General features: G+C 67.6%; 52 protein-coding genes and 2 tRNA genes (1 of these 54 cut by a window edge). 24 read left to right on the top strand and 30 right to left on the bottom strand.

What is annotated here, in order from left to right:
- A protein-coding gene (locus tag AC1DP9_RS02475) for a YeiH family protein (RefSeq protein ID WP_092289976.1) crosses the window boundary here: on the top strand, positions 1–522 show its 3' end. It extends 564 nt beyond the left edge of the window; only the last 522 of its 1086 coding nucleotides appear in the window; the start codon falls outside the window, past its left edge; it ends in the stop codon at positions 520–522.
- Between the two features lie 48 nt (positions 523–570).
- Here the strand turns inward: AC1DP9_RS02475 and AC1DP9_RS02480 are convergent.
- A tRNA-Leu gene (locus AC1DP9_RS02480) sits at positions 571–657 on the bottom strand.
- Positions 658–835: 178 nt separating this feature from the next.
- On the opposite strand from AC1DP9_RS02480, the gene AC1DP9_RS02485 reads away from it, so the two are divergent.
- The 3 genes from AC1DP9_RS02485 to AC1DP9_RS02495 all read left to right on the top strand — a co-directional run bounded on the left by AC1DP9_RS02485 (position 836) and on the right by AC1DP9_RS02495 (position 2316).
- Complete coding sequence (locus AC1DP9_RS02485; RefSeq protein WP_477106511.1) at positions 836–1165, top strand: hypothetical protein; 330 nt, start codon at positions 836–838, stop codon at positions 1163–1165.
- Between the two features lie 327 nt (positions 1166–1492).
- Positions 1493–1723, top strand: coding sequence for a hypothetical protein (locus AC1DP9_RS02490; RefSeq protein WP_092289967.1), 231 nt, complete (start codon positions 1493–1495; stop codon positions 1721–1723).
- Between the two features lie 185 nt (positions 1724–1908).
- The gene (locus tag AC1DP9_RS02495) at positions 1909–2316 is read left to right on the top strand and encodes a heme-binding protein (protein WP_092289966.1); all 408 of its coding nucleotides are present in this window, start codon (positions 1909–1911) and stop codon (positions 2314–2316) included.
- Positions 2317–2516: 200 nt separating this feature from the next.
- Here AC1DP9_RS02495 and AC1DP9_RS02500 read toward each other — a convergent pair whose 3' ends face one another.
- From AC1DP9_RS02500 to AC1DP9_RS02515, 4 genes are all read right to left on the bottom strand, one after another.
- The gene (locus AC1DP9_RS02500) at positions 2517–2843 is read right to left on the bottom strand and encodes a hemin uptake protein HemP (RefSeq protein ID WP_092289965.1); all 327 of its coding nucleotides are present in this window, start codon (positions 2841–2843) and stop codon (positions 2517–2519) included.
- A 225-nt stretch (positions 2844–3068) separates the two neighbouring features.
- The gene (locus tag AC1DP9_RS02505; RefSeq protein WP_092289964.1) at positions 3069–3482 is read right to left on the bottom strand and encodes an ExbD/TolR family protein; all 414 of its coding nucleotides are present in this window, start codon (positions 3480–3482) and stop codon (positions 3069–3071) included.
- A gap of 30 nt (positions 3483–3512) precedes the next feature.
- On the bottom strand, positions 3513–4244 hold the full coding sequence (locus AC1DP9_RS02510; protein WP_092289963.1) for a MotA/TolQ/ExbB proton channel family protein: 732 nt from the start codon (positions 4242–4244) through the stop codon (positions 3513–3515).
- A 49-nt stretch (positions 4245–4293) separates the two neighbouring features.
- Entirely contained in the window at positions 4294–4950 is a 657-nt protein-coding gene (locus tag AC1DP9_RS02515) for an energy transducer TonB (protein WP_092289961.1), read from the bottom strand.
- A 458-nt stretch (positions 4951–5408) separates the two neighbouring features.
- On the opposite strand from AC1DP9_RS02515, the gene AC1DP9_RS02520 reads away from it, so the two are divergent.
- Positions 5409–7709 (top strand): AAA family ATPase, encoded by a 2301-nt coding sequence (locus AC1DP9_RS02520; RefSeq protein WP_477106512.1) that lies wholly within the window; start codon positions 5409–5411, stop codon positions 7707–7709.
- Between the two features lie 20 nt (positions 7710–7729).
- On the opposite strand, the gene murI is transcribed toward AC1DP9_RS02520, so the two are convergent.
- From murI to AC1DP9_RS02535, 3 genes are all read right to left on the bottom strand, one after another.
- Positions 7730–8539, bottom strand: coding sequence for a glutamate racemase (gene murI / locus AC1DP9_RS02525; RefSeq protein WP_477106513.1), 810 nt, complete (start codon positions 8537–8539; stop codon positions 7730–7732).
- Positions 8540–8613: 74 nt separating this feature from the next.
- Positions 8614–10137, bottom strand: coding sequence for a fumarate hydratase (locus tag AC1DP9_RS02530; protein ID WP_477106514.1), 1524 nt, complete (start codon positions 10135–10137; stop codon positions 8614–8616).
- A gap of 141 nt (positions 10138–10278) precedes the next feature.
- Positions 10279–10803, bottom strand: coding sequence for a TIGR00645 family protein (locus AC1DP9_RS02535; protein WP_092289953.1), 525 nt, complete (start codon positions 10801–10803; stop codon positions 10279–10281).
- Positions 10804–11097: 294 nt separating this feature from the next.
- On the opposite strand from AC1DP9_RS02535, the gene acs reads away from it, so the two are divergent.
- The 4 genes from acs (at position 11098) to AC1DP9_RS02555 (ending at position 15674) form a co-directional block, all read left to right on the top strand.
- A complete protein-coding gene (gene acs / locus AC1DP9_RS02540; protein ID WP_477106515.1) occupies positions 11098–13080 on the top strand; it encodes an acetate--CoA ligase in 1983 nt (660 codons plus the stop codon).
- A 70-nt stretch (positions 13081–13150) separates the two neighbouring features.
- A complete protein-coding gene (locus AC1DP9_RS02545; protein ID WP_477106516.1) occupies positions 13151–15202 on the top strand; it encodes a VC_2705 family sodium/solute symporter in 2052 nt (683 codons plus the stop codon).
- Between the two features lie 70 nt (positions 15203–15272).
- Positions 15273–15363: transfer RNA gene (locus AC1DP9_RS02550), tRNA-Ser, on the top strand.
- Positions 15364–15545: 182 nt separating this feature from the next.
- Positions 15546–15674, top strand: coding sequence for a hypothetical protein (locus tag AC1DP9_RS02555; protein ID WP_255370660.1), 129 nt, complete (start codon positions 15546–15548; stop codon positions 15672–15674).
- An 11-nt stretch (positions 15675–15685) separates the two neighbouring features.
- Here the strand turns inward: AC1DP9_RS02555 and AC1DP9_RS02560 are convergent, their stop codons facing one another.
- The 14 genes from AC1DP9_RS02560 to bcsB form a co-directional block, all read right to left on the bottom strand.
- The gene (locus tag AC1DP9_RS02560; RefSeq protein WP_092289943.1) at positions 15686–15919 is read right to left on the bottom strand and encodes a hypothetical protein; all 234 of its coding nucleotides are present in this window, start codon (positions 15917–15919) and stop codon (positions 15686–15688) included.
- Between the two features lie 167 nt (positions 15920–16086).
- Positions 16087–16800 (bottom strand): GGDEF domain-containing protein, encoded by a 714-nt coding sequence (locus tag AC1DP9_RS02565; RefSeq protein WP_477106517.1) that lies wholly within the window; start codon positions 16798–16800, stop codon positions 16087–16089.
- Between the two features lie 17 nt (positions 16801–16817).
- A complete protein-coding gene (locus AC1DP9_RS02570; RefSeq protein WP_092289941.1) occupies positions 16818–17207 on the bottom strand; it encodes a DUF1987 domain-containing protein in 390 nt (129 codons plus the stop codon).
- A gap of 22 nt (positions 17208–17229) precedes the next feature.
- Entirely contained in the window at positions 17230–17814 is a 585-nt protein-coding gene (locus AC1DP9_RS02575; RefSeq protein WP_092289939.1) for a SiaB family protein kinase, read from the bottom strand.
- 43 nt (positions 17815–17857) lie between these two features.
- The gene (locus tag AC1DP9_RS02580) at positions 17858–19123 is read right to left on the bottom strand and encodes a SpoIIE family protein phosphatase (RefSeq protein ID WP_441590522.1); all 1266 of its coding nucleotides are present in this window, start codon (positions 19121–19123) and stop codon (positions 17858–17860) included.
- A gap of 118 nt (positions 19124–19241) precedes the next feature.
- Positions 19242–19511: a BcsR/BcsP family cellulose biosynthesis protein gene (gene bcsR / locus AC1DP9_RS02585; RefSeq protein WP_477106518.1), complete on the bottom strand. Its 270-nt coding sequence runs from the start codon at positions 19509–19511 to the stop codon at positions 19242–19244.
- Positions 19508–21070, bottom strand: a complete 1563-nt coding sequence (gene bcsG / locus AC1DP9_RS02590) for a cellulose biosynthesis protein BcsG (protein ID WP_441590521.1) — start codon at positions 21068–21070, stop codon at positions 19508–19510. The genes bcsR and bcsG overlap by 4 nt, the downstream gene beginning before the upstream one ends.
- A gap of 47 nt (positions 21071–21117) precedes the next feature.
- A complete protein-coding gene (gene bcsA / locus AC1DP9_RS02595) occupies positions 21118–23691 on the bottom strand; it encodes a UDP-forming cellulose synthase catalytic subunit (protein WP_477106519.1) in 2574 nt (857 codons plus the stop codon).
- Positions 23688–24461 carry a cellulose biosynthesis protein BcsQ gene (gene bcsQ, locus AC1DP9_RS02600; protein WP_477106520.1) on the bottom strand — a complete coding sequence of 258 codons (774 nt, stop codon included), beginning with the start codon at positions 24459–24461 and terminating at the stop codon, positions 23688–23690. The genes bcsA and bcsQ overlap by 4 nt, the downstream gene beginning before the upstream one ends.
- A complete protein-coding gene (locus AC1DP9_RS02605; RefSeq protein WP_092289928.1) occupies positions 24458–24658 on the bottom strand; it encodes a hypothetical protein in 201 nt (66 codons plus the stop codon). The genes bcsQ and AC1DP9_RS02605 overlap by 4 nt, the downstream gene beginning before the upstream one ends.
- Before the next feature lie 6 nt (positions 24659–24664).
- A complete protein-coding gene (gene bcsE, locus AC1DP9_RS02610; protein WP_477106521.1) occupies positions 24665–26443 on the bottom strand; it encodes a cellulose biosynthesis protein BcsE in 1779 nt (592 codons plus the stop codon).
- A gap of 10 nt (positions 26444–26453) precedes the next feature.
- Positions 26454–30269: a cellulose synthase subunit BcsC-related outer membrane protein gene (locus AC1DP9_RS02615; RefSeq protein WP_477106522.1), complete on the bottom strand. Its 3816-nt coding sequence runs from the start codon at positions 30267–30269 to the stop codon at positions 26454–26456.
- Complete coding sequence (gene bcsZ, locus AC1DP9_RS02620; RefSeq protein WP_477106523.1) at positions 30251–31426, bottom strand: cellulose synthase complex periplasmic endoglucanase BcsZ; 1176 nt, start codon at positions 31424–31426, stop codon at positions 30251–30253. Before bcsZ ends, AC1DP9_RS02615 begins: the two co-directional genes overlap by 19 nt.
- Position 31427: 1 nt before the next feature.
- A complete protein-coding gene (gene bcsB / locus AC1DP9_RS02625) occupies positions 31428–33713 on the bottom strand; it encodes a cellulose biosynthesis cyclic di-GMP-binding regulatory protein BcsB (protein WP_477106524.1) in 2286 nt (761 codons plus the stop codon).
- Positions 33714–34051: 338 nt separating this feature from the next.
- Between bcsB and AC1DP9_RS02630 the strand changes: the two genes are divergently transcribed.
- Together AC1DP9_RS02630 and AC1DP9_RS02635 are read left to right on the top strand one after the other, a co-directional pair.
- A complete protein-coding gene (locus AC1DP9_RS02630) occupies positions 34052–34903 on the top strand; it encodes a D-amino acid aminotransferase (protein ID WP_092289907.1) in 852 nt (283 codons plus the stop codon).
- Positions 34904–34960: 57 nt separating this feature from the next.
- Positions 34961–35236 (top strand): hypothetical protein, encoded by a 276-nt coding sequence (locus tag AC1DP9_RS02635; RefSeq protein ID WP_477106525.1) that lies wholly within the window; start codon positions 34961–34963, stop codon positions 35234–35236.
- Between the two features lie 26 nt (positions 35237–35262).
- Here AC1DP9_RS02635 and dgcN read toward each other — a convergent pair whose 3' ends face one another.
- Together dgcN and yfiR are read right to left on the bottom strand one after the other, a co-directional pair.
- On the bottom strand, positions 35263–36501 hold the full coding sequence (gene dgcN / locus AC1DP9_RS02640) for a diguanylate cyclase DgcN/YfiN (RefSeq protein WP_477106526.1): 1239 nt from the start codon (positions 36499–36501) through the stop codon (positions 35263–35265).
- Positions 36498–37103 carry a regulatory sequestration protein YfiR gene (gene yfiR / locus AC1DP9_RS02645; protein ID WP_477106527.1) on the bottom strand — a complete coding sequence of 202 codons (606 nt, stop codon included), beginning with the start codon at positions 37101–37103 and terminating at the stop codon, positions 36498–36500. The genes dgcN and yfiR overlap by 4 nt, the downstream gene beginning before the upstream one ends.
- Positions 37104–37195: 92 nt before the next feature.
- Between yfiR and AC1DP9_RS02650 the strand changes: the two genes are divergently transcribed.
- The 4 genes from AC1DP9_RS02650 (at position 37196) to AC1DP9_RS02665 (ending at position 38628) form a co-directional block, all read left to right on the top strand.
- Positions 37196–37411: a hypothetical protein gene (locus tag AC1DP9_RS02650; RefSeq protein WP_092289892.1), complete on the top strand. Its 216-nt coding sequence runs from the start codon at positions 37196–37198 to the stop codon at positions 37409–37411.
- A gap of 139 nt (positions 37412–37550) precedes the next feature.
- Entirely contained in the window at positions 37551–37973 is a 423-nt protein-coding gene (locus AC1DP9_RS02655) for a YXWGXW repeat-containing protein (RefSeq protein ID WP_477106528.1), read from the top strand.
- Positions 37974–38060: 87 nt separating this feature from the next.
- On the top strand, positions 38061–38285 hold the full coding sequence (locus tag AC1DP9_RS02660; RefSeq protein ID WP_092289888.1) for a hypothetical protein: 225 nt from the start codon (positions 38061–38063) through the stop codon (positions 38283–38285).
- 64 nt (positions 38286–38349) lie between these two features.
- Positions 38350–38628: a hypothetical protein gene (locus AC1DP9_RS02665; RefSeq protein ID WP_092289887.1), complete on the top strand. Its 279-nt coding sequence runs from the start codon at positions 38350–38352 to the stop codon at positions 38626–38628.
- Between the two features lie 45 nt (positions 38629–38673).
- On the opposite strand, the gene AC1DP9_RS02670 is transcribed toward AC1DP9_RS02665, so the two are convergent.
- The 3 genes from AC1DP9_RS02670 to glpK form a co-directional block, all read right to left on the bottom strand.
- Positions 38674–39057 (bottom strand): hypothetical protein, encoded by a 384-nt coding sequence (locus AC1DP9_RS02670; protein ID WP_092289886.1) that lies wholly within the window; start codon positions 39055–39057, stop codon positions 38674–38676.
- A gap of 60 nt (positions 39058–39117) precedes the next feature.
- Positions 39118–40746: a glycerol-3-phosphate dehydrogenase/oxidase gene (locus AC1DP9_RS02675; protein WP_477106529.1), complete on the bottom strand. Its 1629-nt coding sequence runs from the start codon at positions 40744–40746 to the stop codon at positions 39118–39120.
- Between the two features lie 66 nt (positions 40747–40812).
- On the bottom strand, positions 40813–42345 hold the full coding sequence (glpK, locus tag AC1DP9_RS02680; protein ID WP_369823366.1) for a glycerol kinase GlpK: 1533 nt from the start codon (positions 42343–42345) through the stop codon (positions 40813–40815).
- 54 nt (positions 42346–42399) lie between these two features.
- Between glpK and AC1DP9_RS02685 the strand changes: the two genes are divergently transcribed.
- Entirely contained in the window at positions 42400–43254 is an 855-nt protein-coding gene (locus AC1DP9_RS02685) for an NUDIX hydrolase (RefSeq protein ID WP_092289880.1), read from the top strand.
- A gap of 68 nt (positions 43255–43322) precedes the next feature.
- A complete protein-coding gene (purU, locus tag AC1DP9_RS02690) occupies positions 43323–44189 on the top strand; it encodes a formyltetrahydrofolate deformylase (RefSeq protein WP_092289875.1) in 867 nt (288 codons plus the stop codon).
- A gap of 172 nt (positions 44190–44361) precedes the next feature.
- Here purU and AC1DP9_RS02695 read toward each other — a convergent pair whose 3' ends face one another.
- Entirely contained in the window at positions 44362–45132 is a 771-nt protein-coding gene (locus AC1DP9_RS02695) for a DeoR/GlpR family DNA-binding transcription regulator (protein ID WP_177219831.1), read from the bottom strand.
- A gap of 181 nt (positions 45133–45313) precedes the next feature.
- Here AC1DP9_RS02695 and AC1DP9_RS02700 point away from each other — a divergent pair, with 181 nt between their 5' ends.
- From AC1DP9_RS02700 to AC1DP9_RS02725, 6 genes are all read left to right on the top strand, one after another.
- Complete coding sequence (locus AC1DP9_RS02700; protein WP_477106530.1) at positions 45314–46429, top strand: ABC transporter ATP-binding protein; 1116 nt, start codon at positions 45314–45316, stop codon at positions 46427–46429.
- Between the two features lies 1 nt (position 46430).
- Positions 46431–47540 carry an ABC transporter ATP-binding protein gene (locus AC1DP9_RS02705; protein ID WP_092289870.1) on the top strand — a complete coding sequence of 370 codons (1110 nt, stop codon included), beginning with the start codon at positions 46431–46433 and terminating at the stop codon, positions 47538–47540.
- Positions 47537–48421, top strand: a complete 885-nt coding sequence (locus AC1DP9_RS02710; RefSeq protein WP_092289868.1) for a carbohydrate ABC transporter permease — start codon at positions 47537–47539, stop codon at positions 48419–48421. The genes AC1DP9_RS02705 and AC1DP9_RS02710 overlap by 4 nt, the downstream gene beginning before the upstream one ends.
- Complete coding sequence (locus tag AC1DP9_RS02715; RefSeq protein WP_092289866.1) at positions 48414–49241, top strand: carbohydrate ABC transporter permease; 828 nt, start codon at positions 48414–48416, stop codon at positions 49239–49241. Before AC1DP9_RS02710 ends, AC1DP9_RS02715 begins: the two co-directional genes overlap by 8 nt.
- A gap of 31 nt (positions 49242–49272) precedes the next feature.
- The gene (locus AC1DP9_RS02720) at positions 49273–49581 is read left to right on the top strand and encodes a DUF2160 domain-containing protein (protein ID WP_092289864.1); all 309 of its coding nucleotides are present in this window, start codon (positions 49273–49275) and stop codon (positions 49579–49581) included.
- 74 nt (positions 49582–49655) lie between these two features.
- Positions 49656–51383: an ABC transporter substrate-binding protein gene (locus tag AC1DP9_RS02725; protein ID WP_092290841.1), complete on the top strand. Its 1728-nt coding sequence runs from the start codon at positions 49656–49658 to the stop codon at positions 51381–51383.
- Positions 51384–51448: 65 nt separating this feature from the next.
- On the opposite strand, the gene AC1DP9_RS02730 is transcribed toward AC1DP9_RS02725, so the two are convergent.
- Together AC1DP9_RS02730 and AC1DP9_RS02735 are read right to left on the bottom strand one after the other, a co-directional pair.
- Positions 51449–53455 carry a diguanylate cyclase domain-containing protein gene (locus tag AC1DP9_RS02730; RefSeq protein ID WP_477106531.1) on the bottom strand — a complete coding sequence of 669 codons (2007 nt, stop codon included), beginning with the start codon at positions 53453–53455 and terminating at the stop codon, positions 51449–51451.
- 227 nt (positions 53456–53682) lie between these two features.
- Positions 53683–54531, bottom strand: a complete 849-nt coding sequence (locus tag AC1DP9_RS02735; RefSeq protein ID WP_092289860.1) for a LysR family transcriptional regulator — start codon at positions 54529–54531, stop codon at positions 53683–53685.
- Positions 54532–54613: 82 nt separating this feature from the next.
- Here AC1DP9_RS02735 and AC1DP9_RS02740 point away from each other — a divergent pair, with 82 nt between their 5' ends.
- Positions 54614–55213: a cysteine hydrolase family protein gene (locus AC1DP9_RS02740; RefSeq protein ID WP_477106532.1), complete on the top strand. Its 600-nt coding sequence runs from the start codon at positions 54614–54616 to the stop codon at positions 55211–55213.
- The last annotated feature ends 132 nt before the right edge of the window (positions 55214–55345 follow it).

Consider the following 55345-nt stretch of genomic DNA (forward strand, 5'->3'; position numbering starts at 1 on the left):
TGGCTCTACGAGCTGGCGACGCAACACTGGCATCTCCCCGTGACGGAACGCGCGTTTGGCATTTTTACGGGTGCCACGCTGCATGAAGTGGCGCAGGTGATCGCCTCTGGCAAGATGGTGAGCGATGCCACCGCTGACGCCGCCGTGGTGGCCAAGATGGTCCGCGTGCTGGCGCTGGGTCCGTTGCTGTTGATCATGGCGCTGTGGCCGCGTGCAAGCGGTGGCGACGCGGGCGGCAACGGCCGTCGCAACTGGCGCGCGCTGCTGAAGTCCGTGCCGTGGTTCGCGCTCGGTTTCGTCGCGGTGATGGCGGTGAACTCTGCCGGCATGGTGCCGGGCGAGTGGAAGCCTGGCCTGGTCGCCCTGGACAACTGGCTGCTGGCCTGCGCGATGCTGGCCATCGGACTCCATACCCGAATCGGTGATCTGCTACGTGCAGGACGCAAGCCGCTGGCGCTCGCCGCGGTGCTGTTTGTCTTCCTGATGGTGGTCGGCGCGCTGCTGTGCGCGTGGCTCGTCTGAGCGCTGCGCTGCGCGGTGTAGCGCGATGGGAAGCGATATGGAGCGCGCTGGTGCGGCCGACGGGACTCGAACCCGTAAGCCCGTAAGAGCGGCAGATTTTAAGTCTGCTGAGTCTACCAATTTCTCCACGGCCGCACGGCAAGCCCGGTATTGTGGTGGCTTCGTCCGCAGGACGCAAGCCAACACGCGCCACTTCGCCATGTGACGTTGCTGTTACCGCCGGTAACAATGTAGAACCCGCCGTTTCACCTCGAAAATCGCGAACCCCTACAATACGAGTTATCAGCTTGACCTAACTCAAAGAGGCACGATCATGAAACGTTGGTTGTTCGCAGCATTCGGTGTAGCCGCCGCGCTGGCGTCTGGCGCTGCAATGGCACGCGTGAACGTGGACGTGGCAATTGGCGTTCCGGGTGTGGTGGTGGGTGGCCCCGCCTACTATGTGCCGCCGCCGCCGGTGTACTACGCGCCGCCGGCTCCGGTTTATTATGGCCCGCCGCCTGTCGTGGTGCGTCCGGCGCCAGTCTACTACGGTCCCCGCTATTACCCGGGTCCGCGCTACTACTACGGCCCGCCGGGATATCGCGGCGACCATTACCATGGTCACGGCCACGGTCGGGGCCATGGCCGCTGGCGCGACTAAGACGCGAATCGCGACCGGACGCAGCGGTGTAATCGTTCAGTAAGGTCGTTGAAAGGCCATCGTCGGAAAAAGCCCCTTCGTGGGGCTTTTTCTATTTCTGCGTGACGCTCTCTTGGCGGCTCGCCGGCGTTTTCTGACATTCGATGGTGGAAGATTGCGCCGGGGAGTTCCCGAAGATTTTTATTGCTCAAAGAATTTGATGCGTCCGCTCAATGCGGCTGGACTTCGGCCTCAGGGTTTCCCCCTAAACTCCTTGGGTGACGCCGCTCCCACAAGCATCCGCCTGATGGCGCGACGCCCGCGACTAACATCAATAAGGGGATTCTCATGAAGATCAAGCAACGCATCGCTGCCGTCGCCGCCCTCGGCGCGCTTTCCGTGCTGTCGGTATCGGCCTTTGCCGCACCGGCCAAGTTCGACGTCTACAGCGGTGGCCAGCGCGTGACCGATCAACGCGATGCCTACACCGATGGTGCCCGCGCCAACGACAAGCGCGATGTCTACACCGACGGCGCACGCGTGACCGATCCCCGTAGTTCCTTCAGCGACGGCGCCTGACCGGCTCGTCTCAACCGGATCCAGAAAAGCCCGCCGCCTGCGGGCTTTTTCTTTTGGCGGCCGCTCGACAAGGGCTGCGGGATAACCGTCAAGTCAAAAGTCCTTGTACTGGTCATGTCACCATTGTTGCCCCGGACGGCGCGATATACTGCGGCCTCACACTGATGAACAGACTGGAGAGAGGTATGCAGCAAAAAACCGTACTGACGGCCGATGACGTGAAGAAGTTGCTGGCGGCTGCCGAGGTCGAAGCCAAGGCCAACAACTGGGCTGTCACGATTGTGGTCGTCGACGACGGTGGCCATCCGCTCGGCTCGCTGCGCCTGGATGGTGTGGCCCCGATCTCGGCCTACATCGCCACGGAAAAGGCCCGCACGGCTGCGATGGGCCGTCGTGAGTCGAAGATCTACGAAGACATGATCAACAACGGCCGCTACTCATTCATGACCGCTCCGCACCTGCAGGGCATGCTCGAAGGTGGCGTGCCCATCGTCGTGAACAGCCAGGTCGTGGGCGCCGTAGGCGTGTCCGGCGTGAAGTCTACCGAAGACGCGCAGATCGCACGCGCTGGTATCGCTGCGCTCGGCGTCTGATTGCACGGCGGGATCGCATTGCGAGCCCGCCAATGCAAAGCCCCGCAGGCGCAACGCCTGCGGGGCGGTATAAAAAGGCGGCATGGCTGGCATCGGCCTGACAGGCAAGGGGTTTGGAAATCTTCCCTGTCAGCGTGTTCCGATCGTCTGGCTACTGCCCAACACCCCGCGAAGGGGTGGTCCCCACAAAAGACTGTCGATTATTTGGTCAGGATCAGCTTGCCGTAGCGCGTCACGCGCAGCGTGTACACGTCGCCGTTATGCAGGATCGGCAGCGTCGTGGCGCCGCGCATGATGGCGTCCAGCGGCACGGCTTGCGCGGTGTTGCCTTCGGCCGGTGCATCGGCGCGCATCAGCGCTTCCAGGCGGGCGGGCAGGCCGGCTACCGCCGACTTCACGGTCTCGATAGCCGACGATGCCGTCGACGGTTCGCGGCGCGCCTGCGAGGCAACCTCGACGCGGCGCAGGGACAGGCGGCGGCGCGTGACTTCACGCGGTTGCGACATCGGCAGGCTGATTGTGCTCATGGTCTTCTCCGTGGAAGCGCTTCACGTAGGGGAAGCGATGCGTGTTGGTTACGATGAAGAAGATCATAAATGAGAATTGTTATCATTACAAGTGATCTTCACTAACCGTTACACCTGTGCCCAGGCCGTCACGGATCGACAGGAAATCGCAGCCTGGCCCGCTGCCGGGCGCAAACAAAAAGGGCACCCGGTGAGGGGTGCCCTTCGTGTTCGAGGCGGGGGAGATCAGTGCTTCGGTTCCGTGATGAAGCCGATCTTGCCGAGCCCGCCGTGCTGCGCGGCGGCCATGACTTCAGCCACGCGCTCATAGCGGACCTCGCGGTCCGCGCGCAGGTGCAGCTCGGGTTGCGGCTCCTGTTGCGCGGCTTCCGCGATGCGTTGTTCCAGCGCAGCCTCGTCAACTTCCTGCTGGTTCCAGAACACCTTGCCCTGCGCGTCGACCGAGACGTTGATGTTCTGCGGCTTGGTGTCGTTCGGTTGGTTCGTCGCGCGCGGCAGATCAATCTTCACCGCGTGGTTGATGACGGGAATCGTGATGATGAAGATGATCAGCAGCACCAGCATGACGTCGACCAGCGGCGTCATGTTGATCTCGCTCATCACCTCGTCATCGTCACCGTCGAGCGTGCCGAATGCCATGATGCGTTCCTTCTGGCGCGAGTGTCGCGCTTAGTTCTTGACAGCCAGCCGCACCGAGCCGTCGTCGGCCGTGCGGGCGGAGGAGCCCGGGCGCACGCGGGCGCCGGTCACGAAGTAGGCGTGCAGGTCGTGCGCAAAGCGGTTCAGCTTGTTGATGACGCCCTTGTTGCCACGGCTCAGTGCGTTGTAGCCGAGCACCGCCGGGATCGCCACGGCGAGGCCGAAGGCGGTCATGATCAGGGCTTCGCCCACGGGGCCGGCCACCTTGTCGATGGTCGGCACGCCCGAGGCGCCAATGCCGATCAGCGCGTGGTAGATGCCCCACACCGTGCCGAACAGGCCGACGAACGGCGCGGTGGAGCCCACCGAGGCCAGCACCGCCAGGCCCGACTGCATGCGCGACACCGCCTCGTCGATCGAGCTCTTCAGCGAGCGGGTCAGCCAGTCGGAAATGTCGAGCTGGTCGTGCAGTTGCGGCTGGCTGGCGCGGTGGTGCTGCGCCGCTTCCTTGCCGGTCATGGCCAGCGTGCGGAACGGATTGGCATCGCTCGCGCCGAGTGTTTCCAGCGCGTGGTCGAAGTCATCCGAGTGCCAGAAGCGCTTTTCCGCGCCATTTGCCATCTTCTTGAGGCGAACCAGATCCCACGCCTTGGTGAGAATCACGATCCACGACAACAGCGACATGATGAGCAGAATGATGGCGGTCGCTCGCATGACGAAGTCGCCTTGCGACCAGAGGTGGGAGAGTCCGAGGTCCTGCATGGTGGTTCCTGGTGTCAGTGTTTGGGAAAGATCGGAAAATTCCGGGAAATCAGTTCAGCTCGAAGTTGATCGGCTGCTGGGCGGTCACGGCCACGGCGCGGCCATTGTCCAAATAGGGCTTGCAACGCATGCGCTGCACGGCATCCACTGCGGCCTGGTCCAGTCGGCTCGAGCCGCTCGACGTGACCACCGCGGTCTTGACCACGCGGCCAGACTCATCGGTCGTCAGACGAACAACAGCCTTGCCGGTTTCACCCATTCGGCGCGATTGCGACGGATAGGCCACTTGCGGCGGCGAACAGGCGATCTCGCCGATGCCGACAGCGCGCGGCGCGGCATTGGCCGATACGGGCGGCGAAGGCGGTTCGGCAGGCGCCGGCGGGGCAGGGGGGGCCGGCGGGGCTTCGATGGCCGTCGGCGAGGGCGGCAGCGAGGCCACGGGTTCCGGGGTCGGCTGCGGCTTCGGCGGCGTCGGGCGCGGTGTTACCACCTTCACCTGCTTCGGGGGCGTCTGCGGTTGCGGCTTGGGCGGCTCCGGCGCCGGAGGCTGCTTGGGCGGCTCCATCGGGATGATACGGGCGATGATCTCGGGCGCGATGACCGCTTCGGTCAGTTTGCGCGCCAGGCCGCTCTGGATCAGGTAAAGCAGCCCGACGTGGAACAACAGGACAGCAACAGTGATCTTGAGGAAACGTTGATCGAACATGAGAGATACGACAGGTATTCGAAATGGGCAGGCGGCGCGCGTCTGTACTCGCTCACTTGCGATAGAACAGGATCAGCGAGATGCCACATCCGACCAGCAGGCTCAATAGCAATTCCATGATAACGCTCCTGATGTACAGCCACGTGAACCGGAGAAAACCGTGAAACGGGGTTGCTGGGGAGCGCCACTCTTGGGCAGCGTAGCGGCACAGTATAAACGATAATGATTCTTATTTGTTGCGCATTGTGCAATGCAATCGTCGAATTACGATATCCGATTGCGTGAGGTGGGTGCGTGGGCGCCCGCGCGTCGGTGGGTGTCTGCAATGCCCCATCGGCGGCAAACCGCGCTAGGATGGAAGAAAGCAGCGTGATAACAGCGTGACAAACATCGGCAGCCTGGTACTGGTGGCGCCCCCGCGGTCCGGACGCCCGCCAGCCCAAGCGAAGGGAATGGCCATGGACTTCACCCGTTTTGCTGAAGACGACCGCTCGACGCTCCTGCGTGCCGCGCCCGGCGTGGCGGGGACCTCGGCCCTTGACTGGATGTGCGCCCAGTTCGCGCTGCGCGTGGTCTGCGCGCTGGGGCCGCGCTTCAATCTGCGCAGCAATATCAACGATGTGCTGACGGTCAGCGCCCAGGAAATGGTCTGGCCCTATGGCGTGGTGCTGCGCGTCCAGCGCTTCCTGTCCGCGCGCTGCGCGGACATGCCCGCGTGGAAGGGCGCCTCGCGGCTGACCCCAGAAGAGTTCCTCGAGCGGCATGGCCAATGGAATAGCGCCTTCGACGAAAGTGCGCTGTTTTACTATCTCGATGAGTACGTGAAGCACCACGCCAAGGACATGTTCGCCGTGTTCGATGCGTCGGCTGCCTCGATTGCTTCCCGGCTCCATGGCGAGCGGGTGCTGCTGGTGCGCAACATCGACATGCTCAGCCATGTGCTGAACCTGCCCGAGCATGAACGCAAGCTGCTGCTCTACGCCGCACTGGCCAAGTACAAGCGCGACCTGCGCGCGGTCATGGTCGATTGCAAGGTCGCGCACAGCCAGGAGGCGTTCCAGATCCTGGCCGGCCTGACTGGTGCCAGCCCCGCCGATATCGCTGTTTCACTACGTCCCGGCTCGCGGCTCGAGACGCTGAACCTGATCGAGCAGCCGCTGCCCGAGAACAGCGTCACGGACCTCGGCGACCTGATGCGCCTGTCCGATCGCCTGCTGCACGTGCTGCTCGGCAACTACGCCAGCGACGCGGAGATGATGGCCGTGTTCACGCGGCCCGCTGCGCCGCCGACGCTGGGCACGAGCGACTATCCGCATGTGGAGACCGACGCGCGCTACCTGTCCGCGCTGCTCGGCAACGCCACGCGCCAGAACGCCGCAGGGGTGAACGTGCTGATCTACGGCCCGCCGGGCACCGGCAAGACCGAGTTCGCGCGGCTGCTGGCGCGCGAGGCGGACTGCGAACTCTACGAGGTGGATTGCTTCGACCGCGACGGCAACTCGCTCTCCGGCAAGGACCGCTATCGCTCCCTGCAGGTGTCGCAGGCCTTCCTGCGCGGCCGGCCGCGTACGGCCTTGTTGTTCGATGAGGTGGAAGACGTATTCCCAGGCAGCGCGCGCGAGCTGATGAGCCTGTTCGGGCAGGAGGACACGCGCGGCTCGGTCAACGGCAAGGCGTGGGTCAACCAGACGCTGGAGCAGAATCCGGTGCCGGTGATCTGGATCTCGAATTCGATCCGCCAGATCGATCCCGCGTACCTGCGGCGCTTCCAGTTCCATCTGGAATTAAAGATTCCGCCACCTCTGGTGCGCGAGAACATCATCCGCAAGCATCTGGGCGGACTCGATGTCAGCGACGCGTTCATCGCCACGCTGGCCGCGCGCAAGACGCTGACGCCGGCGCAGGTGCAATCGGCGGCGCGGTTCGTGGAACTGGCGCGCAGCGACGTCGATGAACCCGTGGAGGCGCTGATCCTGCGCCAGCTCGAACACGCCGACCGCGCGATGGGGCTGCGCCCCGAGGCCGAGGCGCGGCCCGTGGTGACGCGCTACCGGCTCGACAACCTCAATATCGAATCGCGCTACGCGGTGGAAAAGATCGTCCAGGCGCTCGGCGCGCGCCAGCGCGGCACGCTGTGTTTCTATGGGCCGCCGGGCACTGGCAAGACGGCGCTGGCCGAGCACATCGCGGCGGAACTGGACCTGCCGCTGATGATCCGCCGCGCTTCTGACCTGATGAGCAAGTACGTCGGTGAGACGGAGCAGCAGATCGCGGCGATGTTCGCGCGTGCAGAAGAGGACGGTGCGGTGCTGTTGCTCGACGAGGCCGACAGTTTCATGCAGAGCCGGCAGCAGGCGGTGCGCAACTACGAGGTGTCGGAAGTCAACGAAATGCTCCAGGGCATGGAGCGCTTCAATGGCATCTTCCTCTGTACGACCAATCTGTTCGACCGGATTGACGAAGCGGCGCTGCGGCGGTTCTCGTTCAAGATCCGCTTCCTGTCGCTCAAGCCGCAGCAACGCGTGACGATGTTCGTGGATGAGGCGCTCGAAGGCGATCCCGCGCGCATGACCGAGACGATCCAGCGCGAACTCGATTCGATGGATTGCCTGACGCCGGGCGACTTCGCCACGGTCAAGCGGCAGTCGGTGGTGCTCGGCGAAGCGCTGACCCCGGACGAGTTTCTGGCGCAATTACGACAGGAACACGCGATCAAGCCCGAGGTGCGGCATCACAAGCCGCTGGGGTTCATCCAATAGCCGGCAAGGCGCCGCCCGGATCAGAGCGGCGGCGCTGGCTCGATGACTACGGTTTCTGCGAGGGTATCCACGTTCAGCAGCGTCGCCGCCATCGCACGCAGGTGCGCGGCGTCGCGTGTGGACGCATAGCGGTCTTGCGGCACCGCATCGGGTGCGGCGGCGAGGTCGTGTTCAACGAGCTTGCGCGCAAGTTGCCGGGCGATGGCACTGCCGGTGTCCACTAGGGCGAGACGATTGCCGACCATCGCGCGGATGGTGTCGGAGAGAAACGGATAGTGGGTGCAGCCGAGTACGAGCGTGTCGGCGCCGGCGTCCAGCATCGGGGCCAGCAGGCCTTCGAGCCGCGCGCGCACCGCAGGGCCAGAGACATCGCCCTGTTCGATACGGGCGACGAGGTCGAGACCGGCCGCGCACAGATAACGGCTTTCGCCTTCCAGCGACGTCAGCAATCGATTGAACTTGGCGCTGCGCAGCGTGTTGGCCGTGGCGAGCACGCCCACCACCTTGCTGCGGCTGGCCGCTGCGGCCGGCTTCAGACCGGGTTCGACGCCGATGATCGGCAGCGGCAATGTCTCGCGCAGGGTTTGAACGGCATGCATCGTGGCCGTATTGCAGGCAATGACGAGCGCCTTGCAGCCCTGTGCCACCAGCCATTCGCAGACTTGCAGCGTGCGCGCCTCGACGAAGCGTTCGGGTTTTTCGCCATACGGCGCGTAGCGCGAGTCGGCCACGTAGAGCAGGGACTCATGCGGCAGCAGCGCGCGGATTTCGCGCAGCACCGAGAGGCCGCCGAGGCCGGAATCGAAAACGCCGATGGGAGAGGGATTCACGGAAGGGAGGAGAGTGGCGTTCCCCTTCTATATATAGAAGGGGAACGCCGGCAGGGCCGCAGGGCCCTGGCCGGTTATGCCGCAGCGACCGGAATCTTGCCGATCTTGGCTTGCCACTCGGCGGGGCCGGTCTTGTGCACCGACGTACCCGAGCTGTCCACGGCCACCGTCACGGGCATGTCCTTGACGTCGAACTCGTAGATGGCTTCCATGCCGAGATCTTCGAAGGCCAGCACCTTGGCGCCGCGAATCGCCTTCGACACCAGGTAGGCCGCGCCACCCACGGCCATCAGGTAGGCCGACTTGTGCTTCTGGATCGATTCGATCGCCACCGGGCCGCGCTCAGCCTTGCCGATCATCGCGATCAGGCCGGTCTGGGACAGCATGGTCTCGGTGAACTTGTCCATGCGGGTCGCCGTGGTGGGGCCGGCCGGGCCGACCACCTCGTCACGCACCGGATCGACCGGGCCGACGTAGTAGATCACGCGGTTGGTGAAGTCGATCGGCAGCGATTCGCCCTTGGCCAGCATGTCGGCGATGCGCTTGTGCGCGGCGTCGCGGCCGGTCAGCATCTTGCCGTTCAGCAGCAGCGTCTGGCCGGGCTTCCACGAAGCGACTTCCTCGGGCGTCAGCGTGTTCAGGTCCACGCTCTTCGATGTCTCGGCATTCGGCGCCCATTCCACCTGCGGCCAGGCCGACAGGTCCGGGGCTTCCAGCTTGGCCGGGCCGCTGCCGTCCAGCGTGAAGTGCACGTGGCGCGTGGCCGCGCAGTTCGGGATCATCGCCACGGGCTTGGAAGCCGCGTGGGTCGGGGTAGCCATGATCTTGACGTCGAGCACGGTGGCCAGGCCGCCCAGGCCCTGCGCGCCAATGCCGAGCGCGTTGACCTTTTCGTACAGTTCCACGCGCATTTCCTCGACCCAGTCCTGCGGGCCGCGGGCGATGATGTCCTGGATATCGATGGACTCCATCAGCGATTCCTTGGCCATCAGCATGGCCTTCTCGGCCGTGCCGCCGATGCCGATGCCCAGCATGCCGGGCGGGCACCAGCCGGCGCCCATGGTCGGCACGGTCTTCAGGACCCAGTCGACGATGGAATCGGACGGGTTCAGCATCACGAACTTCGACTTGTTCTCGGAGCCGCCGCCCTTGGCCGCGACCTGGATGTCCACGGTGTTGCCCGGCACCACCTCGTAGTGGATCACGGCCGGCGTGTTGTCCTTGGTGTTCTTGCGGGCGCCTTCGGGCGGGCTCACGATCGACGCGCGCAGCACGTTGTCCGGGTGCGTGTAACCGCGACGCACGCCTTCGTTGATCATGTCCGACAGGCCCATCGTGGCGCCATCCCAGCGCACGTCCATCCCCACCTTGACGAAGATCGTGACGATGCCGGTGTCCTGGCACAGCGGACGCTTGCCTTCGGCGCACATGCGGCTGTTGGTCAGGATCTGCGCAATCGCGTCCTTGGCGGCCGGACTCTGCTCCAACTCATAGGCACGGCCCAGGCTGGTGATGTAGTCCATCGGGTGGTAATAGCTGATGTACTGCAGCGAGTCGGCGACGCTCTGGATGAGGTCTTCTTGCTTGATGACGGTCATTTTTGTGGGGGAGGGCAGCGGTGAAACACAGCCCGGGATGATACACCGTGGCGGCGCCGGCTGCGGGAATGCATACAGCCGTCGACACCAGGAAAGCGGCACCGTAAGTGGCGAATACGCCATCTGGTGCGAGGGGGAGCGTTAGTGCGCCTGCTGCGGCACGTGCGGTTGGGACACCATGCGGTCCACCCATGCCATGGCCAGTGCCGAAGCCAGGAAGGCCACGTGGATGATCACCTGCCACATGATGGTGTGGTGAGAGCGTTGTTCGGCGTCGATGAAGGTCTTCAGCAGGTGGATCGACGAAATGCCGATCAGCGCCATCGACAGCTTCACCTTCAGCACGCCGGCATTGACGTGGTCGAGCCACTCGGGCTCGTCGGGGTGATTGTCGATGCCCAGGCGCGAGACAAAGGTCTCGTAGCCGCCCACGATCACCATGATCAGCAGGTTGGAGATCATCACCACGTCGATCAGGCCGAGCACCACCAGCATGATCTTGGTCTCGTCGAACGTGGTGACATGGGACAGCAGGTGCCAGACTTCGACCAGGAAGTGATAGACGTAGACGCCCTGCGCGACGATCAGGCCGAGGTAGAGCGGCAGCTGGAGCCAGCGGGAGGCGAAGATGATACGGGGGATGGGGCGGAGCGGGGTGTATGACATGGGGTGCGCAAACGTGAAGTAAATGTCATCAGACAATCAAAGGCGGGTCTGATTGTACCTTGTGCGTCCCATCGTCCAGATGACAGGTTTGCGCTGCGGCACGTGCCGGTGCTAGCCTAGTAGAGCCGGCTGCACTTGTGGCCAGGTTGCGCCCCCGCCTCCCTCCGATCTGATTTGCTGCATCGCAGCACTGCATGCGCCGTCGCGCATGGCGACTCCGTCAGGTTTAAGTAAGCCGCCGGGCGTACCTTCCAGCCAAAAGCAAGCAGTCCTAAGCCAAACAGGAGACAAGCCATGTCGGCCATCGAATCGGTGATGCAGGAGCATCGCGTTTTCCCACCCCCTGAGTCGTTCGCCAAGACGGCGGCTATTCCCAGCATGGCGGCCTATCAGGCCCTGTGCGACGAAGCCGAGCGCGACTACGAGGGGTTCTGGGCGCGCCACGCCCGCGAGCTGCTGCACTGGGACAAGCCGTTCACCAAGGTGCTCGACGAAAGCAACGCGCCGTTCTACAAGTGGTTCGAGGACGGCCAGCTCAATGCCTCGTACAACTGCCTGGAACGCAATATCGAGCAGGGACTTGGCGAGAAGATCGCCATCGTCTTCGAGGCGGATGACGGCACCGTGAGCCGCGTCAGCTACAAGGAACTGCTGGCCAAGGTCAGCCGTTTTGCGAATGGTCTCAAGGCGCTCGGCGTCAAGAAGGGCGACCGCGTGGTCATCTACATGCCGATGTCCGTGGAAGGCGTGGTCGCCATGCAGGCCTGCGCCCGCATCGGCGCCACCCATTCGGTGGTGTTCGGCGGATTTTCGGCCAAATCGCTGCAGGAGCGGCTGGTTGACGTGGGCGCCGTGGCGCTGATCACCGCCGACGAACAGATGCGCGGCGGCAAGGCGCTGCCGCTCAAGGCCATCGCCGACGAAGCCCTGGCGCTGGGCGGCTGCGAGGCCGTCAAGCACGTAGTGGTCTATCGCCGCACCGGCGGCAAGGTGGCCTGGACCGAAGGCCGCGACCGCTGGATGGAAGACGTCTCCGCCGGCCAGCCCGACGCCTGCGCCGCCGAGCCGGTGGATGCCGAGCATCCGTTGTTCGTGCTCTACACCTCCGGATCGACGGGCAAGCCGAAGGGCGTGCAGCACAGCACGGGCGGCTACCTGCTCTGGTCGCTGATGACGATGCGCTGGACCTTCGACATCAAGCCGGACGACCTGTTCTGGTGTACCGCCGACATCGGCTGGGTCACCGGCCACACCTATATTGCCTACGGCCCGCTGGCGGCCGGCGCCACGCAGGTGGTGTTCGAGGGCGTGCCCACGTTCCCGAACGCCGGCCGCTTCTGGGACATGATCCAGCGCCACAAGGTCAGCATCTTCTACACCGCGCCGACGGCCATCCGTTCGCTGATCAAGGCCGCCGAGGCCGACGAGAAGATCCATCCGAAGCGGTACGATCTCTCCAGCCTGCGCCTGCTGGGCACGGTGGGCGAGCCGATCAACCCGGAAGCGTGGATGTGGTACTACAAGAACATCGGCGGCGAGCGTTGCCCGGTGGTCGACACCTTCTGGCAGACCGAGACCGGCGGCCACATGATCACGCCGCTGCCGGGCGCCACGCCGCTGGTGCCGGGCTCGTGCACGCTGCCGCTGCCGGGCATCATGGCGGCCATCGTCGATGAAACCGGGCAGGACGTGCCGAATGGCAGTGGCGGCATCCTGGTCGTCAAGCGTCCGTGGCCGTCGATGATCCGCACGATCTGGGGCGACCCGGAGCGCTTCAAGAAGAGCTATTTCCCCGAGGAACTGGGCGGCACGCTGTATCTGGCTGGCGATGGCTCGATCCGCGACAAGGAAACTGGCTACTTCACGATCATGGGCCGGATCGACGACGTGCTGAACGTGTCGGGCCACCGCATGGGCACGATGGAGATCGAATCGGCGCTGGTGTCGAACCCGCTGGTGGCCGAGGCCGCCGTGGTCGGTCGCCCGGATGACATGACCGGCGAGGCGATCTGCGCCTTCGTCGTGCTCAAGCGCTCGCGCCCGACCGGCGACGAGGCGGTGAAGATCGCCACGGAGCTGCGCAACTGGGTCGGCAAGGAAATTGGACCGATTGCGAAGCCGAAGGACATCCGCTTTGGCGATAACCTGCCGAAGACCCGTTCGGGCAAGATCATGCGCCGGCTGTTGCGCTCGCTGGCCAAGAACGAGGAAATCACGCAGGATACGTCCACGCTCGAGAATCCGGCCATCCTCGATCAACTGAAGCAAGCGCAATAAGCGCCCCCGCCCGTGCGGGTTTCCTCCCATCCGATGCCGGCCGCGTGCCGGCATTTTCTTGAGTTCGCCCATGGCTGATGCCCAGTCGCGCTTCCGGCGCCGGCTGTTGCTCTACTACGGTCTGTTCACGCTCGGGCTGTTCGGCTTCATCGGCATGATGGGGCTGCTCGAGCATTCCAACGCCGACGCGCTGTGGCTCGGCTATGTCTTCCTGTTCGTCACAATTGCGATCTACGCCTGCATCGGCCTGATCTGCCGCACCTCAGATCTCAACGAGTATTACGTGGCGGGGCGACGGGTGCCGGCGCTGTTCAACGGCATGGCCATCGCCGCGGACTGGATGAGCGCGGCGTCGTTCATCGGCCTGGCCGGCATCCTGTTCGCCTCCGGCTACGAGGGGCTGGCCTACGTGATGGGCTGGACCGGCGGCTACTGCCTGGTGGCGTTCCTGCTGGCACCGTATCTGCGCAAATATGGCGGCTATACGATCCCGGACTTCCTCGCGGCGCGCTACGGCAACGGCAAGCCCGGCGGCAACCTGCCGGTGCGGGCGATTGCGGTGCTGGCGGCCTCGCTGTGCTCCTTCGTCTATCTGGTGGCGCAGATCCAGGGCGTGGGGCTGATCGTCACGCGCTTTATCGGCGTGGAGTTCGCCGTGGGGGTGTTCTTCGGGCTGGCTGGCATCCTGGTCTGCTCGTTCCTGGGCGGCATGCGCGCGGTCACGTGGACCCAGGTGGCGCAGTACATCATGCTGATTGTGGCGTTTTTGCTAACCGTGTCGATGATTGCGTGGAAGCATCATCGCGAGGCGCTGCCGCAGGTCAGCTATGGCTCGCTGCTGGGCCAGATCGAACAGGCCGAGAAGCGGCTTGAGCGCGATCCCGCGGAGCGGCAGGTGCGGGAGTTGTTTCGCCAGCAGGCGGTAATGCTGCAGGAGCGCATCGCGCGGCTGCCGCAGTCATTCGACGAAGAACGGCGCGTGCTGGACGATCGGCTCCAGGAACTGCGCACGCGCAACGCGCCGCTGCGCGAGATCAAGAGCGTGGAGCGCGAGCGGCTGGCGTTTCCCGTGGATGTCGCCGACGCCCAGCAGCAGTGGAGCCAGATGCGGGAGGAGGCGCTGGCGCGCAGCCATGCCGCCACGCCATCGACCGAGCCTTACCCGGCGGCGTCCGAGGCGGAGCGGAAGACCAAGCGGCTCAACTTCGTCCTGCTGGTGTTCTGCCTGATGCTCGGCACGGCCAGCCTGCCGCACATCCTGACGCGGCTGTACACCACGCCGTCGGTCCGGGAAACGCGCAATTCGGTGGCCTGGGCCGTGTTTTTCATCGCGCTGCTCTATGTGTCCGCACCCACGCTGGCGGCGCTGGTCAAGGCCGAGTTCTTCCAGCACCTGGTCGGCACGCCGTTCGCGGAGCTGCCGCAGTGGGTGGTGCAATGGCGCAAGGTGGACCCGCCGGTGTTCGGCATCCGGGATGTGAATGGCGACGGCATCGTCCAGTGGGCGGAAATCCTGATCCAGCCGGACATGATTGTGCTGGCGGCGCCCGAGATCGCCGGGCTGCCGTACGTGATCTCGGGGCTGGTGGCGGCCGGCGCGCTGGCGGCGGCGCTGTCCACGGCGGACGGGTTGTTACTGACGATTGCCAACGCGCTGTCGCACGACGTCTACTACCACATGATCGATCGCCAGGCGAGCCACCAGCGCCGCGTGACGACCGCCAAGATCGTGCTGCTGGCGGTGGCGCTGTTCGCCTCCTACGTGACCTCGCTGCGGCCTGGCAACATCCTGTTCCTGGTGGGGGCGGCCTTCTCGCTGGCGGCGTCGAGCTTCTTCCCGGTGCTGGTCCTGGCCATCTTCTGGCGCCGAACCACGGCGGCCGGCGCGGTGGCAGGCATGGCCACCGGGCTGGGCGTGGCGATGTACTACATCTTCGTCAACTACCCGTTCTTCACGAAGATGACCGGAATCTTCGGCAACCGCTGGTTCGGCGTGGACCCGATCGCCTCCGGCGCCTTCGGCGTGCCGGCCGGGTTTGCCGTGGCCATCCTCGTGAGCCTGGTCACGCCAAGGAACGCACCGGTCATCGACCGGCTCGTCAATTACCTGCGAAAAGGGTAGGGCAGGTCACAACCACATCCCCGAGGGGGCTGGACAGCCCGAACGGCTCTGCTATAATCGCCGACTTCCCGGAGAGATGGATGAGTGGTTTAAGTCGCACGCCTGGAAAGCGTGTATAGGTTAATAGCCTATCCGGGGTTCGAATCCCCGTCTCTCCGCCAGAACAGCCAGTAGCAAAAAGCCGCCCATCGAGGCGGCTTTTTGCATTTCCAGGCGGGATTCCAACATAACGGTGTTGGAGCGCCTGATGGACCAGGCCGCGGCGCACCCTCGGCGACGTCGGGTCAGCAGCCGGCGCCAGGCCGGGCTACCATACCGTGACCATTCGTCCGAGGAGTCCCGCATGTCCAAGGAAAAATCCGGCGTCGCCTTTCCCACGCTGATCGCCTTTGCCGTGGCCGGCATGGCGTTCACCGCGTCAGTCATCCTCGCGTACTACGCGACCCATCCCCAGCGCATCACGAAGTCATAGCCCGCGCGGGCTCAGGTTCGCTGGGCCTTCCGTTTCTGCACCTTGGCCGCCACCGGCATGACCGGGGCGCGCCGCGTGACGACTTCCACCAGCAGGAAGCCGTCCATCTCGGTTTCGTAGACGGTGCGCCCGCAGATGGGGCAGGGTGCGTGTTCCTTGCGTGGGGTCCTCACAAGGCCCAGCCGGTATTCGCGGATGTGGAGCGTCGCGCCGCAGACGCATTCCACTGGCTCGATGTGGTGCATGCCTCTCCTTGTCCTGGCCGGCGAGGTGACCTGCGCCGTCCTGATATCAGGGATCACTCTGGATAGTAGTCAAGGCTTGCCTTATCGGAAACGTTTGGCTTCGCGAGGGCAAACCACCGTATTCCAGATGACAGTGTCCGACCAGTCAATGGATCAGCAAAACAGGGTCATGCGGCGGCTTGCATCACGCGGTTGCGGCCGTTGCGCTTGGCGTCGTAGAGCGCCTCGTCGGCGCGGCCATATGCGTGCTCGAAGGTGCGGCCCTGGGCGGACCAGCTCACGCCGAAGCTCGCCGTGACCGGGCAGTCCACGGGGGAGGGGAAGCGATGCGTGGCGATGGCATGGCGCATGTCCTCGGCCAGCACCAGCGCGTCTTCGAGTGGCACGCCCGGCAGCAGCGCGGTGAATTCCTCGCCGCCCACGCGCCCGATGGCGCCCTCGGCGTCCACGGTGTCCTTGAGGCAGGCGGTCACGCCGCAGATCACCGCGTCGCCCACGGGGTGCCCATAGGCATCGTTGAGCCGCTTGAAATGGTCGATGTCGAGCACGATCATCGACAGGCTCCCGCGCGCCAGCGCCGCCGTGGCGCGGTCGATCACGGCGCCACGGTTGAGCGCGCCGGTCAGCGTGTCGTGCGTGGCGCGGTATTCGAGTTCCTGAGCCAGTTCCTGGAGCCGGTGGTTAAGCCGGTTCATCTCCAGTTCCTCACGGTCGCTGCGGCGGATCAGCCGGCGCGTCTCGCGCATCAGCCGCTCGTAGTAGCTGATGAGCTGCCCCAGCGTATGCCGATACGATTCCTCGCCGGCATCGACATCGCAGAACACGGCCTTGGCATGCGCCAGGACGCTGTTCTCCGATTCGAACAGGTCGGGCTCGGACATGATGGCGGCGGGCGGGTTCAACTGCCGGTGGTCGCTACGTCGTGGAACGCAATCGCAGGGAAGTCGTCGTGCAGCTCCTGGCCGAATTCGAGGATGGTGTCGTCGTCCTCGTCATGGAACCAGTGCAGTTCGATGCGGTTGCCGCGCTCGGCGGCGTCGTTCAGCGCGTCGAAGATGCTGAACAGCATCTTGGTGCTCGAGCTGTTGAAATAAGTCAGCGCCACGTTGACCGTGACCGAGACCCCGTCGCACGCCGCCAGGTACTTGCGCAGGCGGGCGATGGCCTCGCCGTAGAACACGGCAGCGTTCTCGGGGTAGGACTCGCCCTTGAGCGAGAGGATGTGCCGCTCGAAGTCGAAGCTCACCTCGGGCGAGGAGGGCGTGGCGGCGATAAACAGGTTTTCCATGGCAGAGGCTCTTCCCGATAGGTCAGATCGTGGCGACGAGCTGGAACATCGTCGATCCCGGATCCGTGTCGATCGGTTGAAAGTTGTATTCGAGGGGCGCGCTGGCATCGCGCGCCATCGTCAGGAAGCCGAGCCCGGCGCCCTTGCTGCCCTCCGGCGCCTCCGCGCGCAGGGTCTGCTTGTAGGCTTGCTTGATCTGGTCCAGCGTCATCGTGCGCAGCGGCTCCAGCGTGGCGCGCAGCTGGTGCACACGCACCGTCGCCACTGGATTGGAACACATCAGGCGGTAGTGCTCGTCCACCATGCTGATGCACACCGAGCCATGGCGCAACTGGCCGCGCTGCTGCTCGCTCTCCGGCGTGGGTGCGGTCAGGGCGTCCGAGGAGTAGTGGACGATGTTCTGCGCCATTTCCACGAAGGACGAGAACAGCTTGCGCCGCGTGGTGCCATCGACCCCGCTCACGGCGAGCTGCAGGCGCACCGCGTCGGACATGGCGGCGATGATGTTCTGCGAAAAGTAGCCGACGTAGTAGAAGATCACGTTGCGTTCCCGAGCCATCGCGAAAAACGGCTCATATTCCTTGTCAATCGATTGTGCGGCGTTCATGTGTCGTGCGGCCGGTGGGGCGCTGTAAGAGTCTGGCGCGGTGTTATCGGGCGCGGAAGCAGAAGAAGGTCAGGTCGTCGCGGCGCCGGTGCTGGCCCTGCCAGGCGCGGTGCACCTCGAGCACCGCCTGGCTGATCTGCGCCGCAGATGCCGCGCGGCTGGCGCAGATGGCTTCGCGCATGCGGCGCTTGCCGAACGAGATCTCGCGCGGGCCGCCGATCTGGTCGATCAGCCCGTCCGTGGTCACGAAGGCCACCGTGTCAGGCGGCATCGGCACGGCCGCGTTCTGCCACGCGTAGTCCATGCCGGTGTCGACGTAGCCGACGCCCATGCGGGCGCCGTTGATCATCTGGCCCTCGGTGTCACCGGGCTGCAGCACGAACAGCGCGCACTTGGCGCCCGCGAAGGTCAGCGTGCGCGTGGCGTTGTCGAACCAGAAGAAGGCAGCATCCATGCCGTCGTCGGATTCGGCGATGCCGCGCTCGCCCCGCTGGCCGTCCTGCCCGTCGAGCGGTCCGTCGATCTGCCCGAGCATCTGCTTGATGCCGCGATTGACGGCCGCCAGCAGCGCGCCGGGGTCGCGCGGGCCCTGCTGCTCGATGGCCTGCGTCAGCAGCGACGAGGCAATCAGCGTCATGAACGCGCCCGGCACGCCATGGCCGGTGCAATCGGCCAGCGCGGCGAACCAGCCGTCGTCGAATGCTGCGAAATGATAGAAGTCGCCGCCCACCACGTCGCGCGGCTCCCAGACCAGCGCGGCGTCCGGCAGCGTGGCGGCCAGCGTCTGGCGTGAGGTGCGCAGCATCGCCCGCTGGATCGTGCTGGCGTAGTCGATGCTCTGCATGATCTGCCGATTGCGCTCGGCCTGCATGTCGGCCACCACGCGCATCAGCTGCAGGCCGTGTCCCAGACCGATGAACTTGCCGTCGCGGGCGATGATGAAGCCTTCCGCCAGCGCCTTCTCGCCATACTCGACCGCGCGGAACGTCAGCGCGTCGATGCTCATGGCGGCGTCCACGATCAGCGGCTCCTTGTCCATGAACGCGATGCAGCTTTTGCGGTTGTAGAGTTCCTGGTGGTACGGCTTGCTCATCTGCGACAGGAAGATCGACCGGTTGATCAGGCCGATGGGCTTGTCGCGCTCGGTCACGGGCAGGCAGTTGAGGTCGCGGTGTAGCGCAAAGACCTCGAGCACGTCCTGATTCGTGTGGTCGGTCGTCACGGAAGGCGTGATGACGGCCAGATCCTCGGCACAGGGCTGCCGGAAGCGCAGGCGGGCAGCGGAGGGATCAACCAGGACGCCAGACATGACCGAAGGAACCAGGGTGGGGAAAGTGGCCCAGAGTCTACGGCGGATGCATGTCGGCTATGTGACGGTTTTCCTTGTAAATCAATGGTTAAAGCCCCACTCGAGTGGGGTGGCGGCATTAGCGCTCGGCGCTGGTCGACGGGCCGTCCGCGTCGGTCGCCGCGTGCCCAAGCGTGTGCCCCAATGTGTGCCCCAGCGCGCGCCCCAGCAGCGGCCAGCGCTGCGCCGCCGCCCGCGTCTGCACCGCGTCCTGCTGGTCGAAGTATTGCCGTGCGTCGAAGCCTTCGACATGCCGGTCCAGGGCGTCGATGTCGCTGTAGGCGCCAGGGGTGCCGCGCGGCACCGGCGGGGTTTTCGGGGGTTTTGGGGACTTCGGGGACTGGCTCATTTCTGCTCCACCCAGACGCCATCTGGCGTATGAATCACATAACCCTTGCTCAGCTTCATGGTCACGGTGCCTTCGTTCTCGCCCACCATCATCGTCTGCGGCAAGTTCTCGCTGTAGCTGGCGGTGGGCGGCGCGCCCTGGCGGAACGGGCTGTCTGCCACGAGGTTGAACAGCAGCTGCGACAGCGCCAGGAAGCTGGACGGCGCGTCGATCGTCACCATGCCGCCCGTGGCTGTGGTCGGCAGGCCCACCAGCTTCACGCCCACCGGCACGTGGACGATGCGCGGCGTGGGAATCTCGCGCAGCCCGGAGATCTGGTTTTCGTCGCCCCGCAGCGCCGCGCCATGCTCGGGCACGAACACCACCACCGCCTTGCGGCCGGACTTGCTGATGGTCTCGATGATCCGGTCGACGTCCTCGAGCAGCTTGGCCAGCCGCAGCGGATAGGACTCCAGGCTGGTCAGCCGCTTGCCCGGCAGCCGGTTGCCGTCGTGCAGCGTCACCGTGTTGTAGTAGAGCGCCACGGGGCCGCTGTTCTGCTGGAGGCGGCGCTTATACCAGTGGTCGAAGGTGTCGTAGTCGCCCAGCACCGGGGAGTCGTCGAAGGCGCGCATCGCCACGGGCACGCCTTCGTTGGACTCGGGCTGGATGCCCGCCACGCCCACTTCCTTGTCGACAAAGCTCCGGAAATTGTCGAAGCGGCCATCGTGGTTCAGCAGCACGTGGGGGCCGAAGCCGGCCTGGGCGAGTGCCTCGAACAGGTGGCATTCGGCCGGCGCCGGCGAGTACAGGCTGGCGTGGGGCTCCTGGCCGCACGAGGCGCGCAGCAGCCGGATGGCCGCCGGCCCGCTGTAGCTCGCGGCGGAGCTGAAATTCTTGAACAGGTAGTCGAAGCGCGTGAACAGCGGGTGGTTGCTGGCCTTGGCGGCGTCCATGTCGTCCCAGGACAGCGAGCAGATGTGCAGCACGATGATGTCGAACTGCGCGTCGGGCGTGGCCGTTAGCGGCTGGGCGGTGGCCGAGCGGGTCGATTCCTGCTCGCGGAAGGCGGCCAGCTGGGCATCGTAGCCGCCGCGCACCGCGAAGTCGGCGCGTGGGGTGTCTGCCGCGCGCGCGGTCATCTGGTTGAGCCGCGTCGGCGGGTTGCCGTCGCCGGTGCCGTGCCAGAACGGGATGGCGATCAGCGCCAGCAGCACGAAGGTGGTCACCCGCACCCAGCGGTTGATGATCAGGTAGAGCAGCACCGCCAGCACGATCGCCACCACCATCTGCAGGGAGACGATGCGCTGCGCCAGTTCGAGCAGGTACTCGGGCGTGAAGGCGCTCACGTTCGAGAACTGCGACACCACGCGCGCGAACGGCGGCAGCGTCGATTCCCGGTAGGCCAGCATCGCCCCGACCACGATGGCGATGAGCTGGCGCAGCACCCGCAGCGGCCGCGACTCCATCGGCACCGCCAGGAACAGCGCGAACACCAGGTTCGTCAGCCAGTGCGGCTGGAGGTGGCCCGTGTGAAACAGCCAGAGCTTGGCGAGGAAGTAGAGGTTCCAGATTCCCATGGCGATGTGTGGTTCGGCTCCTGCGGCGTGATGGCCGGCGTGATGAATTAAGGCTGGCGGGGGCGGCGGCGCCCGATCAGCAGGTCGACCGCTTCCGCGCAGGCGTCGTAGAGGCGCAGCAGGCCCTGGTAGCCCATCTCGATCACCTCCTTGAGGCTGCGCAGCGGGGCGTCGGCGTGTTCGTCGTCCAGCCAGTCGATCCAGGCGTCGGCGCGGCCGAAGGTGCACTGGATCAGTTCGATCTCGCGCTCGGCGGTCAGGCCCTCCATGCGCACGCCGAGGTGGCGGTTGACGTTGCGCGTGACCAGGCCGGGGAAGTGGTAGGTGCGCGTGCCGCGCGCCAGGCAGACGCCCACGCGCGCGCCTTCGTCCAGCATCACCTCCACCGGCAGCAGCAGGCCGAGGCCGCCCATCGAGTAGTTCTCGGTGCGGCAGGCGAGCGTGGCGCCGTCCGGCAGCAGCAGCGTGGCCGGTACGCGCATCGGAATGCGGTGGGAGACCCGCACCTGCCGCGCCTCCCGCGCCACGCCCACGGCGGCGCCAAGCATGATCAGGTTGGCCAGCGCCCAGCCCATGTTCATCAGCACCGTGGCCGGCTCGTCGGTGCTGCCGAACAGCAGGTGGCCGACGCCAACCGCCAGCCCGATCACGTTGAGCGCCAGCAGCACCAGGTAGGGCTTGGAGATGGTCCAGTCGAGGTAGTCGTCGGCAATCTGCCCGCCCTTGGCGGTGACGTTGAACTTGCCCAGGCGCGGGTTGATGAAGGCCACCGTGGTCGGCAGCACGATGTACCAGGCCAGCACCGATTCGTAGACTTCGGCCCAGAACGAATGGCGGTAGCGGCCCTGGAGCCGCGAGTTGGTCACGTTGGCCACGAACAGGTAGGGCAGCACGTAGGCCATGATCAGCAGCGCCGAGGTGTTGATCACGTGCAGGCCGAAGTACAGGTAGGCGATCGGCATGGTCAGGAAGATCAGCCGGGGAATGCCGTAGAAGAAGTGCAGCATCGCGTTGCTGTAGCAGATGCGCTGGAACAGGTGCAGCCCGCGCCCGAGCAGCGGGTTGTCGATGCGGAAGATCTGCGCCATGCCGCGCGCCCAGCGGATGCGCTGCCCGATATGGCCGGACAGGCTCTCGGTGGCCAGCCCGGCCGCCTGCACCGTGCGCAGGTAGGCGCTGTTGTAGCCGAGCCGGTGCAGCTTGAGCGCCGTGTGGGCGTCCTCGGTGACGGTCTCCACGGCAATCCCGCCGATCTCCAGCAGCGGCGCGCGCTTGATGACCGCGCAGGAGCCGCAGAAGAAGGTGGCGTTCCAGAAGTCGTTGCCGTCCTGGATCAGGCCATAGAACAGGCTGCCCTCGTTCGGCACGCGCCGGAAGGTGTCGAAGTTGCGCTCGAACGGGTCTGGCGAGAAGAAGTGGTGCGGCGTCTGCACCAGCGCGCACTTCGGGTCGGCCAGGAACTCGCCCATGGTCATCTGCAGGAAGGAGCGCGTGGGGATGTGGTCGCAGTCGAAGATGGCGATGTACTCGCCGTCCGTCTTCGCCAGCGCCTTGTTGATGTTGCCGGCCTTGGCGTGGAAATTGTCTTCCCGCGTGAGGTAGCCCACCCCGGCCGCCGCCGCGAACTCCCGCATCGCCGGCCGGCGGCCATCGTCGAGGATGAACACGCGCAGCTTGTGCGCCGGCCAGTCCATGCTCAGCGCCGCGTACACGGTGGGTTGCAGCACAGCCAGCGACTCGTTGTAGGTGGGGATGTAGACGTCCACCGTCGGCCATGCCTCCGGGTCGGCCGGCAGCGCCTTGGGCTGGCGGTTCAGCGGCCACGCCGTTTGCAGGTAGCCCAGCCCCAGCACGATCCAGGTGTAGACCTCGGCCGCATAGAGGAGGTAGCCCACGGCGGCCTCGGTGGCCGTGGTGAACTGCAGCGTCTGCGTGGAGCGCCACCAGATATAGCGGCCCGCCATCAGCGCGGAGAGCACCATCATCGCCAGCGTCGGCAGCCGGCCGGGAATGCGCCGCAGCACCATCAACCCGATCCAGACGATGGCGAACAGCAGTAGCTGGCTCGAGAACGTCAGTGGCGTGGTGCTGATGACCGCGCCGGCCAGGCAGGCGAGCACCAACGAGGTGGGCACCGCGAACGGGATGCGGCCCACGCGCGTGGCGACGGCCTCCACGCCATCGCCCACGCGCGCCCAGTCCACGCGGGGCAGCCGCGCGGCAATGCGGCGCCGCATGCGCGTCACCGCGTAGTAGATCGGCCCGAGCAGGCGGTCCAGCCAGCGCCGGAACGGTGTGACCCCCGGCGGCGCGGCAACCTGGCGACGCTTGCGGAGGTCGGCGGCCAGCCGGTAGCGCGGACGAGGCGGGCGGATGAACAGCCGCCACAGCCACGCGGCGGGGTCGCGGCGGCGGCCCATGCCGAGCCGGGCCAGCGCGCGCCGGTACAGCAGCGCGGCCCATTCCGCAGGAATATCGGGCTTGCCGGGGCGGGGCGGCTGGAACACGGCGCGCAGCACCCAGATGCCGCCGTGCGCCGGCGCGGTGACGCCAAGGTGGCGCGCCAGCCGGTCGCGCGCGACGGCCAGCCAGCGGTGGAGTCGGGCGGGCTTGTCGCTCATCGTTCGCGCTCCTGGGGCGGGGCGCCGATCCAGTGGGACACCCACGACGCCAGCCCTTGCAGGTCGTGCGCAGCCTGCGAGTGTGGCGCGCTGCGGCAGAAGTTCTCGCTGCGCGCGAAGGCTTCCGGAATGCCGCTGTCCTCGTGCACGGGGCAGGCCAGCATCGCATTGCCGAGCGTGGCGCGCAGCAGCGTGACGATATCGGCATGCAGCCGCCGTGCCGGCTGGAGTCGCGTGGCCACGTAGCAGGCGGTGTGGCCGCGCCGCGCCAGCGCATCGGTCAGCCGGCCCAGCCCGACGCAGACTTCGGGCTGCGGCGGCAGCAGCACCAGCACGAGGTCGGCCGCGGCGATGGCCTGGCCCGCGTGCGGCGAGGGCCAGGGCGGCGTGTCGATCAGCACCGCGCCGTGCGCCGGCATGGCCACCTGGGCGATCAGCCCGCGCAGCCAGTGCGGCCCCGCGCGCAGCAGCTTGCCGGCCTGGATGTCATCGTCGTCGCTGTCCTGCTCGCCCCAGGGCACGAACAGCACGCCATCGTCGCTGCGCAGCCCGGCCTGCGCCCACGCGGTGTGCGATCCGTCGGCCAGGCAGCCGGACAGCCCCGCGCGCGCCGCGTCGCGCAGGCCGAAGTGGTAGCCCAGCAGATTGCGCGGATCGCATTCGAGCGCCAGCACCGGGTGCCCGCGCCCGGCCAGCAGCGAGGCCAGCGAGGCCGTCACCATGGTGCGTCCGGCGCCGCCGGCGGGGGAGACGATGGCGATGGTCTTCATCGCGGCGGCTCGCGGTCCGGGCGGCGCTTGCCGCGAATCACCATGCCGTGCAGTTGCGGCGGCAGGCGTACGGTGCGGCGTGGGCGCGGCGTGGTCCATTGCGGGAACCAGCGCAGCAGGTCGAAGCGCCAGATCACGAACGCCAGCGGCGCCGCCAGAATCAGTCCCCAGATGAAGTAGCCAAGGAAGATGGACATGTCGCGTCAGTCCTGTCGAAGCAGCGGCACGGGGTGCGGCTGCGGCATGGCACGCGGCTGCGCGGGCGGGGTGTCGCGCAACGGCAGCGTGGGGATCTCCGCCACCGGCGGGGCGTCGCCGCCGTCATGCGCAACCAGCGCGGCGGTGGTGTCAGGCATCGGCGCCGGGCGGGGCGCCTCTTGCTGGCGCGCGAGCCAGCTGCTGTAGTCGGGCGGCGGCACCTCGGCGATCTCGGCCTCGAAGCGGCCCAGCGTGGCGCCGATGGACTCCAGGTCGCCATTGCGCACGTCGCCATGGAACAGCTCGCCCAGCGGCTGCTGGAACACGCGCCGGCACACGGCATCCACGTCGTCCATGCGGCAGGCGAAGAAGAAGGCGTAGAGGCTGTCGCTGCCGGCCGTGCAGAGATCGCCCGCGCGGTTCATGCGGCAGGCGCGCAGCGCCTCCACATGGGCCACTTCGGGCAGCAGCGGCAGTTGCAGCAGCACGTGGGGCAGCCGGATCATGCGGCTGCGCTCCACGGCGTCGCGCACCAGCGAGACGAACTCGGCGGGCGGCACGTAGCCGCTGGTCGTGGTGGTCAGCACGGCGGACAGTGCGTTGCGGTAGTCGGCAAGAATCGGCCGCGAGAACACCTGCCCCTGCAGGCCCTCGATCATGGCCTGCACCCGGGCGAACGGCGTGCGCTGGGCGATGACGAGGTTGGCGCCGAGGTTGAGCATCAGCAGCTCGTAGTGCTGGCGCATGGCCTCCTTGTCCTCGCGCACGGCAATCTTCAGCGCGCGCCCGGCGCTGCGCCGCAGCCGGTGCACCTGCTCGGCCAGCGCCTCGAGTTCGCGCCCGCCGCCGTAGTGCAGCAGGACCGTGGCCGCCACCGCGCGGGCGGCGCTGGCCACGGCGGCTTCGTTGCTGTCCACTACACGCCAGTGCTCGGGGATGTAGCGCTCGCGCAGCACCGCGTCGCGGCTGACGATCACGCGCTGCTCGTCCGGCGCGAGCATGCCGGCTTCCTCGATTGTGTCGGTGAAGGTCTGCGCGGCGACCATCAGCCGGTGCTCGTGCGGCGCAAAGCGCAGCGGCACGATCTCGCCTGCCACCACGGCCTGGTTGTCGCGCCAGAACGCCACCTCCCAGGTGTACTGCCCCTGCTGCTGCGAGAGCTGCACCGCGCCGGCAAAGCGGCCGTGGAAGCCCTGCAGATCTGGCGCCGGCTGGCCCGGCTCCGGCGCCGGCGGCCCCATCACCAGCAGCACCGCGCAGCGGTGGCGCGCGCACCATTCGCCCAGGCGCTGGCCTTCCTGAGCCAGCCGCGCGGCATCGTGCCAGGCGAAGAACCCCTCCGCCCCTTCGATCAGCATCATGCTGCCCTGCGCCCCGCACTGGTCCACCAGCGCCTGGAGTGCCTCCATCAACCCGTCGATGGCGGGCCGGCTGGCGTCCGTGGGCGGGCGCAGGGCGCACAGGTTGGCGCGCCCGTGGAGGGCGCGGTTGGCGTCGATGTCGAGCCCATGGGCGCGTAGCTGGGCGGCGATGTCGGCGGCGTCGCGCGTGGAGAGTACCGTGGCGGGCGCGCGCAGCGCCGTGGCGGCGGTCTGCCAGAACAGCGCGTCGCGGGCGGGCGAGGGCTCGGCATAGACCACATGCGCGCGGGCCGGCGTGAGCGTGGCCAGCGCCGGCGACAGGCCGTCGATGGCCAGCCCCGTGCGCGCCTGGAAGCGCGCGCGCAGGCCCGGCAGGGCCGTGGCGGGGATGGCGGGGGCAGCAGTGCGGTCGGTGTGCTTCATCGATCCCCCATCAATAGGCCGAGTACGGCCGCACCGGGTTCGGCGGGAACGGCACCGGGTCGCGGCGACGATCGAACAGGTAGCGCAGCCAGACCATCGCCCGGTTCGGCGCGTAGTCGCGCGAGCGGTCGATCTGGAAGCCCGCGCCGGCCACCCAGTGCGGTGCGAAGCTGTATTCCACCGTGGCGCCGAGCGTGTAGCTGAAACCGCCGCCCGAACCGCCCGTGTAGATCGGATTGCCGGCGAGCTGTTGCAGGTCGGGACGGGTGGGGAAGTAGGGCGCGTCGTCCTCGTAGGTGAACGACCAGCCGGCCGAGCCCTGCAGCCGCCACGACCAGCGCGCGTAGCGCCCGGTCCAGTCGAGCGGGATGCCGAACGAGAGGTAGCGCTGCGGGCTGTAGTAGCCGCCATGGCCGAACGAGTAGAAGCGCTGGTTGTCGCTGTAGCGCCAGTAGTTCAGCACCAGCCCGCTGGTCACGCGCTGGTCGCGCTGGGCGTAGACGGGCAGGTCCAAGCCGGTGCGGACCGTGAACTCGCGGTTCGTCACCACGTTGTGGCCGGTGTAGAGCCCGGCGCCCACGTCGCCGAATACGCTTACGCGGCCGATGTCACGCGCGTAGCGCAGGTGGATGCCGTTGCGCACCACGCCGCCCCAGGTCTCGCCGGTGACGGGGTCGGTGGCGCCGCCGTAGGAGATCAGCGAACTGGTCACGGCCCGCCGCGAGACATCGACGGAGGCGGACGAGACGCCCAGATCCGCCCGATAGCGGAAGCCGCCCACCACGGTCTGTTCGGTAAAGCCGAGCGGCGTGGTACCGAGGTCCGCCCGCCAGCTGTTGTCGGCGCCATCGAACTCGTAGCCGGCGGCCAGCGCCACGCCACGGTCGGTCTGGCCGATGGTGCCGAGGCCCGTGTTGCCGAGCGCGGCGATCTTGCCGAACTCGGACGCCTTCGAGAAGTTGCTCGCCTGCAGCGTGCCGGCGTCGAGCAGCACGGTGTCCGCATGGAAGAACATGTGGCCGGTGTAGCCCTGCGGAATGCGCACGAACAGCGGGATCTCGGTGGCGTGCAGCCGCGAGATGCCGGCATCGCCGGATTTGTTCGACTGCATCACGGCGGTCGCCACCTCGCCCTGGCGGCGCGCCTCCAGCCCGGCCAGGGCGCGGCCGGCCGGCGTGCCTTCGGGGCCAGCCAGGACGCCTTCGCGCTGCTCCAGCCCCTGCGCGGTGCGATAGTGCGCCGCCGCGTCGTTGAAGTCGCCACGCGCCTGGGCGATGCGGCCCTGCTGCACGGTGATGTCGGCGCGGTCCGGGTAGCGTTGGGCGAGGTCGTCGACCACGGCGCTGGCCTCGTCCGTGCGCCGCATCGCCGTGAAGCGCCGCGCCACCGAGAGCCGGGTGTCGATGTCGTCGTCGGGGGTATCGGCCAGCACCGCGCGCACGATCTCCAGCGCCTGCGCCTCCTTGCCCTGCCGTTCGAGCATGCGCGCCAGCGTGAGCCGCGCGTCGGCATCCTTGGGATCTTTGGCGAGCACCGCCTGCGCGGCCTCCGCCGCACCCCAGTAGTCGCCGCCAGCCTCGCGCAGATCGGCCAGCGTCAGCAGCCAGCGGCGGTCGGCCTGCTGGGCCTCGGGCACGGCGTACAGCATCTGCCGTGCCCGCGTCAGGTCGCCGTCGGCCATGAGCCGGTCGGTGCGGCGCAGCGCCAGCCGCAGTGACTGATCGTCGAACGATGCCTGCTGCTCGGCGGTGATGCCGGGCAGGGCGCGCGATTCGGCGATCCACGCCTGCAGCGCGTCGTCGCGGTCGGCGGCGGCCAGCAGTTCGCCGTAGCGCAGGCGGATGTCGAGGTGGGGATCCTCGGGGTGCGCGGCCAGCCAGTCGCTGACCAGCCGCAGGCCCTTGTCGGTCTCGCCCAGTCCGATCCATTCACGGCCGATGGAGGCGAGCATGTGCGGTTCGTCGCGCGCCGCGATGGCGGCCTGGTCGAGCAGCGCCCGGGCCTCGTCATCGCGGCCTTCGGCCAGCCGCAGTCGTGCCTCACGCAGCAGCTTTTGCGCCGCGAGGTTGCTGGCGAGGCCGCGCATGCCTTCGCTGCGTTCGGCCTCGGGCACCGCCGCCAGCACGGCTGTGGCGGCGTCGATGTCGTCCACGGCATTGAGATAGAGCGCCGTGGCGTAGCGCATCTCGGCGGTGGGCGCGGCGGCGACCCCATCTTCCATGACGCTGCGGCCCAGCACCGGCAGGTTGAGGTCGCGATAGAGACGGGCCAGCGTGTAGCGTGTCCACGCGGCATCGGGCGCCAGCCGGATGGCATCTTCGAGCCGCTGCAGCGCCGGGCTGCGCTTCTTCTGCGCGATGAGCTGGTCGGCCTGCACGGACAGCAGGTCAGCCCGCAGCGCGCGCAATTCAGACTCGGAGCCCTGCATACGGCGCGACGCGTCCGCGATCAGCGGGCCGATCTCGTCTTGCCGCTGCTGCGTCTGGAGCAGGGCGACGAGGCTGCGCAGCGCGCCCATGTCCGGCTTCGGCCGGGCCAGCATCTGGCGCAGCAGCGTCTCGGCCTCGGCATCCTTGTGCTGGGCGATCAGCGCGTCGGCCAGAATCGCCTGCGCGTTCTCATTGCCGGGCTGCAGGGCCAGCGCCTCGCGCGCCAGCGCTTCGGCCTGCACCGGCTTGCCCTGGGCGTTGGCCTCGCGCGCACGCGCCACGGTGCCCCAGAACGTGGCCGTGTCCCGCAGGCTGCGCCATTTATTGCGATTGTCCGGATCGAGCGTCATCGCCCGGGAAAACAGTTCGCGGGCTTCATCGTGGCGGCCTTCGCGCAGCCGCACCAGGCCGAGCCCGCCGACCACCTCGCCGTCCTGCCGGCGCTTCTGGTACGCCTTCTGGAGGGCGATGTCGGCCTCGTTGAGCTGCCCGCGCTCCAGCTGGGCCAGCCCGCGCTGCCGCGCCTGCCAGGCGGGATCGGCTTCGAGCTTGCGCTGGGCTTCGCGCTGGGTGCCGAGGCTGGCGAGCGTCTGCCTGGCGGCCTCGTCGTCGGGCACTTCCTTGAGGTAGCGCTCGAACCACACGTAGTAGGCCGGATCTTCGTTGACGCTGTACAGCGTGCGCCGCCAGATGTCGAGCGCGCTCTTGCGGTCGCCATCGGGCCGCTGGGTGAGGTCGTAGAGGATGGCGAGCCCTTCCTGCCGGGTGGCCTCGCGGTCGGTCAGCAGGCTGCCCAGCGCCAGCGCGAGGCGCGAATCGTCCGGCTCCTGCTTCACACGGCGGCGCAACTCGGCAATCGCGCGCGGGCGGCCGGCGGTGGTGCCGGCCAGGATGCGGTAGTAGTCCACCGCCAGCTCGCCGCCCGGCGCGCCGCGCGGGAACAGCGCCTGCAGCCGTGTGGCGGCTTCCTCGGACTTGCCGCTGCGGGCGAGCAGCCGCACCTGCGCCATCTCGCGCTTGTCGCGCGTGGCGATGCGGTAGGCGTCTTCGAGGTCGCGCGTGGCGGCGCTGTCTGGCGCCACCTCGCGCATGCGCCGCAGCACCTTGTCGGCTTCGGCGGGGCGATTGGAACGGATTTCGATCAAGCCCAGCATCTTGAGCGCCTCCGGTTGGCGCGGATCGATCAACAACGCCTTCTCCAGCACGCCGCGCGCCATGTCCGCACGGTTGCGTGCCTCCCACATGCGTGCCGATGCCAGCAACTGCGCCATCTCCCGGCGCGTGGTGGCGCTGGCGGCGGCTGGGGCCGATGCGGCGTCGGCAGCCGCTGCCTCCCCCGGCAGCGCGGCGCTGGCCAGCAGCAGCCACAGCGTGGGAGCTAGCGCCTTGCCGGGCATGCGGTGTTCCACGCCGGCACCAGCTTGCCGTCCGCCTCGAACCGGTACAGGCCATCCACATGCCCCAGCCCGAACAGCGTCAGCACCTGACTGTAGTAGCCGGGGGGCGACTGCGCGGCCAGCGTGCGCGTGCGCTGGGCCTGGGTGCGCGCGGCGTCCGGCTGGCCCTGCGCCAGCATGAACGGTGCGATGGCCGCCGAGAAGCCCGCATTGCCCGCGTTCGGCCCGAACGTGCCCGCCTGCGTGTCCACCCGCTCGGGCGGGTGGCCGTTGGCGAGCACGTAGTCGGCCATCGGATGCAACGTACGCAGCACACCGGCGCGCAGCGGGTCGCCCGCAGCGGTCATGCCGGCCCACAGGTAGACCCGGATCGAATCATAGGAGCCCGTGGCCTGCGTGTCTGTATCGGGCCGGAAGCCGGCGCCTTTCTGATACAGCACCCAGTCGGGCGAGAAGCCGCGCGGCGCGGTGTCCACGATCAGCCGCCCCGCGCTCTCGACCATGGCCTGCCAGCCGCGGTCCTCGGTCAGCACGGCGGCCAGCCGGCGCATCACCGGCAGCGGCACGTAGCTCGGGTTCAGCCGCCAGCTATCCGGGGTGGGATGAAAGCCGACCGGGCCCGGCAGCAGCGTGCGGCCCAGTCCGGGCAGCACGGCCGATTCCTCGCGCAGCGCGCGCCGGGCGACCAGCGTGCCCAGCGCCGTGAAGCGGCGTTCGCGCCAGAGCCGGCCGGCTTCGAGCAGCGTGTAGGCGATCCACAGGTCGGCGTCGCTGGCCGCGTTGGTGTCGATCATGCCCCAGGTGCCGGCCTCGGGGCCGCTGTCGCGCTTGCCCCAGATCCACGCGGGCAGGTGGGCGCTCAGGTCGCCGCGCGCCAGGTTGTTCTCGGTCCAGCCGAGCAGTTTGTCGAAGGTGGCGCGGTCGTTGGCCACGAGCGCGAAGAACAGCGCGTAGGCCTGCCCTTCGGAGACCGTGGCCTGGCGCTCGGTGCTGGCATCGACCACGCGGCCGTCCGGGCTGATGGTGTCGCGCCGGAAGGCATCCCAGTCCGGCCACGGGCAGGTGGCCGCCAGGCTGGCGAGCGATGCCCCCGCCAGCGTGGTCATCACCATGCCGCGAGCGATCTGCCTGAGCCAGCGGGGCAGCGCACGCCGCATGTCACCCTCCGTTGCGGCGTGCCGCGATCCGGCCCAGCGCCCAGAACAGGGTCAGCGCCACCAGCAGCCCGGCGACGATGCCGGCGATGGCCAGCAGCGCCGGGTGGTCCGCCATGCGCACCCACACGCGCGCATACCAGGGCAGGGTGCCGACGTAGTAGCGCTCGCCCAGGCGCAGCCCCTCCACCTCGCGCTGGCGGACCACGGTGAGGTCGCCGCGGATCTGGGCGACCTTGCCGGCGTCCTCGAGCACATCGAGCACATCGCGCACGTTCTCCGGCGCGGTGGCGGTCACGGCGACCACGCTGCGCTGCGCCGCGTACGGTGACTCGAAGCCGATCAGCGCCGCCAGCGGACCATCGGCCGAGAGGATGGCGCGCCCGGCGGGTGACACGTTGTGGTCTGCCTCGCCACTGAGCCAGTTGGTCCACGCCCCGCCGCGCTGGTCGCGCAGCGTGATTTCGGTGCGGCCCTGCTGGACCAGGATCGGCAGGGACTTGCCCCACTGCGCCAGGATCTCGCCGGCGCTGCCCGTGCCCACCATCAGCAGGTTGCGGTCCTTCACGGTGTCGATGGCCTTGGCCGGCGCCACCGCCACGCGCAGCGCCGGCAGGCCGGTCCACTTGCCCATGTGGCCGAGCAGCGTCAGCATCGCCTCCTGGTCGAGCGCGCTCGGGGCGTCCGGCATGACCACGGCGGTATCGGCCAGGTCCGCCAGCCGGGTGAACGGATAGCCGCTGTTGGCGAAGAAGGCGAGGTTGGGCAGCGCGGCGTAGTGGGAGAAGCCGCTGAAGTCGATCGACGAATCGGGGTCGACCGCCGCGCGCGCCACGTTGGCCGCCGTGGACGCGCACAGGCCGGTCTTCTGCGAGTCCATGTGGAAGCGGAACTGCATCTGGTTGTTGCTGCCCACGCGGAAGGCCGGGATCAGGATTTCGTTGCTGACGGACGCGCTGCCGCCCGAGATCAGCGGCACGCTGACCAGGCTCTCGTCGTTCTGCGCGGTCAGCGGCTTGAGCCGGTACGAGCGCACGAGCTGCTCGTTGATATCGACGCTGAGCACCGAGTCGTTGTAGGTGGACGGCGCGGTGTAGCGGTACCTCACGTTCATCGGCACGGCGCGGTCGTTCCAGCCGTACAGGTCGGCCGGCACGCGCAGGTTCACCCGGATCGGCTCGGGGCTGGCGCCGCCTACCTGGAGCTGCTGCGGGTCCGTGACGAGTTCCTTGAACAGCACGGGGCGGTCCACCGGCGCCCAGGCCGGCGCGTCGTAGGGCTTGCGCGGCTTGCCGAGTTCGACCGACTGCACGCCGGCGCGGTTGCCCGCCATGGCAGCCTTGCCGAGCACCAGCGCATTGGCCGCCACCTGCAGTTCCTGCGGATTGCGGCCGGCGAGCACCAGCAGCTTGCGCGCCGGATTCGACGGATTCGGCATCACGCTGACCGAGGCGCCCTGGATCTCGGGCAACTGGAGGCCCGCCGGGATCGCGTTCGGCATCGCAAAGACAATGGCGTGGGCATCGGCGGGCGGCTGGCTGCGTGACGGGAAGCGCAGCTCCCGATAGCTGGCCAGCGCGCCGAGCCAGGACGACACCACGCCGGCGGCCTGCAGCGTGGCCGCATCGGCATTGGCTGGCAGCACGAAGGGCACGGTGACGCGGCTGTTGTCACGGCGGTCGAAAAACGGGGCGGGCAGCAGCGCGAGGTTGTCCGGCAGCGTGACGGGCAGCTTGGTCAGCGTCAGCGTGGTGGCCGGGCTGATGTCCGCCCAGAGGCTGGAGTGGTAGGGGTCCTCGCAGTGATCGACCGTGTAGTGGGCGATCATCTGCACGTTCAGGCGATTGAAGTCCGTGAAGTAGCGCGGGTCGAGGTCGATCTCGCGCGTGATCTGCTGGCCCGCCTGCTCCTTCTCCAGCGGCAGGGTGGCCACGACTTCGTCGTTGAGGCGGATCTTCAGGTGGGAGAGCGGATAGACCAGCGAGGGCGAGTAGGTGAAGACCAGCTTGAGCCTGGCGGCCGTCACCACTTCATCGAGGCGCACGCCGATGTTCAGCGTGCGGTCGGGGTCCACGCCGCGCAGCGGGATGGGCTGGTTGGCGCCCATCTGGGCCAGCGTGAGCACCTGGGTGCGGCCCGGGGCCGGTGCAGCGGCTGCCGGGCTCGAAGCTGCCGTTGCCGCAGGGGCCGGGGCTGGCGTTTGCGCCATCGCGGACGCGGCACCTGCGGCCATGCACAGCATGGCGAGCCGTTTGCCGCCACAGCGCAGGTCTGACACGAGAAGAGTCATATCGAGTGCCCTGTGAAGGTGGCGCAGCCGCACCATCAAAGAAGACCGAAGCGCCGCGCTCACGGGACTGCGTGACGAATATAGCACGCAGTTTTCGGCGAATTACGAGGTGGTGCGGGGCGTGGATCGTGAATTAAAAAGAATTCAATTCACATCGCCGCATTCGGGCAAAAGATTGAATTCAGTGGCTCCCGTTTGCGCGAACGGGTCAAGCGTTTGGCGTCACACGGGCGCGGATTGGCGAGAAATGGTGCAGCGTCGATGCACAATTTGCATAAGGGGAGGAAGCGCCATGTGGAAGAATGACAATCTCCTACCCTCATCGCCGTCATCGCGCCATGTCCGAAGCCATCGTCTACCTGAACGGGGACCTGCTCCCGTTGTCCGAAGCCCGCATTCCCGTCCTCGACCGCGGGTTCATCTTTGGCGACGGCATCTATGAAGTGATCCCGCTCTACAACGGCAAGCCGTTCCGGGGCGCGCAGCATCTGGCGCGTTTGAAGCGCAGCCTGGCGGCCATCGGCATCGACGATCCCTATACCGAAGCCGAATGGCTCGCGCTGATCGGCCGCGTGGTCCAGGCCAACGGCCTGTCGGACCAGATGGTCTACATGCAGGTCACGCGCGGCGTGGCGAAGCGGGCACATGCGTTCCCGAAGGAAGCGGTCACGCCGACCGTGCTGATCATGACCAACCCGATGGCGCTGCCACCGGCGTCGGCGGTGGAGCAGGGCGTGGCCTGCGTGACGATGGAAGACCGCCGCTGGCTGAACTGCCAGATCAAGTCCACCTCGCTGCTCGGCAACGTGCTGGCTGCGCAGGAAGCCGCCGCCAACGGCGTGACCGAGGCGATCCAGTTCCGCGACGGCCAGCTCACCGAGGCCTCGGCGTCGAACGTGTGGCTGGTGCAGCAGGGCCGCGTGGTGGCCCCGCCGAAGGACAACCTGATCCTGGAAGGCATCCGCTACGGCCTGATGGAGGAACTCTGCGCCGCCATGGACATCTCGTTCACCTCGCGCCGCATCTCGCGCGACGAGGTTTTCGCGGCGGACGAAGTCATGCTGTCGTCGGCCAGCAAGGAGCTGCTGCCGGTGGTCACGCTCGACGGCCGCGCCATCGGCAACGGCAAGCCCGGCCCGGTGTTCCAGCGCCTCTACGCGGCCTACCAGGCGGCCAAGGCAGCGCTATAACGCACGGCGTGCCCGTGCTAGGATGGCCGCGGACGAACCACCGAGAGGAGGCCAGTCATGGCCAAGCGCGAGCACAGCCGGCGCGTCATCATGGAAGAGGTGAGCCGGCGGGTCCAGCAGATCGACGAGATTGCCGACGAAGGCCGACACATCCAGGTGCCGGACCCGCAGCCGCACCCGCGCGATGTGCGCGGCCGGAACTGGGACATGGCCCGCTTCGGCAATGCACGCGGCTTCGAAGCCGCCATCCGCAATGTCGTGGATGACGTCCGGGACGAGTTCGACCTGACCGACGAGCCGGTCTCCACCGTGCCGAACCCGTTCGGCGACTGAGGATTGTGGATGGCGGATGGTGCGGCTCAGGCCGGCGTCACCGCCTCTGCGTAGCGCCAGGTGGCGCCGGACTGGCGCTTGGCGCCGTACATCGCGGCGTCCGCCGCATGCAGCAGCGCGGTACCGCCGCGCGCGTGCACCGGATAGACCGCCACCCCGATACTGAGCGTCGCCCCGATGCTCGCGCCGCCCGCCACGCCGAACGGCTCGGTCATCGCCGCCAGGATGCGCTGGGCGGTCAGCACGGCGTCGTCAGCCTCCCGCAAGGTTCCCAGCAGCACCGCGAACTCATCGCCGCCCAGCCGGGCCGCGCGGTCGGTCTCGCGCAGGCAGGCCCGGATGCGCTGGGCGATGCCCACCAGCACCGTGTCCCCCACGGCATGGCCGTGGCGGTCGTTGATGCCCTTGAAATCGTCACTGTCCAGATAGAGCACGGCCACGCGCTGGCCCAGCGCCGCCGCGCTGCGCACGGCCTGGTCGAGCGCCTCGGTGAAGGCGGCGCGGTTCAGCAGGCCGGTCAGGCTGTCGTGCGTGGCGCGATGTGCCAGCGAGCGGTTCTCGTGCTGCAACTGTCCCTGCCAGGCCTCCAGTTCGTCGAGCAGCACGTTGAAATCCTCGCCCAGCGCATTGAGTTCGTCGATGCGCGCCGGCGGCACGCGCTGGCCGAACGCGCGTTCGGATCGCACCGCATGGGCCACGCGCATCAGGCTGCGCACCGGATCGATGATGTGCACGAGCATGCGGCTGGACAGGTAGTGCGCGCCCACCGCCGTCAGCAGCAGGCAGGCCATCAACCCGAGCATGCCTTTGAGCAGGAAGTGGAGCAGCGCCACGGGGTCGCCGACCACGCGCACGCTGCCCACCTGCTGGGATTCGTGGAAGACCGGCTGGTCCACCGGGCCCGAGGTCAGCAGGTCCCGGGCGAACTGGTGCAGGTCTGGGAAGCGCGCCGAACCATGGCGATGCCAGCTGGCCACCGGCTGGCTGTCCCGATCGAAAATCCAGGCCGCGGTCACGTCTTCGCTGGCGGCGATCATCGCCAGGGTCTCGGCGGCGGCGGCTTCGTCGCGGAACACGATCGGCGCCTCCACCGTATAGGCGATGGAGCGCGCCACCAGCCGCAGGTTGTGGTCGGCATAGTCGCGCAGCGCGGTCAGGCCCAGGCCGGTGAGCGTGGTGCCGGCTGTGAAGACAGCGATCAGCGCCACGCTCAGGTGGAAGCGGCGCAGGGTGCCATAGAGCGACGGCCGGGCGGCGCGGGTCATGATGCCGGCGCCTTGCGGCGACCTAGTTGCAGCACGCCGGGGTGGACGTGGATGCCGCTGCGGCCGAGGGCATCGAGGTTGACGCGGAACGAGACCTGCCGCTCGCGGACATTGAGGCAAAACATGCTGCCGGCGTCACATTCGAAGTCTTCCTCGGCGATGATCAGTACCGGGCGGCCGGTCAGGTCGGCCGAGATCTTCTCGCGACGCGGGGCGGACATCGCGCCGACATAGAGCGCGTCGCAGTCGGGCGCCGGGTTGCTGGCCATCGGATCGAGCTGCCGCGTGGCCACCAGCCGGCCCGTGGAGAGCGCGCCGCCCTCCATCAGCTTGCCGGCATAGCGCGCGACGGGGTCCACGCAGAGCCGCAGGGTGTCGCGCTCCACCGGCCAGCGCGCGTAGCCGAGCAGGGACATGACCACGCGCGCCACGGCCTCCGGGCGCGGCAGCGCCGGGGCGGCCGGTGCCAGGTCGTGCGCGGCCAGCCGGGGCGTGGCCAGCAGCAGCGCGGCGAGCATCGGCAAGGCGGGCAGCAGGAGGGACGGAGACTTGGCGCGCGGCACGGGCAGGGGTGGGGTGAGGGCCGGTAGGGTGGGGTCCATTGGGATGTCGGCACCGGGCCGGCAAACTGTAGCGGGCGCGCCCATGTGGATGTGCTAGAGTCGTTTGAACGCGTTTGTCCACGGAGGGCACCATGGCAACCGAATCCCAATCGCAACAAAAAGGGCAAGTGAAGGCGTTCGTGCAGACCGCGCCGCAGGCGGGGCGCTATGTCTGGATCATTGCGCTGGTGGACTTCAGCGCCCAGCAGGTCCGGCGCACCATTGTGTCCGACGACACGTTCACCACGGCCGACGCCGCGCGCGTGGCCGGCGACGCCCAGCTCAAGGCGATGGCCGCCGATCACTGACGGTCGATCATCCGGCGTGCCCGGTGACTGTCACGCCACCTCGTTTCCCGATATCCTTTCGCAAGGCGGGCCCCATCGGTCCGTGCCCGCTGCTGCCTGTTTGCCATCGACAACCCGAAGACAGATAGAAGGAGAAGGAATGCCCAGGCTTCAAGACCAGGTCCAACGCCATCTCGTCCGCGCCATGACGGGCGCCACGCTGCTTGCCGCCACCCTGGCGTTCACGCCGGCGGCGATGGCGCAGGTCAATATCAATATCGGCATCGGCACCCCGCCGCCGGCCCCGATCTACGAGGCCGTGCCCGCGCCACGCCCCGGCTATGTCTGGCAGCCCGGCTACTGGGCCTGGGACGACCACGGTCACAAGCACAAGTGGAAGCAGGGCAAGTGGGCCAAGGACCGGCCTGGCTATGTCTACGAGTCGCCGCGCTGGGTGGAGGCGAGCAATGGCTGGGTGATGCAGCCGGAGCGCTGGAACCAGGGGCCGGGCGACCACGGCAAGCACAAGGACAAGGGCGGCAAGGGCTGCCCGCCGGGCCACGCCAAGAAAGGCGAGTGCTGAGTCACGGTCTTCTCATCATGCGGTAACTGCCGCGCGGGGCGCCATGCTAGGATTTCCGCGAGATGATTCCACCCGGAGGCATGAGACATGGCAAAGCAGGTCTTCTCGCGTGCGCAGTATCTCGACATCCTCAACGACAGCCTGCGTCGGCATCCGGGCTGGCAGCCCGGCATGGCGTTTGTGTTCCTGCCCCCGGGCGCGGATGCGGGCCAGGCCTCGGGCGTAGGCTGCACGGGGCCGCTGGAGGCGCTGCCGGTCTATTGCGAGATCGAACGCGTGGCGTCGGGCCTGATCACGGTGCAGCCGGAATAAACCGGCCACCCGGCCCGCCCCGGTACAATGGCGCCCTTACTTAATTCCCCTCGGACAAATTCCCGTGAAGAAGACGGACCTGGAAAAGAACAAAGGCCTCAAGATCGCCCATGAGATGAAGCACGCTGCGGCGGTGCGTGGCGGTGGCGCGGGTCAGGCGGCAACGCTCGCCCGGCGCGAGCAGCGCAAGCTCGACCAGCAGGCCGGCCTGGTGCCGTTTGCATGCAAACTGGAAGGGAAACTGGCGACGCGCCTGCAGGAACTCGCCAAGGAGCACCCGGGCGGCATGAACGGCCTGATGGCCGAAGTGCTGGAAAAGGGGCTGGCGGGCGTGACCGCCTGAAGCTGGGATGGCCCCTCTCCCTGTGGAAGAGGGGCGCTGAAGGCTTTAGCCTTCGTCTTCCTCGTCGTCGAGGAAATCGCGGCGCAGCAGCCAGTTGGTGATGGCTTCGTCGCAGACCTTCTTGAGCTTGCCTTTCTCGGGCAAGCTGTCAAACAGCTGGAAGTTCACCAGCGCCAGCCCGGCGTCGGTGATGTAGAACAGGCGGTCCGGCTCGTCGTAATGCACGAGGCGGCCGTCGATGCCGGACTCCTCGCTGTCCGCCGGCATGTCCTCCAGCTCCACCACACGGCACGTGAAGCGCGGGCTGCGCGTGTGGGTCAAATATTCAAATTCGTCATGCATGATCTCGCCGCCCTTGCCGGCGATGACAGCGAAGCCCCAGATGAACCGGGGCATCGGCAGATCGGACAGATCGTCAATCTCGTCCATGGTGTTCTCCCTGATGCGATACCCGGCATTATCGCCCAAGTCTTGGCGCCAGCTGCGCCTTTATAGCAGGTACCCCTTCGCCAGCGCGCCAAAGCTCTCCAGTTCGCGCGCCTGCCAGGCCGCGTCGTGCCCGAGTTCCTCGGCCAGGATGGCGGCCACGCGCGGGGCGCCGGCCAGTGCTGCGCGGGCGTCCAGGAACAGCGCGCGGTTGCGGCGGGCCAGCACGTCTTCCACGCGCCGGGCCAGTTCGTGGCGGGCGGCAAAGCGTACGTGGGCCTCGGTCAGGCCGGTTTCGGGCACCACCAGGACGTCGGCGCCGGGCAGCGCGTGCACCAGCGGCAGGTCGGCGCCGTAGTAGCGGTCTGGCGACCCGGAGCCCGGCGCGGGCAGGTCCGCCGGCAGGCCGGTGGCGCCGTGCAGCGGCAGATCGGCCGTGCGGCCCGGTGCCGCGCGTAGTAGCTGGCGCTGGATCGCCGTTTCCACCACGTCCTCGGCCATCTTGCGATAGGTGGTCCACTTGCCGCCGGTGACCGTGATCAGGCCAGCCTTCGACACCAAAATCGTATGTTCGCGCGACAGCGAGGCCGTGGACGCCTCGCCAGTCGCCTTGACCAGCGGCCGCAGGCCGGCCCAGACGCTGGTCACGTCGGCGCGCGTGGGGTCGCGGGACAGGTAGCGCGCCGCCGTCTCCAGGATGAAATCGACGTCATCGGCGCCCGCGCGGGGCTCCAGCGGCAGGTCGTGGCGCGGCGTGTCGGTGGTACCGACGATGGTGTGGCCGTTCCAGGGCACGACGAACAGCACCCGGCCGTCATCGGTCTTCGGAATCAGGATGGCGCGGTCGCCGGGCAGGAAGCTGCGCGGGATGGTCAGGTGCACGCCCTGGCTCGGCGCCACCATGGTCCGCGCCTGCCCGTCCTCCATCTGCCGCACGGCATCGACCCACACCCCCGTGGCATTGATCACGCAGTCCGCGCGCAGCGGGAAGGTCTCGCTGCCTTCGCCGTTGCCATTGCCATTGCCATCGAGGGCATCCTGCGCGGTCACGCCGGTGATCACGCCGTTTTTCTGCGAGAGCCCGGTCACGCGCATGTAGTTGACCGCCGTGCCGCCCACGTCGAACAGCGTGCGCATCAGCGCCACGGCCAGCCGTGCATCGTCGAACTGGCCGTCGAAGTAGAGGTTGCCGCCGCGCAGCGGCCGTCCGCCGACGTGTTCGGCCAGCGTGGGCGCGGCCTCCAGCGTCTCCCGATGGTTCAGCCAGCGGCTGCCGGACAGGTTCAGGCTGCCCGCCAGCATGTCGTACACCTTGAGGCCGATGCCGTAGAACGGCTGGTCGAACATCTGGTAGGCCGGCACCACGAAGCCCAGCGGCCAGACCAGGTGCGGCGCGTTGCGGGCCAGCAGGCCGCGCTCGTGCAGCGCCTCGCGTACCAGGCTGATGTTGCCCTGGGCCAGGTAGCGCACGCCGCCGTGCACGAGCTTGGTGGCCTTGCTTGATGTGCCCTTGGCGAAGTCGGCCGCCTCCAGCAGCAGGGTGCGATAGCCGCGCGACGCGGCGTCCACGGCCGTGCCGAGCCCGGTGGCGCCGCCGCCGATGACGATGACGTCCCAGCGGGCCTCGCGCCGCAGGGTGTCGAGCAGGGCGGCGCGCGAGGGGGGCTGGATGGGGAGGGCGGGTGTGGGCATGGTGGTTCGGTGCAAATCGATCGTATGTCGGCGAAGTTTGGCGATGGGTCGCGTGGTGAGGCGCGGTCAGGCGGCCGGCGCGTCGTCGCGCGCCCAGTCGCGGGCGCGGTCCACGGCGCGGTGCCAGCGGCCCAGCCGCTGCGCGCGCTCATCGGCGGAGAGGCGTGGCTCGAAGCGGTGCTCCACCTGCCACTGGCGCGCAATCTCTTCGGTATCGGCCCAGTAGCCGGTGGCCAGCCCGGCCAGATAGGCGGCGCCCAGCGCGGTGGTCTCGGTCACGCGGGGGCGCACCACCGGCGTGCCGAGCAGGTCGGCCTGCATCTGCATCAGCAGGTCGCTGCGCGAGGCGCCGCCATCCACCCGCAGCTCGGCCAGCGCGATGCCGGCGTCCTTCTGCATCGCGTCGAGTACATCCACGCTTTGCAGGGCGATCGATTCCAGCGCGGCACGGGCGATATGCGGCCCGCCGGTGCCCCGCGTGATGCCGACGATGGTGCCACGCGCGAAGGGGTCCCAGTGTGGCGCGCCGAGCCCGGCAAAGGCCGGCACCAGCACCACGCCGCCGGTGTCCTCGCACTGCCGCGCGAGCGGCTCAACCTCGGGTGCGCTCTGGATCAGCTTCAGGCCATCGCGCAGCCACTGGATCGTGGCGCCGCCCATGAACACGCCGCCTTCGAGGCAATATTGCGTGTCGTTGCCGATCTGCCAGCCAATCGTCGTCAGCAGCCGGTTGCGCGAGGTCACGGGCTGGCTTCCGGCATTCATCAGGATGAAGCAGCCGGTGCCGTAGGTGTTCTTCGCCATGCCGGGCGAGAAGCAGACCTGACCGAAGGTGGCCGCCTGCTGGTCTCCGGCGATGCCTGCGATGGGGATCTCGGTGCCGAACAGCCGGGCCGAGGTGCGCGCCACCTCGCCGCTGGAGGGCGCCACCTCCGGCAGCAGGCTGCGCGGAATGTCGAGCAGGCCTAGCAGTTCGTCGTCCCAGCGGAAATCGTGGATGTTGAACAGCAGCGTGCGTGATGCATTCGACACATCCGTCACGTGGCGCTTGCCATCGGTCAATTGCCAGATCAGCCAGCTATCAACAGTGCCGAAGGCCAGTTCGCCGCGTTCGGCGCGGGCACGGGCGCCTTCGTAGTGGTCGAGCATCCAGCGCAGCTTGGTGCCCGAGAAATAGGCGTCGATGATCAGGCCGGTCTTTTGCTGGAAGGTGTCGCCGTGGCCCTCGGCCTGCAGGGCTTCGCACATCGGCGCGGTGCGGCGGTCCTGCCAGACCAGCGCGCGGCCCACCGGCTCGCCGGTCTTGCGGTCCCACAGCACGGTGGTCTCGCGTTGGTTGGTGATGCCGATGGCGCGGATCTGGGTGCCGCTGACGCCGGCATCGCCCAATACCTCGTGGGCCACGGCCAGCTGCGACTGCCAGATTTCATAGGGATCGTGCTCGACGTGCCCGGGATGCGGATAATATTGCCGGAACTCGCGCTGGGCGATCCGCACCACATTGCCGGCGTGATCGAACAGGATGGCGCGCGAGCTGCTGGTGCCCTGGTCGAGGGCCAGCACGTACTGGGGCTGCTGCGATGAAGGCGTCGGGGTCATGCGTTCCATCCGGAATTGAATTGCGGCCGGGTTTGCCGGCCAGACATCGCTGCCATGGCCGAATCCTTGTTCCAACCGTCAGATATCGTGAGTGTGGTGCGCGCCGGCGTGACCGCGCGCAGCCCGTTCGAGCCCGCCGCCCACTTGCGGCTGACCGTGGCCGGACAGCAGGTGGGGTGGATGCCCCGCGTCCATGCGGAACTGTTGCGACGCATCCCCGGCATGCTGGGCGATGGCCCCGCGGGCGAGCCGGACGCCGTGACGCTGCTCCCCGCCTGCACCACCTTCGAGACCCGCAGCGCGGCGCTGGCCACGCTGGCGCGGCAACTGGCCGACGCCGGCCACGTGCGCGGCTGGCGCAACGAGTTGTTCGCGATCACCCCGGCCCTCGCCGCGCCGGCGTTCGCCGTGGTGGAGCGCGCTGCAGCGCGCTTCCTCGGGCTGCTGACCTTCGCCTCGCACATGAACGGGATCATCGCCGGCGAGCGGGCGATGTGGATTTCCCGCCGCAGCGAGAGCAAATCGGTCGACCCCGGCATGTGGGACAACCTCGTGGCCGGCGGCATGCCCCACGGCAGCCATCCGCTGGAAACGCTGATCCGGGAATGCGACGAGGAATCCGGCATTCCGCCCGATCTGGCGGGCCGGGCCGCGCCCCACGGCGTGATCGAGGTACTGCGCGAGATCCCCGAGGGCGTGCAGTGGGAGCACGTATACATATATGACCTGACGCTGCCGCCGGACTTCGTGCCGGTGAACCGCGACGGGGAGGTGGCCGAGCACCGGCGTATCGAGCCGGGCGCATTGCTTGCTATCATGGCGGACCGCGCCATGACCGTGGATGCCACGCTGGTGACGCTGGATACGCTTATCCGGCGCGGCTGGACGCCCAGCGCGCCCCCAGCCTGACCCGCCCCAGCCTCGCTGCGCATCACGGTGCCGGCCTGCCACATGATGATTTGCCCGATTTGCCTACGATGAGCGCCACCGGATTTATCCTTACCCTTTCGTGCCCGGACCAGCCGGGCATTGTTCATGCTGTTTCCGGCCTGCTGTTCCAGCACGGCTGCAATATTGTCGATTCCGACCAGTACGGCGACGAATTCACGGGCCGTTTCTTCATGCGCGTGCATTTCATGCCCGCCCCCGGCGGCCCGGACCTCGCCGCGCTGCGCCAGGCCTTCGCGCCGGTCGGTGACCAGTTCGGCATGCAGTGGGATGTATTCGACGCCACCGTGAAGCCGCGCGTGATGATCATGGTGTCCAAGATCGGCCACTGCCTGAACGACCTGCTGTTCCGCGCCAAGGCGGGCGGGCTGCCGGTGGAGATCGCCGCGATCGTCTCGAATCATCGTGATTTCTACCAGCTCGCCGCGTCGTACGACGTGCCGTTCTTCCACCTGCCGCTGATGAACGCGTCCGCCGAGCAGAAGTCCGCGCAGGAAGCGCGCGTGTTCGAGGTGGTGCGTGACCAGAACATCGATCTGGTGGTGCTGGCGCGCTACATGCAGGTGTTGTCCGACGACCTGTGCCGCAAGCTGGCCGGCCGCGCGATCAACATCCACCATTCCTTCCTGCCGAGCTTCAAGGGCGCCAAGCCGTACTACCAGGCGCACGACCGGGGCGTGAAGCTGATCGGCGCCACGGCGCACTATGTGACGGCCGACCTCGACGAAGGCCCGATCATCGAGCAGGAAATCGAGCGCGTGGACCACAGCATGGACCCCGAGCAACTGACCGCCGTCGGCCGCGACGTGGAATGCGTGGCGCTGGCCCGCGCGGTCAAGTGGCACGCCGAACACCGCATCCTGGTGAACGGGCACAAGACCGTCGTCTTCAAGTAAACGGACGGTATCGCACCAAGGGGCGCTGACCCTCTCCCCCGGCCCCTCTCCCGCAAGCGGGAGAGGGGAGCAAACCGGCAGCGCGTGACAGGCCGAGGGTGTTCCTCCCCTCTCCCTCCGGGAGAGGGGTCGGGGGAGAGGGACGGCGCCGGTCAAGGACACCGCCCCCGCTTCATTCCCCGTCCGCCACCACACAATTCACTCCACTGTCCGCCAGCATCTGCACAAACGGCGGCCGTAGCGGCTCGTCCGTGAACAGGCGGTCGATGCTGGAGAGCGGCGCCAGTTCCACCATCGCCTGACGGTTGAACTTGCTGGCATCGGCCGCCAGCCACACCTCGCGCGAGTGCTCCATGATCGTGCGCGCCACCTTCACTTCGCGGAAATCGTAGTCACGCAGCGTGCCGTCGGTCTCGATGCCCGAGATGCCGATCAGGCCGATATCGACCTTGAACTGGCGGATGAACTCCACCGTGGCCTCGCCGATGATGCCCCGGTCGCGCGAGCGCAGCACGCCGCCGGCCACGATGACCTCGCAATCGGGGTTGTCGGCCAGGATATTGGCCACGTGCAGGTTGTTGGTGATGACGCGCAGCCCGCGGTGATGCATCAGCGCGCGGGCAATTTCCTCCACCGTCGTGCCGATGTTCAGGATCAGCGAGCAGCCTTCCGGCACCGCCGCCGCCACGGCCCGCGCGATGCGCACCTTGCCCTCGGCATGCAGCACCTGCCGCTGCCGGTAGGCGATGTTCTCGGTGGTGGACCCATCCATCCGCACGCCGCCATGAAAACGCGCGAGCATGCCGTTTTCCGCCAGCAGATTCACATCGCGCCGCACGGTTTGCAGCGTCACGCCGAACTTGCGCGCGAGTTCGTCGATGGAGGCAAAGCCCTGGTTGCGGACTTCCTCGAGCAGGGCGGTCTGGCGGGGATTGAGCGTCATGTGCCGCATTCTAGTTCAAACACAAACGAAAACAAATGATGCACTGCACGATTGTTTTGTGTTCGTTTATTTGCTAAAACGAGCGGGATGCCATGAATAGTGCCCCTCGGTCACGGTTCTGAATGTGATCGAACAAGCACGCCAATGCAGTTCGAACACGAATCGAACCGATGGAGACCGGATGCAACTGAGCCTGGACGGCGTTGCGCAGCAGGTGGGATCGCAAGCCTATCTTTATCCGATGTCACTGGCGCCTGTACGCGGGGCCGTGACCATTCTCCTTGGGGCCACCCAGGCGGGCAAGACCTCGCTGATGCGGGTCATGGCGGGGCTGGACAAGCCCAGCGCGGGCCGGGTACTGGCCGACGGGACCGACGTGACCGGCGTGCCGGTGCGCGAGCGCAATGTCTCGATGGTCTACCAGCAGTTCATCAACTACCCCTCGCTTACCGTCTTCGACAACATCGCCTCGCCGCTGCGGCTGCGCAACGTGCGCGGGCCGGAGCTGGACACCCAGGTCCGCGCAATCGCCGGCCGGCTGCGCATCGACCACCTGCTGGCGCGCTACCCGGCGGAGCTGTCCGGCGGCCAGCAGCAGCGCGTGGCGCTGGCCCGGGCGCTGGCCAAGAACGCGCCGCTGATGCTGCTGGACGAGCCGCTGGTCAACCTCGACTACAAGCTGCGCGAGGAATTGCGCGAGGAGCTGACCCAGCTATTCGCCCATGGCGACGCCACGGTCATCTACGCCACCACCGAACCGGCCGAGGCGCTGCTGCTCGGCGGCTACACGGCGGTGCTCGATGCCGGCGAACTGCTCCAGTACGGTCCGACCCCCGAGGTCTTCCACTATCCCGCCTCGCTGCGCGTGGCGCGGGCGTTCAGCGATCCGCCGATGAACCTCGTCGAAGGCCGGCTGGAAGCGGGCCGCGTAACGCTGGCCGGGAACATCGTGATTCCGCTCCCCGACGTGCAGGCGCCCGATGGCCCGGTCACGGTGGGCGTGCGCGCCGCCGCGCTGCGGCTGGCCGCCGTGCCCGGCGCGGTGGCCGTGCCGGGCAAGGTGGCGCTGGCCGAACTGTCCGGCTCCACCTTCGTCCACCTCGATACGGCGATGGGCAACCTCGTGGCGCAGTTCGCCGGGGTGCTCGACCTGAAATTCGGCGCGCCGCTCTCGCTGCATCTGGAGCCGGCCCATCTCTACCTGTTCGACGCCGCCGGCCTGCGCATCCACGCGCCCCAGCGGCCCGGCGCGCTGGCCGATGTGGTCAGCACGCCCATCACCGAGACGGGTGGCTGAGATGGCCAGGATCGACCTCGACCTCGCCCATTCCTACGTCGCCGAACCGAAGACCGATGAGGACTACGCGCTGCTGCCGCTGCGCTTCACCTTCGAGGATGGCGGCGCCTACGCGCTGCTCGGGCCCTCCGGCTGCGGCAAGACCACGCTGCTGAATTGCGTGTCCGGCCTGCTGCGGCCCTCGCAGGGCACGATCCAGTTCGATGGCCAGGACGTGACCGCCGCCACCCCGCAGGCGCGCAACATCGCCCAGGTGTTCCAGTTTCCGGTGATCTACGACACGATGACTGTGGGCGAGAACCTGGCATTTCCCCTGCGCAATCGCGGTGTGCCGGCGGCCCAGGTCAAGGAGCGCGTCGGCAAAGTCGCCGAAATGCTAGACCTGTCGGCTTCGCTGGACCGCCGCGCGAGCGGGCTGGCGGCGGACGCCAAGCAAAAGATCTCGCTCGGGCGCGGGCTGGTGCGGCAGGACGTCTCGGCCATCCTGTTCGACGAGCCGCTGACCGTGATCGATCCGCACCTGAAATGGCAGTTGCGGCGCAAGCTCAAGGAAATCCATCACGAATTCCGGCTGACGCTGATCTACGTGACGCACGACCAGACCGAGGCGCTGACCTTCGCCGATCAGGTGGTGGTGATGTCGCGCGGCAAGGCGGTGCAGGTGGGCGCCGCCGATGCGCTGTTCGAGCGGCCCGCGCATACCTTTGTCGGCAATTTCATCGGCTCGCCGGGCATGAACTTCCTGCCGGGGACGTGGCGCAACGGCGCCATCGAGGTGGCCGGGCGCCGCTACATGCCGGAGCTGCCGGCGGGCATCGGCGCCGCGCTGGAGGGCGCCGGCACCTTCAAGGTGGGGGTGCGGCCCGAGTACCTGCAACTGGCCGCCGCCGACGACCCGCAGGCCATGCCGATGCGCGTGACGCGCGCGCAGGACATCGGCACGTACTGGCTCGTCACCGGCACGGTGGCGGGGGAGGGCGATCAGGCCGGCGGCATCCTGCGCGCCCGGCTCGGCACCGAGGCGGCCACCCTGGCCCCCGGGGACACGGCGTGGCTCACGGTGTTCAATCGCCACACCTGCTTCTATATCAACGAGGAACTGGTCCAATGAAGCCCGTCAACCAGAAGGCCTGGCTGCTGGTGCTGCCCGTGGTGCTGTGCGTGGCGTTCTCCGCCATCCTGCCGCTGATGACCATCGTCAATTATTCGGTGCAGGACATCATCTCGCCGGAGCGCCGCGTGTTCGTCGGCACGGAATGGTTCCGCACCGTGCTGCGCGATGCCGAACTGCACGACGCCCTGATCCGCCAGCTCGGCTTCTCGCTGGCCGTGCTGCTGGTGGAGATCCCGCTCGGCATCCTGCTGGCGCTGGCCATGCCGGCCAAGGGCTGGCGGGCGTCGGCGGTGCTGGTCATCATCGCGCTGTCGCTGCTGATTCCATGGAACGTGGTCGGCACGATCTGGCAGATCTTCGGCCGCACCGACATCGGCCTGCTCGGCGCCGCCCTGGAGGCGATGGGATTCGACTATAACTACACGGGCAGTGCGGTGGATGCCTGGGTCACGGTGCTGGTGATGGATGTCTGGCACTGGACCCCGCTGGTGGCGCTGCTCTGCTACGCCGGGCTGCGCGCGATTCCGGACGCCTACTACCAGGCGGCCCAGATCGACGGGGCGAGCCGCTTCGCCGTCTTCCGCTACATCCAGCTCCCCAAGCTGCGCGGCGTGCTGATGATTGCCGTGCTGCTGCGCTTCATGGACAGCTTCATGATCTATACCGAGCCCTTCGTGCTGACCGGCGGCGGGCCGGGCAACGCCACCACCTTCCTGTCCCAGTACCTGACCCAGAAGGCGGTGGGCCAGTTCGACCTGGGGCCGGCGGCGGCGTTCTCGATTGTCTACTTCCTGATCATCCTGCTGACCTGTTTCATCCTCTATAACTGGATGCAGCGCGCCGGCACGTCCGGTGGGGAGGAGGTGCCCCATGGCTAGTCAACACGCCAGCAACCGGGCCGGCGCATGGCGGCCGGTGTTCCTGGTGGTCTACCTGTTGTTCGCCATCGTGCCGATCTACTGGATGGTCAACATGTCGTTCAAGACCAACGAGGAGATCCTGACCACGCTGTCGCTGTGGCCGGCCTCGTTCACGCTCGAGCACTATCGCACCATCTTCACCGATGCCTCCTGGTACTCCGGCTACATCAACTCGCTGATCTACGTCGCCCTGAACACGGTGATCTCGATCAGCGTGGCGCTGCCGGCGGCCTACGCGTTCTCGCGCTACCAGTTCATCGGCGACAAGCACGTGTTCTTCTGGCTGCTGACCAACCGCATGACGCCCCCGGCGGTGTTCCTGCTGCCGTTCTTCCAGCTCTACACGACCATCGGGCTGATGGACACCCACCTCGGCGTGGCGCTGGCGCATCTGGTCTTCAACGTGCCGCTGGCGGTCTGGATCCTGGAAGGCTTCATGTCCGGCGTGCCGCGCGAGATCGACGAAACCGCCTATGTGGACGGCTACTCGTTCCCGCGCTTCTTCCTGACCATCTTCCTGCCGCTGATCAAGGCCGGGGTGGGCGTGGCGGCGTTCTTCTGCTTCATGTTCAGCTGGGTGGAGCTGCTGCTGGCGCGGACCTTGACCTCGGTCAATGCCAAGCCGATCGTGGCCACCATGACCCGCACGGTGTCGGCCTCCGGCATGGACTGGGGCGTGCTGGCCGCCGCCGGCGTGCTGACCATCGTGCCGGGCGCCATCGTGATCTGGTTCGTGCGGCACTACATCGCCAAGGGCTTCGCCATGGGCCGCGTGTAGCGCGCCCCGGTCAAAGAGAGGAGTTCGTCACATGTTGAGCTGGATGGTCTGGACCACCCCGGTGGCGGTGTTCTTCGCGCTGGTGGTGATGATGTTGATCGGCATGACGGTCTGGGAGGCGCGCTCCCCCACGGTCATGCGCAAGGGCTTCCTGCCGATTGCCACCACGCGCGGCGACCGGCTGTTCATCGGGCTGATGTTCGCCGCGTGGATCAACCTGGCCTGGGTAGGGCTGGGCGAGAAGATGCAGACCTGGTTCGGGCTGGCGGAGGAACCGTCGATCTGGATCAGCGCGGCCATCGCGGCCGTGGTGCTGCTTGTGGTCATGCGCCGTGGCTGACGCCCGCCGGCGCGCGCAGTCGTTGCCGTTCCATCATTCCATTATTCCAATAGGAGACACTGATGAAAGTGCACGTGAAGTTGGGGATGTCGGCCCTGGCCATGGCGGCCACGCTGGCATGCGGCGGGGCGCGAGCCGACGAGGCCGCCGCGAAGAAGTGGGTGGACAACGAGTTCCAGCCGTCGTCGCTGGCCAAGGACAAGCAGATGGCCGAGATGAAGTGGTTCATCGACGCCGCCGCCAAGCTCAAGGCCAAGGGGGTGACCCAGATCAATGTGGTGTCGGAGACCATCACCACCCATGAATACGAGTCCAAGACGCTGGCCAAGGCGTTCGAGGAAATCACCGGCATCAAGGTCAACCACGACCTGATCCAGGAAGGCGACGTGGTGGAGAAACTCCAGACGTCGATGCAGTCCGGCAAGTCGATCTACGACGGCTGGATCTCCGATTCGGACCTGATCGGCACCCACTACCGTTATGGCGCGATCCTGCCGCTGACCGACTATATGAACGGCGCCGGCAAGGAATTCACCAATCCCGGCCTCGACGTGAAGGACTTCATCGGCACCAAGTTCACCACGGCGCCGGACGGCAAGCTGTACCAGCTGCCCGACCAGCAGTTCGCCAACCTGTACTGGTTCCGCGCCGACTGGTTCGCCCGCAAGGACCTGCAGGACAAGTTCAAGGCCAAGTACGGCTATGACCTCGGCGTGCCGACCAACTGGTCGGCCTACGAGGACATCGCCAACTTCTTCACCAACGATGTGAAGGAGCTGGACGGCAAGAAGGTCTACGGCCACATGGACTACGGCAAGAAGGACCCCTCGCTCGGCTGGCGCTTCACGGACGCCTGGCTGTCGATGGCCGGCACCGCCGACAAGGGCCTGCCCAACGGCATACCGGTGGACGAGTGGGGCATCCGCGTGGCGGAGGACAAGTGCACGCCGGTAGGCGCCTCGGTCTCGCGCGGCGGCGCCACCAACAGCCCGGCGGCGGTCTACGCGCTGACCAAGTACATCGAATGGATGAAGAAGTTCTCCCCGCAGCAGGCCATGGGCATGACCTTCTCCGAAGCCGGCCCGGTGCCCGCGCAGGGCCAGATCGCCCAGCAGATCTTCTGGTACACGGCCTTCACGGCGGACATGACCAAGAAGGGCCTGCCGGTGGTGAATGCCGATGGCTCGCCCAAGTGGCGCATGGCGCCGTCGCCGTATGGGCCGTACTGGAAGCAGGGCATGCAGAACGGCTACCAGGACGTGGGCTCCTGGACCTTCTTCAAGAACACCGACCCCAACCGCCTGGCGGGCGCGTGGCTCTACGCCCAGTTCGTGACGGCCAAGTCGGTCTCGCTGAAGAAGTCGCTGATGGGTCTGACCTTTATCCGCGAGAGCGACATCAACACCGACTACCTGACCAAGAACGCGGCCAAGTACGGCGGCCTGATCGAGTTCTATCGCAGCCCGGCCCGCGTGGCCTGGACGCCGACCGGTACCAACGTGCCCGACTACCCGAAGCTGGCCCAGCTCTGGTGGAAGAACGTGGCCACGGCGGTGACGGGCGAGAAGACCCCGCAGGCGGCCATGGACAACCTGGCCGAGGAGATGGATCAGGTGATGGCGCGGCTCCAGCGCGCCGGCATGACCAACTGTGCGCCCAAGCTGAACCCCAAGAGCGACCCGGCCAAGTGGCTGAGCACCGAGCACGCGCCTTGGAAGAAGCTGGACAACGAGAAGCCGAAGGGCGAGACCATCGCCTATGACAAGCTGCTCCAGGCGTGGAAGGAAGGCCGCGTGCGGTGATGCACCGGTGAGTCGGTAGGGGGGAGGGACGGTGGCGCCAGCGGTTGGGGCGCCACCGTTCCGTTTCAGGTTCCGGACATCGCGCCGGCGGGGGCGGTTGGGGCACCAACCGGCGCGCAATTCGGCGCGGCATGGCGGGCCTTGCCGTGGCGCTTGGCCTCGTAGAGCGCCATGTCGGCCCGCATGAACAACTCGCTGACCGACGAGCCGGTATCCGGTCGATGGATGGCGCTGCCCACGCTGGCCGTGGAGACGAGCGTCAGGCCATCCACGGGGAAGGGCCGCAGCGCGGCCTGCACCACGGTCTGGGCAATCCGTTCCACGGTGGCCGGGTTCGATACGTTGTCCAGGATGATGGCGAACTCGTCGCCGCCGATGCGGGCCACCGCGTCGCCCTTGCGCACGCAGGTGGCGAGCCGTTCGGCGAAGGACACCAGCAGGCGGTCGCCCACCGGGTGGCCGTAGGTGTCGTTCACCGCCTTGAAGTCGTCCAGGTCCACCAGCAGCAGCGCCGCGCGGTGGCCGCCGGCATCGGCGCGGGCCATGGTCTCGTTGAGCCGGCGATCGAAGCCCTTGCGGTTGAGCAGGCCGGTCAGGTGGTCGGACAGGGTCTGTGCCTCCAGCGAGCGCAGCTTCTGGCGCTCCCCGGTCACGTCACGCGCGAACATGTGCAGGCCGGACACCGTGTCCTGGGCGTCGTTCCACGCCGGCTGGTAGGTGACCTCCCACGCCAGCCCATCGGCCGACTCGCGGGTAAAGGTGGTCACGCGTCCGGCGCGGGCCTCTTCAAGATAGGGCGCATTCGCCACATATTCCGGCGTGCCCCACAGCTCACGCAGCGACAGCCCGGCCACCTGATCGGCAGGGAGGCCGAAGTGGCGCGCGTAGGCCTGGTTCACGAAGGCGAAGCGTTCGTTGACGTCGATGAAGGCGACGAAGTCCGGCACATGGTTGGCAATCGCCTCGATCCGCTTCTCGCTGGCGGCGGCACGGTCCTTGGCGGCCTTCAGCGCGGCCTCTCGCTCGGAAAGCTGGTGCAGCACCTCGGCGAATGAGCCGGCCAGTTCGCCGATCTCGTCGTCGCGCCGCACCGGCAGGTCCGAGACGGCGGCGGGCTGCATCGCCAGTTGGCGCACCGTGCGGTGCAGGTGCTCGAGCGGGGCAAGCAGGCGGCGAATCACCAGCCACATCAGCGCGGCGGTAATCAGCAGGGAAAAGAAGCCGATCACGACCGTGCGCTGGCGGACGTCGATCAGCGGGGCATAGGCTTCCTCCGCCGGAAGCACCGCTACCACCTCCCAGCCATTCGACGACAGCAGGTAGCGCGACACGATGGGCTGAGTGGGCCAGAAGACTTCCCAGTCGGACTCGGCCTGCTCGGCGCCGCACATTTCGCCGAGGGCATGGGCCGGCGCCAGCACGCGGTCCGCCTCGGGGTGCAGCGCGTAGCGCGGATTGGCGCCGGCGGAGACCAGGCAGTAGTAGCCGGTCACGCCCACGCGGCTGTGCGCCAGTTCGCGCAGGAAGTTGTTGGCCGACAGGTTCAGCACGCCGCCTACCACGGCGCGCAGCTTGCCGTCCGGGTCACGCATCGGCACGGCGAGGATGACGCCCGGCGCGGCGCTGTGCTTGCCCTGCAGGAGGTCCGACACGGCGAACGAGGCGCCACGTTCGATGGCGCGGAAATAGTCGCGCTCGCCCACGGTCATCTTTACGCCTTCCGGCACGGCGGTGCTGAACGAGAGCGTGCCGTCCGGGCGGGCCAGGAACACGGCGTTGAAGCTCTCGGGCATATCGACAGCGTCGGTAGCCAGGGCCGACTGCTGGCGCGGGGTCTCGTCCAGATGGGGCGACAGCGTGCGCGCGAGGCGGCGCAGTACCACCTCACGGGATTCGAGTTTTTCGTCGAGTTGGCCGGCGACCAGTTTGACCAGTGTGTCCTGCTGCGCCTGAAGCAGCGTCTTCAGGCTTTCATAGGCATAGAACTGGGCGTAGCAAGCGCGCGTCACGAGAATGACCGTGACCACGCCGGCTGCGGCGATCGCCATCCGGTACTTCAAGGAGTGCCGCATGAATCTCTTCTTGGTATTTGCACTGAACCCGTTTTATCGGCTGCCGGGCTTTGATCCACAACCCCCGCCCCTTGGCTGGCAACCGATTCGTAGCGTAGCAGACCGCAGGGCCGCGCCGGACGGCCTTTTCGGCAATCTGGTGCGGCATGCCACACGAGGTGGCGCATGCGCCGCGTGGGTCGTGCCGATGCAACAGGCGATGGTGGACCGGGGTGCGCGTTGCTGCGTTAAGGGCAGTCGGCGAGGGTGTCCGCCAGCCAGTCGATCACGGGCCGGAAGCGGGAGGCGCCCCGGAATTCGGCAGGGTAGGCGAGCCAGACCTCGCGTATCACCTCGGGCACCTCGCGCACCAGTTGCAACGCCGGATCGTCGTGGGCCAGGAAGTGGGGCAGCAGGGCGATGCCGAGCCCGGCGCGCACGGCGGCGCGCACCCCAAGCAGGCTGTTGGACTGGAACGAGAACGGCCGGCCGAGGGACTGCGGCCACGCCACTTCGGGGAGCGTGAAGCCTTCGTCGAGCAGGCCGCATAGCGGCGCGTCGTCGGCCACCGGCCCGCGTGCGGAGGCATAGAGCCCGAAGCGCAGCGTGCCGGCGCGCTGGGCCACCAGTTCGCCCTCGTGCGGGCGGTTCAGCCGCACGGCGATATGGGCGCGGCGCCGGGCGAGGCTGGTGACGCGGTTGTCCACCTCGAGCCGGACTTCCATATCGGGGTTCTGCGCGTAGAGCGACGGCAGCCGGGGCGTCAGGAAGTCGCTGCCAAGCGCCGCCGTGGTCGCCACACGGACCACGCCAGACACCCCTGCGCTCGCGCCTTCCATCTCGCGCAGCAGGCGGTCGGCCGATTGCTCCATTTGCCGCGCCGCCGTCAGCGCATTGCGGCCCACGCTGGTCAGCACGAAGGTGCCGTCGGTGCGCGTGGCCACGGGTTTGCCGAGCGCCGCCTCCAGCCGGCGGATGCGGCGGATCGCCGTGGCGTGGGTAATGTCCAGTTCCCGCGCGCAGGCCGAATAGCTGCCGGCCCGGATCAGCGTGGAAAGCGTGAGCAGGTCGTCCCAGGAGATTGTGCTTTTTTGCACAGTGAGTGTGAGTTCGTGGCGAATTGGCGCACAGCATAGCCTGCCCTACGCTGCGTGCATACCCAACCAGGAGAACCGCCCCATGTCCGCGCCCTTCACGCTGCTCGACGCCGCCGGTGCCAGCCGCACCCCTGCCGCCTGGGAAGCCGCCGTGCTGGTCCTGATCGACCATCAGCGCGAATACATCGATGGCAAGCTGCCGCTGACCGGCATGCCCGAGGCCGTGGCGGCCTGTGCCGACCTGCTGGCGCGCGCCCGTGCCCACGGCACGCCGGTGATCCATGTGGTGCATCACGGCAAGGCCGGCGGCGCGTTCGACCCGGCCGGCCCGTATGCCGCGATCATCGAGGGGCTCCAGCCCGCGCCTGGCGAGGAAACCGTGGTCAAGCAGCTGCCGAACAGCTTCGCCGGCACCGAGCTGGCCGCCCGGCTGGCCGCGCTGGGTAAAAAGGAACTGATCGTGGCCGGCTTCCAGACCCATATGTGCGTCAGCGCCACCGTGCGGTCGGCGCTCGACCACGGCTACCGCGTCACGCTGGTGGCCAGCGCCTGCGCCACGCGGGATTTGCCCGATCCGCTCGGCGGCGAGCCGCTGGCAGCCGCCGAACTGCACCGGGTCACGCTGGCGGCGCTGAATGACCGTTTCGCCACGGTGGTGCCGGACGCCTCGGTCTGGCAATAAGGGGGAGCCGGGCCGGGCGAACTGGCCCTGTGACGCCCCGGGCGCGTAGGGGGTGTGGATGGCAGGTCCGACCGCGGCCCGCCCGGGCGGCTCAGGCATACTAGCGCCTTCGCGCCCCGGGCCCCATCGCCC

The organism is Cupriavidus sp. 01L43, from assembly GCF_056399925.1.

Coding starts and splice junctions, on each gene's coding strand:
- AC1DP9_RS02485 (WP_477106511.1), top strand. CDS start 836: ATGAAACGTTGGTTGTTCGCAGCATTCGGTGTAGCCGCCGCGCTGGCG.
- AC1DP9_RS02490 (WP_092289967.1), top strand. CDS start 1,493: ATGAAGATCAAGCAACGCATCGCTGCCGTCGCCGCCCTCGGCGCGCTT.
- AC1DP9_RS02495 (WP_092289966.1), top strand. CDS start 1,909: ATGCAGCAAAAAACCGTACTGACGGCCGATGACGTGAAGAAGTTGCTG.
- AC1DP9_RS02500 (WP_092289965.1), bottom strand. CDS start 2,843: ATGAGCACAATCAGCCTGCCGATGTCGCAACCGCGTGAAGTCACGCGC.
- AC1DP9_RS02505 (WP_092289964.1), bottom strand. CDS start 3,482: ATGGCATTCGGCACGCTCGACGGTGACGATGACGAGGTGATGAGCGAG.
- AC1DP9_RS02510 (WP_092289963.1), bottom strand. CDS start 4,244: ATGCAGGACCTCGGACTCTCCCACCTCTGGTCGCAAGGCGACTTCGTC.
- AC1DP9_RS02515 (WP_092289961.1), bottom strand. CDS start 4,950: ATGTTCGATCAACGTTTCCTCAAGATCACTGTTGCTGTCCTGTTGTTC.
- AC1DP9_RS02520 (WP_477106512.1), top strand. CDS start 5,409: ATGGACTTCACCCGTTTTGCTGAAGACGACCGCTCGACGCTCCTGCGT.
- AC1DP9_RS02530 (WP_477106514.1), bottom strand. CDS start 10,137: ATGACCGTCATCAAGCAAGAAGACCTCATCCAGAGCGTCGCCGACTCG.
- AC1DP9_RS02535 (WP_092289953.1), bottom strand. CDS start 10,803: ATGTCATACACCCCGCTCCGCCCCATCCCCCGTATCATCTTCGCCTCC.
- acs (WP_477106515.1), top strand. CDS start 11,098: ATGTCGGCCATCGAATCGGTGATGCAGGAGCATCGCGTTTTCCCACCC.
- AC1DP9_RS02545 (WP_477106516.1), top strand. CDS start 13,151: ATGGCTGATGCCCAGTCGCGCTTCCGGCGCCGGCTGTTGCTCTACTAC.
- AC1DP9_RS02555 (WP_255370660.1), top strand. CDS start 15,546: ATGTCCAAGGAAAAATCCGGCGTCGCCTTTCCCACGCTGATCGCCTTT.
- AC1DP9_RS02560 (WP_092289943.1), bottom strand. CDS start 15,919: ATGCACCACATCGAGCCAGTGGAATGCGTCTGCGGCGCGACGCTCCAC.
- AC1DP9_RS02565 (WP_477106517.1), bottom strand. CDS start 16,800: ATGTCCGAGCCCGACCTGTTCGAATCGGAGAACAGCGTCCTGGCGCAT.
- AC1DP9_RS02570 (WP_092289941.1), bottom strand. CDS start 17,207: ATGGAAAACCTGTTTATCGCCGCCACGCCCTCCTCGCCCGAGGTGAGC.
- AC1DP9_RS02575 (WP_092289939.1), bottom strand. CDS start 17,814: ATGAACGCCGCACAATCGATTGACAAGGAATATGAGCCGTTTTTCGCG.
- AC1DP9_RS02580 (WP_441590522.1), bottom strand. CDS start 19,123: ATGTCTGGCGTCCTGGTTGATCCCTCCGCTGCCCGCCTGCGCTTCCGG.
- bcsR (WP_477106518.1), bottom strand. CDS start 19,511: ATGAGCCAGTCCCCGAAGTCCCCAAAACCCCCGAAAACCCCGCCGGTG.
- bcsG (WP_441590521.1), bottom strand. CDS start 21,070: ATGGGAATCTGGAACCTCTACTTCCTCGCCAAGCTCTGGCTGTTTCAC.
- bcsA (WP_477106519.1), bottom strand. CDS start 23,691: ATGAGCGACAAGCCCGCCCGACTCCACCGCTGGCTGGCCGTCGCGCGC.
- bcsQ (WP_477106520.1), bottom strand. CDS start 24,461: ATGAAGACCATCGCCATCGTCTCCCCCGCCGGCGGCGCCGGACGCACC.
- AC1DP9_RS02605 (WP_092289928.1), bottom strand. CDS start 24,658: ATGTCCATCTTCCTTGGCTACTTCATCTGGGGACTGATTCTGGCGGCG.
- bcsE (WP_477106521.1), bottom strand. CDS start 26,443: ATGAAGCACACCGACCGCACTGCTGCCCCCGCCATCCCCGCCACGGCC.
- AC1DP9_RS02615 (WP_477106522.1), bottom strand. CDS start 30,269: ATGCCCGGCAAGGCGCTAGCTCCCACGCTGTGGCTGCTGCTGGCCAGC.
- bcsZ (WP_477106523.1), bottom strand. CDS start 31,426: ATGCGGCGTGCGCTGCCCCGCTGGCTCAGGCAGATCGCTCGCGGCATG.
- bcsB (WP_477106524.1), bottom strand. CDS start 33,713: ATGACTCTTCTCGTGTCAGACCTGCGCTGTGGCGGCAAACGGCTCGCC.
- AC1DP9_RS02630 (WP_092289907.1), top strand. CDS start 34,052: ATGTCCGAAGCCATCGTCTACCTGAACGGGGACCTGCTCCCGTTGTCC.
- AC1DP9_RS02635 (WP_477106525.1), top strand. CDS start 34,961: ATGGCCAAGCGCGAGCACAGCCGGCGCGTCATCATGGAAGAGGTGAGC.
- dgcN (WP_477106526.1), bottom strand. CDS start 36,501: ATGACCCGCGCCGCCCGGCCGTCGCTCTATGGCACCCTGCGCCGCTTC.
- yfiR (WP_477106527.1), bottom strand. CDS start 37,103: ATGGACCCCACCCTACCGGCCCTCACCCCACCCCTGCCCGTGCCGCGC.
- AC1DP9_RS02650 (WP_092289892.1), top strand. CDS start 37,196: ATGGCAACCGAATCCCAATCGCAACAAAAAGGGCAAGTGAAGGCGTTC.
- AC1DP9_RS02655 (WP_477106528.1), top strand. CDS start 37,551: ATGCCCAGGCTTCAAGACCAGGTCCAACGCCATCTCGTCCGCGCCATG.
- AC1DP9_RS02660 (WP_092289888.1), top strand. CDS start 38,061: ATGGCAAAGCAGGTCTTCTCGCGTGCGCAGTATCTCGACATCCTCAAC.
- AC1DP9_RS02670 (WP_092289886.1), bottom strand. CDS start 39,057: ATGGACGAGATTGACGATCTGTCCGATCTGCCGATGCCCCGGTTCATC.
- AC1DP9_RS02675 (WP_477106529.1), bottom strand. CDS start 40,746: ATGCCCACACCCGCCCTCCCCATCCAGCCCCCCTCGCGCGCCGCCCTG.
- glpK (WP_369823366.1), bottom strand. CDS start 42,345: ATGACCCCGACGCCTTCATCGCAGCAGCCCCAGTACGTGCTGGCCCTC.
- AC1DP9_RS02685 (WP_092289880.1), top strand. CDS start 42,400: ATGGCCGAATCCTTGTTCCAACCGTCAGATATCGTGAGTGTGGTGCGC.
- purU (WP_092289875.1), top strand. CDS start 43,323: ATGAGCGCCACCGGATTTATCCTTACCCTTTCGTGCCCGGACCAGCCG.
- AC1DP9_RS02695 (WP_177219831.1), bottom strand. CDS start 45,132: ATGACGCTCAATCCCCGCCAGACCGCCCTGCTCGAGGAAGTCCGCAAC.
- AC1DP9_RS02700 (WP_477106530.1), top strand. CDS start 45,314: ATGCAACTGAGCCTGGACGGCGTTGCGCAGCAGGTGGGATCGCAAGCC.
- AC1DP9_RS02705 (WP_092289870.1), top strand. CDS start 46,431: ATGGCCAGGATCGACCTCGACCTCGCCCATTCCTACGTCGCCGAACCG.
- AC1DP9_RS02710 (WP_092289868.1), top strand. CDS start 47,537: ATGAAGCCCGTCAACCAGAAGGCCTGGCTGCTGGTGCTGCCCGTGGTG.
- AC1DP9_RS02715 (WP_092289866.1), top strand. CDS start 48,414: ATGGCTAGTCAACACGCCAGCAACCGGGCCGGCGCATGGCGGCCGGTG.
- AC1DP9_RS02720 (WP_092289864.1), top strand. CDS start 49,273: ATGTTGAGCTGGATGGTCTGGACCACCCCGGTGGCGGTGTTCTTCGCG.
- AC1DP9_RS02730 (WP_477106531.1), bottom strand. CDS start 53,455: ATGCGGCACTCCTTGAAGTACCGGATGGCGATCGCCGCAGCCGGCGTG.
- AC1DP9_RS02740 (WP_477106532.1), top strand. CDS start 54,614: ATGTCCGCGCCCTTCACGCTGCTCGACGCCGCCGGTGCCAGCCGCACC.